Raw genomic sequence first — 52,224 nt, 5'->3', positions numbered from 1 at the left:
GCAGGCCGACGGGTACAAGGTGTGGGGCACCGCGCCCCGCCAGCTCGTCGACGACGCCATGGACATCCCGGGCCAGGCCGTGAGCGACTACCTCAAGGGCGCGCGGGTGCGGTTCACCGCCACGCTCGAGCCGAAGGCCGGCGAGGCCGGGTTCGGGTTCTTCAAGCGGCCCACCAAGACCGAGGTGTTGGAGCTGTCGGCGTGACGCCGCGAGGGCACTGACCTCGGTCAACTCACAGCCACGTCTAGACACATGTCTAGGCGTGGCTGTAGTGTTTCTCCTGTCAGCACAACCGCTCCACTTCCCAGGAGGACACCATGGCCCGCAACTGGCGGCGCACCCGCAAGCCCGTCCGGCTCGAGGACATCACCGACGCCATGCTGGCCGGGATCCAGCGCTCAGCCGCCAAGTCGCAGCTACCGCAGACGGTGTGGCCGTCCAAGTGGTTCGGCCCGGACGGCTATGTCGGCGTGGCCTGCCTGCTGACGTCCAGCGCGATGGGCCTCAACAGGCCCTCGGACGCCGCCGACGGGGCCGAGCCCCTGTTCACGGTGCTCCCGCCGCATTACCACCAGCGCTGACCCCGTCGGGGCGCCCGACACCGGGTGCCCCGGCCTTTCACATCTCCCACCTCGCGCAACGGAAGGACCCCCAGCCATGTCCGAGAACACCACCACTCCCCTGCCCGCGCCGCTGAACGTCCTCGACGAGGGTCTGAACATCGACGAGCTCGACGCCGCGACGAAGGGCCTCGGGGACGTGCTCACGAATGCCATCGGTGAGCACGTCCAGACTGTCCGCAGCCAGCGGCAGGCGCTCCGCGACAACCCTGAGACGGCCGTGTACACCGTCGGTGAGGTCGCCGGCCTGGTGCGCGACCTGGCCCACGGTGCGGACGTGCTGCGCCGCATCGCCGCCGAGTTCACGGCCGCGGCCAAGAGCGCCGAGGAGTTCATCGCCGACGAGGCCATGTCCACCGGCGGATCGAACCTCGCCGTGCCGGACGGCGAGACCGAGATCGTCGTCGGGCCGAAGGTCAAGTCCGAGACGTGGGCCAAGGTGCCGGAGCTGTCCCGCGTCGTGTCGGTCCTGCTGGCCCGCGACGTCGACGTCGACGGGATCCTCCAGGGTGCCGACGGCGACGTGCAGCAGGCAGTCCGGGACGCCTACGCGGACGGCGCGGCCGCCGGGTTCGTCGAGGTCGAGCGGTACGGCAAGGTCGCGTGGCGCATTACGGACGCCCAGAAGCTCTCGGCGACGCTGATGCAGCGCGCCGAGGACGCCCTCGCCACGGACGTGGAGAACGCGATGGGCACGCACAAGCGCGAGACGGGCGACTTCGAAGTCAAGCGCCAGACGTTCAAGGCGGGTCGACGTCGGTGACCACGAGCCAGCTGCCCGCGGGGTGGGACCGGTACGTGCGACCTTGCCAGTCGTGCGGCCGGCCCATCCTGTGGGCGTTCACCGAGCAGGGTAGCCGGCGGATGCTGGACCCGGCCCTGGACGATCAGGGCAACCAGGCCGTTGTGCGCGACGGCACCGGGACGCTGCGCGCTCGCCAGCTCAGCACGGACCGTCCGGTCCCGGACGGGTTCGAGAAGCTGATGATGCCGCACGTGGTGACGTGCCCGAAGGCCCCGGGCCGCACCCCTCCCCCGGAGTCGCTGCCGCCGAATGTTGTGCCGCTGGACAGAGCCCGCAGGCGGCCCAAATGACGACACGCCAGCCCTCGTCGTCGTCGTCCTCCACCGTCTGCTGTGACGATGCCGCTAGTTTGATCGCCAGTAACACCGTCCCGGTGGTGTCGAATTGGGCCTCGATGCCTGCCGGGACTTCCCAAATATCCGGCCCCAGACATGGGCCGGGCCGGGGAGCGCTTCGTGGCTGTCGCGCTACACCCGGCCCAGAGCGACTGGAAGGAGTCGCCGTATGAGCCAGGGTACAAGTACGTCTGGACAAAGCAACACCCCAGACGACGACACGCCGAATGGCGGGCGGATCCGCACCGCGCTCGGCCCGTTCGGGATGGTGCCAGCGGGCGTGATCGAGTCGGGTCTGTCCGACGCAGCCGTGCGGCTGTACGCCTACCTGTGGCGACGCACGCAGAACGAGAACCACGGGCGGCCGTCCATGGCCACGGTCGGCAACGACCTCGGGTGGTCGCGGGAGAAGGCGAAGACCACCATGCGGCAGCTCCGCGAGTCCGGGCTGCTGACCATCGTGGAGCGGTTCGCGCAGGACGGCGGGCAGGAGACCAACGACTACGTGCTCGAGTGGTCCAGCGACGTCGCGCCGGTTGTGCCGTACCCGGAGAAGACTCCCCGCGCCTCCCGGAGCGCCACTCCCCCGCTGTTCTCCGAGGAGGCTCCGCAGGAGGAGACGCAGGAGGAGGCCGCTTCGGGCGAGCAGACCCCCCGGGTAAATGCTGACCCGGGGGTTACACACGACCCGGGGGTAAATGCTGACCCCCAGCCCGTACCCGACCCCCAGGGGGGTCACGGGCGACCCCCAAAGAAGACAACTCCCCCCTCCCCCTCTACGCGCGGGGCCGATTCGACGACGACGCCTGCGGACGGCGGCACGGCTACGCCGGCCGCCCGAGTGGCCGAGGCCTGGACGGACGCATACGCAGCCGCGCACACAACCCCCGCTACCGCGCCGATGTGCGCGAAGGCCACCCGGACCGCGCTCGAGCTCCTGGACCAGGGCCTCGCCGTCGAGGTCATCACCGCTGCGGCTCGTGCCGCCGGCTCGGAAGGTGTGCCGTGGATCGACCGGTACGTCGCCCGAGTCACGCGGGTCCCCGGCCCTGCTCAGGCGGCTCCCGCTGCTCAGTGGTCGATTTCAAGGCGCACCTACGGCGCGCCCCAGCCGGACTCGACTCCGACGCCGACGGCGACGAGAAAATCCGAGGCGTGCCCAACTCACCCCGGGCACCCCGCCGACAACTGCGGCGGATGCCGAGCTGATGCACGAGCCGATGAGGCTCGGCCGACACGCCCATACGTCGATTTGCGAGCGGAACGGGCATGAGCGCCGGAGGAGGAGCAGACTCCGGAGGTATGGACCCGGAGGAGACCGATGTGACACCGGGGGAGGAGGAGGCCATCGCCTCCGCCCCGCCGGTCAGCGATTCCGACACCTACAGCACGGGGCAGGCCGCGAAGCTGCTCGGCCGCGACCCGTCTCAGGTGCGGCAGTGGGTACGCAGCGGCAAGCTGAACGCGGTGTCGACAGACCCGTACCGGCTCAGCCAGGAGTCAGTGCACCGGCTCCGTGACCAGCTCCGCCGGCGGGACACCGGGGGAGGAGCGCAGCCCTCGAACTCCGGCGCGTCAGCTGACGGGCACCCGGACGTGGAGGGCATCGTCCGGGCCGTCGTGAACGAGATCCTGCCGCGGGCGATCGAGGCGCACACCGCCGCGTCCGACAAGGTCGAGAGCCTGTACCAGGAGCAACTGGCGTTCGAGCGTGACCGTGCGCAGCGGGCCGAGGCAACCGCCGCGGAGGCCAAGGCGGAGGCCGACCGCCGGCTGGCCGAGCAGCAGCAGGAGCACCAGGCGGAGCTGGAACGGGCACGCGCCGAGCGCGAGGCCGAGGTGGAGCGGCTGCGGGCCGAGGCGGAGGCCGCCCGGGAGGAGCCCGCGCCACGCCGTGGCCTGTTCGGACGCAACCGGGGGAGAGCGGAGTAACCTCCTCCGGAGGAGCCTCCTCCGAGGCTCCCGAGCGGGAGGAGTATGGGAGTGGCCACCGCGATTCTCCGGAGCGTGTACCCCGGCCGCATGGTCGTCATCGACCACATCGTGACCGCGCACCCCGAGCTCGACGACGACGTGTGGCTGCTGGCCTGGACCGCCCCTGACGGACGGATCATCTGCCAGGCCTGCCCCGACGCCCCACACGAGTAGGCGACAGCCCCACCAGCCCGACCCCACGACGGGGACGGGCTTTTTAACACCCAGTGACGTCTAGACATATGTCTAGGCGTTCGGGTAGTGTTTCTCCTGTCAGCACAACTGCACGACTTCCCCAGGAGGGACCCCAGCCATGGGACACATCACCCGCGCCCAGACCGCCGACATCGCCCGTGAACAGGGCATCGACCCCGACACCAGTGAAGCGGTCGACGTCGCACAGTTCGACTCGTTCGACTGCATCAGCGACGACGGCACGGTCCTGTACGACGAGGACATCTTCCGCGCCGCGCTCACCGAGTACATCCAGTACGAGACTGACGCGGACCAGCTGGCCGCCACCGCGGCCGCCTCCGCCGGCGCCGCCGTGAAGCGCCCCGGCGACTTCTACCGGCCCAACCTCGTCGACGCCAACTGGCAGTCCAACGAAGCCCTCGACCTCGTGGCCCACGGTCTCGGCCAGCTCCCGCGGGCCGGGGGACAGGCGAACCTCCGGAGCATCCTCCTCGCCGAACGCGCCCTGCTGGCCGGAGTCGAGGACCTGCTCGCGCCGTGGAACACCCCGTGCGCCATCTGCGGAGCCAAGTCGGGCGAGCCCTGCACGGCCGACTGCCGCTCCGAGCAGGAACGCCTGAACGACTCGGACGACCGCATCGGCTGCCTGGACTGCGGCGCCCTCGCCGGCCAGCGCTGCCGCCGCACCTGCGCCCGGTACGCCGACCTCTGACACCCGCCCGGAGGCCTCCGGGAATCCACCCCGGAGGGCTCCGAGAGTCGTCTCCACCCCTCGCAAGCTCGGGGACGGACACGCCACCCGGAGCCCTCCGGCGCGCATTCCCTCCGACCTCCTCCCACCACGAGGAGCAACCATGACCCGCCTCGCCCAACTGCCCCCGCCCGTCCGCGCCGCCATCGGAGCCGCCCTGCTCGTCGACGGCTGGCACCCGTGCCCGGGGGAGTGCGGAACCACCGTCAGCCCCGGCCACGTCGGCTGCCGCGCCTGCTGGCTCCGCGTACCCCGCCACGAGCGGGCCCCGCTCACCGCCGCGTTCCGGAACCGGACCCGCGACTTCAACACGTTCCGACGCGCCGAGCAGACCGCCGCCGACCTCATCCGCCGCTACGCCACCCAGGAGCAGCCATGACCGACAACAACAGCATCTACACCGGCCGCGTCCAGGACGCGATACGCGACGAGCTGGCGGCCACCGGCGACGACATGGACCGATACGCCACGATCGACCGCCATCGCGAAGACCTGGCCGGATCGCTCGAGCTGGCGCTGAACCAGCTCACGTGCGCCAACCGCGCCGTCGACGAGCTGACCGGCCCGCACCTGTTCGACGTCGAGTTCGCCGACACGACGGTGGGGGAGGACGTGCGGGCCGCGGTCCTGGACGCCGCCCGGCAGCTCCGCGCCGCGGCCGCCCTCGTCGCGCAGGTCCCCAAATGACCGCCCTGGCCGTGGCCTGCGCCGTCATCGTCGCCGGCGTCGCCCTGGCCACATTCATCGACCGCCCCACACGAGGCAAGTACCGGCAGGAGGCCCACCCGTGAACGCCCAGGCGCACATGAGCAACATCATCACCGCCGTCACCAGGAGCGACGTCCCCACGATGCGGGTCTCAGGGCGGAGGCTCCTCCTCGAGCACGGCACCAACGGAGCCGAGCAGGCCATTCGGTTCGCAGCCCGCTTCGCCGCGTCGATCCTGACGGGCATGGGGCGAGACATCTGGGACCCGTACCTCGGCCTGCCCAAGGACCGGCACCCGCCCGTGACCTGCGCACGCCGCATCATCGCCGCCACTGCCAACGAGGACGACGCCACGGTCGACGCGCTCGTGGTCGCCGCTCACGCGCACCGCTACCTGTACGAGCTCGTCGTCAACGCCGGCGCGGTCGCCGGAGCCGTCGTCATGGTCAAGCAGCGCGAGGAATCTCAGGCGTAGCAAGCCCGGAGGCTCCGGGGGAGGAGGTGACTCCGCATGACCCGCGCCGAGCTCCTCGAAGCACTCCTGTGCGAGAGGTACGCACCCACCCGGCCCGAGCGCGTCGCCCGCGGCGAGCCCGCCCAGCCACCACACGTCGACGACAGCGAGATCACCACAGCCCGCCGCCGGCGCGAACTCGACGAGGCGCTGGACAGCCACGAGGACCACAGGAGGCCAGCGTGACCGCCGAGCAGCAGACACCGCGCCAGCGCGCCGAGGCGCTGGCGGCCGCCGGCCTCCTCCCACCAGACCCGGAGGAGCTACCCCCGGAGCGCTCCGACCGCACCTGCCACGCCTGCGGCACCCGCATGGACCCGCTGCTCGTGGAGCTGGGGGAGACGCTGCACCCCTGCTGCGAGCCGCCCCGCCGACGTGTCCGACGTCGGCGGTAGCCTGCCCACCACACCACGGAAGGACCCCACCGTGACCGACACAACCGCTCTCGCGGCCGCGCTCGCCACCTGGGCACACGGATACCTCCCCGACGAGGCCGCCGTGAAGCTCCTGACGGACAGCGGCATGCTCCGCAAGGTCGCCCATCTGGCACGCCCCGGCGACGAGTTCGACCAGGACCACACCCGGATGTGGATCGACTGGACTGAGGCCGCCGATTGGCTCGATAACGACGGCATCCTGTCCGGTGGGGAGCGCCGCGTCATTGCCGCGGCGCTGTCGATCGCGGAGGCGCGCCCCGTCAACCTCGGCGAGGTCCTGGCCGGCGTCGACCACAACAACGCCCGCCACATCCTCGCCGCTCTCGTCCACGTCGCCGGTCTACCGCGGACCGAGCTCGACCGGCCAGAACCGTTCCCGTCCGGAACCAACGAGCCAGTCACATTCGAGCAGATGCGCCGCGAATCGTTCCGTCTGCTCGGCGAAGCCCAGGACGTGCTGCGCTCGGACTGGCGCGAGACCGCCGACCTCACCCGCGAGCAGGTCGAGGCGCGGGAGAGAGCCTGCGCATACATCGACATTGCCAAAGGCGCCCTCGACGAGGCCGGTCGATGACCACCCACGACGTCACCTGCCCGGTCGAGCTCTGCGAGCACACGATCACCGCCGGCCCTCAATCCGTCGCCGTGCTGGCTGACCACCTGACCGGCGAACACTACGTCCGCGCCGACCAGCTCCTGGCCCTGCTCATCGACGCCGGCGCCGACAGCGAACCGCTGGACCGCCCCGCACTGGCCACCCAGCCAAACCGGACGAGCGCCAGCGGCCAGCCGTACCGGCACGCCACCGCTGGTGACGTCGTCGCCGGCGTCGGAACACCGATGTGCGGTGCTCACGTGACGGTGCAGGTCGTTCGTGGCGACGACGGCCAGCCGCGCCGAGCTGCATCCGTGCTGCAACCCGGCGCGGCACCGCCGGACTGTGCCGCGTGCCGGAAAGCCGTCAAGCGGCGGGAGCTGCGCCGGTAACGACCAGCCCTACTCGCGTCGTCGCTTGTGGCGCGGGGGATCGGCGCTCGGAACGACCAGCCGTGTCAGCTCGAGCACGTACACCTGACGGGACGGCATGACCGCACCGATCAGCATGACCAACAGCAGCCCGACTGCCAGGACGAAGAACCCGAGCCATCGCATTGCCAGGACGGTCCCGAGCCCGCTCACGGTGTCCAACCTTGGACATTGACGGTCAAGGGATGCATCATGTGTTGCGAACGCACTTACGCACCTCCGGGTGCTCGATGTGTGGGACGGGCCCCGTACGCTGCTCACCGCCAAGTTTGCTGGCGTACGAGGGCCCGCATTTCTGTCCGAGCGGAACAGAGCTGCACCGCTCGACGCACACCCTATGCGCCCTCGTGGGCGCCGGCTCGCAGAGTCTCCCGGCACGCCACAGGACTGTGACGCATGGGACGCCTGTGATTGGCGCCCGTGAACGGTAGACTTGGCCTCCTCCTGGTAAGTGGAGTTGTGCTGACACCCTTCTGCACGAGGCTGGGAGGCCTGCGGCCCCGCACCTTCGAGGTGCGGGGCCGCTCACATGCCGAGAGCATGATCACGCCACACGAGGCGAAACTGACGCACGAAACGGACATCGGGCCTTACCCTGTAGCTGGGCCCCGCGTGACGGCGCGGGTCCGCGACCTCAGGAGGACCCCACCCATGGCCACACCCGACCGGTTCGTGACACGGGTCGACGCCGCAGTTGAGCGAGCCACACCCTCCACGCTCGCGAGCGTGGACCAGCTGGCCGCGTTGTGGAGGGATTACTTCGACGCCCGCGACCTGGACCTGACCAGCGAACCCGTCTCCGACGCCAGCCTGCGCACCATGGCCATGATGTACGGGCTGCTCATGGCCGCGCACCAGACCGGCGAGCTGTCCGACGAGGCGTGGAACGTCATCAGCGACGTCATCAGCTCGTCGACCGCAGCCGTCACCGTCACAAAGGCCAGCGCCGTTCCAGCCTGACCCAGCCCTCGTCGGAGCCCCTTCTCACGCCACGTCGAGAAGGGGCTCCATCACGTTGGCCACCGAGTCGTACAGCGGCGTCCCCGTCGTGCCCGGTGTGTCGGGCGGCCGCGGAGGATCGTCCGGCTTCCCCTGGCCGGGGTGCTCGTCGTCCAGCAGACCGTCCTCGTGGGGCGGCGGAGTGTCCGGGTCGCCCTGGCCGGGATGCTCGTCCTCGTCGAACGGCGGGGGAGTGGTGTCCGGATCGCCGGACTCCTCCTCGCCGGGCTCCTCCCCGTCAGGGTCAGGGCGGTCCGGCTGCTCCTCCTCCTCGTCGTCATCGTCGACCGGCGGCTCCGTGTCCGGGTCCGGCTTGCCAGGGTGCTCGTCCTCGCCCGGGTCTTCCTCGCCCGGGTCTTCCTCGGGCGGCAGCTCGTCGTCCGGCGGCTTCTGACCAGTGTCCTCGCCCTCACCGTCGTCCTTCGGCGGGTCATCGTCCGACGGCGCGTCCTCCTCTGGCGTCTCCGCATCCGGAGCCCCCTCGTCGGGCGCGTCTGGCTCGGTCTCCGGGTCCTCCTCCGGAGGAGGCTCCTCGTCCACGGGCGGGTCCTCCGGAGGAGGTTCAGACACCGGCTGGTCCTCTTCCGGCGGCGGAGGAGGTGGCGGCGGCGGGTCCGTCGGCACCGTGGGCAACGACGGAACGATCGGGTCGGTGAGCACGTACTCCACCGGCTCGTCGGTCTCGGCCTCACCCGCGGAACCCTCGCCGTCCTCCGTGTCGGACACCGACTCGTCCTGGTCCGGGCTGCCCTCCGTGTCCGGAACGGCCGGCGGAGCAGCCACCGGGGGGTCAGTGGATACCTCCGGGGTGGCCGGCGGGGTCCGCGGATCCTCCGGAACCGGAACGGACACCTCGTCAGGCAGGCCCGGGTCGCTGGACCCCAGCTCCTCCGACCCAGCCAGCACCGTGGCAGCGTGCGCCTGAACCTCCGGCGCCGGCTTGACGCTGCCGCCGATGTCCAGCGACGGGTCGGCCTCTTTCGCCGCCAGGGCCAGCGAGTCCGGCAGCATACCCATCGCGTACGAGGTGCGCAGCACGACCGGCGCGACCTTCTCGGCCGTGATCTGCTCGTTGAACATTCCCTCGACCGGCGCGAACATCGCCGGCTCCGACCCGTACAACGCCACCCGGTCACCGGTCGCGAGATTCGGGTACGACGCCGGCTCCACGAGACTGGCCGCCCACCGACGCATCGCCCTCGCCGAGGAGAAGACCTTGAGCACGGTCCGGTCGACGCCGCCCGAGAACGCGTACGTGATCGAGTCCGGCCCGACCGTCGCCTCTGCGTCCGCCACATGACCGCGGGCATCGGTGCACTGCGCCCGCAGCGGCTCACCCTCTAACGGCGTGCACACGAGCTCCGCCTCGGTGGCAACCCGCGAGAAGATCGGGTCGTCCCACGCATCAGCGACCGCCCCGGTGGGCGCCAGGATCACCGCGGCCGCAACGGCACCGATCGACGTCGCGCCGGTGGCGGTCGCGACCCGGCCGACCCAGCGCCGCGACCGGGACGGGCGCGCATGGCGTCGGCTGCGAGCTCGCCGCGCAGCCCGGTTCGGCGGGGGAGTGGGGGCCTTCGCGGGAACCGCCGGCGGGACCGGCGGTGCCGGGGTAGGCGGAGGGGCCGGCGAGGAGACGAACGCCGACGGCAGATTCAGCCTGGTGGAGAGCACCGGCGGGACCGACGTCGACGGGCCGCCCAGCGACGCACCCATCTCGAGCGGAAGCCACTGCGCGAGCGGTTCCGCGGTCGGCAACTGACGTTCCACCCAGTGCTCAACCGCGTCCGGCGGGACATCCGGCATCACATGCTGGATGGCGTCGACCGCCTCGTCGTGTGAAAGCGCCGCGTCGATCATCACCACGCCAGCGGCCTGGTCAACCACCACGGCGACACCGAGCGTGCCGAGCGCTTCATATCGTTCTACGTCCACGGGACGTACCACCGTTCCCTCAAACCCGAGGGCGCACCTTACAAAGGCGAGTGCACCCGGCTCGACTCGATAACGACGCCCCCCGGAAAACCATTACCCGGATCGTCGCTGTGACCTGAGAAACCGGGCGTACTCCACTACTTGCCGCCGCTGGTCGTCGTCCAGCTCGTCGTATGCACCAATAAGTACCTCATGGTCAGAGTCCAGTTCCGTGTAGGTGGCACGCACCTGGTAGCCCATGGACTCGATGGCTGCAGCCTCGAGCTCACCCGGGTCGACGTCGAGAGCGCGCGCGATCGCGGTCAGCCTCGAGCGGGTGCCCTCGGTCAGGGCCTTCAGTTCGGTCGTGGCGAGGGCGTGCACAGTCGAGACCGGCACGCCCGCCTGTTTCGCCACCCATTCGTACGGCACCGGGCGGCCGTCAACGCCAAGCGCCTCCCGCCGTTTCCGTATCAGCGCGTGCAACGCGTTGTCGGGCATTTTCCAGGGGTCCTTTGATCGTGCGAAGCGGGCTGGCTTCGTGCGGAGGAGACGTTACTAACAGACTGGTCACACTTCCAGCGATCCTGGAAATTTCATCCAGCAACGATGGACATCGGAGATCCTTGCAACGTAGCGTTTAGCCGAACTTCCCCGGCCGCACCAGGACCCTCCGGAGCCCCCGCAGATGCCCGTGACCTCCTCTCATGTCCACAACCGCGGCGACGTACTGGCCGCCGCCGACCAGGCCCTCACCGAGGCCGCCGAACACATCCGGACCCTCTCGGCCCCGAGCATGCTCGAGGCCGGATCGACGTCGTACGGGCCGCGTTCCGACCGGCGAGCAACCCAGGTGCACGCACCCATACCGATCAACCTGGACGTGCTGGACTACCTCACCCTGGCCGAGTCCGAACTCTCCGACCTCGTGGGCGAGGTCCTGGGCTCCACCGGCGGCCACGGCGACGCCCTCGGCGACGGGGGAGTGGAACCGCCGGCAGGCGCGATCGACGCGGTCGACGTGATCCGCCAGCGCCTTCCCGACGCCCCGGATGACGTCGTGGCCGAGGTCGCCGCGGCCGTATGGCGGCTCACCCGCACCGGCAGCCGCCTCGTGGGCGATGAGAGCAGCGGCCCGACTCGTGGCCGCTGCACCTCGTGCGGCCGCCGGTCCGTCGTGCCCCACCCCAGCAACCCCGGCCGTTGGCTTTGCGCGTCCCGCGCCTGCCGCGACACTGACCAGAACACCACCGCCGACCCTTCCCCAGCCCGTGAGTGAGCCGACGCCTCACACCCACCGAGAAGCGCCTCCGCACCATCAGGGAAAGCCAGTGGCAGACCCTCGTGGAGAACATCGCCCAGGCGTACGGGTGGATGCGCTACCACGCCCCGGACAACACCCCACGCACCGCGGCGAGCGGCCGCCGGTACGTGCAGAACGTCAAGGCCGGCTGGCCCGACCTCGCGCTGCTGCACCCGCGCCGGGGCCTGTTCATGGTGGCCGAACTCAAGACCGAGACCGGTCAGGTGAGCGACGACCAGGCCGAGTGGCTGGCCGGATTCCGCGCCGCCGGCATCCGCGCCGAGATATGGCGGCCCCGCGACGAGGACACCGTTAAGGCGGTACTCGGCCCTCAGGCCCTCGGCTGGGAGAACTGGCCCACCCGCGACGACCCGATCGAGGCACCGTGACCACCGTCGAAGGTCAACATCTGACGCTGGTGGACGCCTACGCAGCCGCGCACTACTTCGGCGTCGCGCCAGCCACCGTCCGGCAGTGGGTCCGCCGGTACGGCGTGAAAGAGCGAGGCCGGGAGAAACGGCGAGCACTGTACGCGCTCGAAGACCTGCTCGATCTCACTCCAGGCGGTAACTGAGCTGGAATCGCCTAGGCGTACGTCTAGACACACGCCTAGGCAGTGGGTAGTGTCGCTTGTGTCAGCACAACACCACGCACCCGGGGGGTCGCATGTGACCCCCCACCCCCTGAACACCGGGAAGGGCCTCCCATGCAGCTCACCGCCACCTCCGCCACGACCGCACCCGAACCAGCCGAGCTGGTGATGCCCGACGGCTACACCTACGCCAGCTTCGAAGCCACCCCCGCCGCACGCGCCGCCGTCGAGGCGTGCCCGACCTGCCAGACCGGAGGGTTCGCACCCCGGCACTGGCCGTCGCCCCGCTGCGGCGGCGGCAACAGCCCCGGCAAGCCAATCCGTCCCCACTGCGCCTGCGACGCGTGCTTCTGATGCGCAGGGTCCCCGTACACGACGTCGAGGTATTCGCCGACGCCGAACTCCAACCCCGCAACCCGTGGGGCTGGCAGTGCTTCACACCCGGCTGCGAGGACGAACGCGCCGGATACACCACGTTCGAGGCCGCCGAAGAAGCCGCGGACGCTCACGCCAACGACACCGAAACGGAGGCCTGACATGGCAGGCGAGACCGTCCTCACCATCGTCGGCAACCTCACCGACGACCCCGAGCTGCGGTTCACCCCCAGCGGCGCGGCCGTCGCGAATTTCACCATCGCCTCGACACCGCGCACCTTCGACAAGCAGAGCAACACGTGGAAAGACGGCGACGCCCTGTTCATGCGCTGCTCGGTGTGGCGGCAGGTCGCCGAGAACGTCGCCGAGTCCCTGTCCAAGGGCATGCGCGTCATCGCCCAGGGCCGGCTGCGGCAGCGTTCGTTCGAGACCCGCGAGGGGGAGAAGCGGACCGTCGTCGAGATGGAGCTCGACGAGATCGGCCCCGCCCTGCGCTACGCCACGGCGAAGGTCGCCAAGACGCAGCGCAACGGCGGCAGCGGCGGGTACGGCGGAGGCGCGCAGCAGGCCCCGGCGGCGGACCCGTGGAGCAGCCAGCCCGCCCCGCGCCAGCAGGGCGCGGACCCGTGGGGGACCGGCCCGGGCAGCACCCCGCCCGAAGAACCGCCGTTCTGACCCCACCCCAAGACCACAGGCAGGCACCCGGCCCGCCTGTAGACGCCCAAGGAGGGCAACCACTATGCGCAAGATCATCACCCGCACCGCCACCGCGCTCGCCGGTATCGGACTCGCCCTCGGCGTGGCCGCCACGGCCGCACCCGCCGCCCAGGCCAACGAGGGAGGGGAGTGGGTCTGCGGTCCGGCGTACGTCGGCGAGCTGCCTGACGGCACTCCGATCTACTTCGGCTACGAGTGCACGTGGGAGCCGGACGAGTCCGAGCCGGTGACCCAGCCCGCGACCGTCACGTTCGCGACCGCCAGCTGACGGGCCGCCCATAGACGCGGTGGCGGCGGGTGCCGGCCTCTCCACCGGCGCGACATGGAGCCCGCCGCCACCGCCCCCCGGGGTCAGCCAAGAACCCCGGTGTGAACGAATCTCCGCAATCGTCTAGACATACGTCTAGACAGTCGGGTAGTGTTTCTCCTGTCAGCACAACTGCACCACTTCCCAGGAGGACACCATGACCGACAGCACTCCCGTCCCCGGCCGCGGCACCGTCGTCACCGACACGGCCAGCGGCCAGTGGGGGACCGTCGACAGCATCCAGGGCGACCGCGCCTACGTCCGCGGTCCCGGCAACGCCCCGCTGTTCCTCGCCCGCCTGGACAACCTCAAACCCGGCTCCCCGCACCCGGCCAAGAAGGTCTACGTCGTGGAAGGCCGCGATCACGGTGGTGCCGCGTGGCAGGAGATCGTCACGTTCGACACCCGCGAAGAGGCGCACGACCACCGCCGCCAGCTCACCTTCGGGTGCAGCCAGCACTACCGCGTCCGTCCCCGGATCATCTCGGCCTGACACAGGCCCCGGCGGGGGTCGGGTGACAGCTTCCCCCCCCACCCCGACCCTCGCCGGCCTCAACCCAGGGAGGACCCCATGAAGCGTCCCCGACTCCGCCGCCGCATCCAACGCCACCACCTCGCCGGCCTCGTCCTCGGCATCGCCCTGTTCGTATCCAACCCGCCAGACGAGCCGCCCACACCGGCCGACGCCCCCGCGTCGCACGTCTGCCAGGAGGCAACCTCATGACCACCAGCACCCAGGACCCGCACGTCGCCCCGTCCGCCGACGCCGCCGTGATCGCCGTGGCCCGCGCCAAGGTGTCCGAGGCCCGTGCCCTGGCGGCCGCGGCCGAGCGTCGAGCCCACCTCGAGCGGAACCGCCGCCGCCAGGTCGAGCGGTCCCTCGACGCGGTGCTCGACGCCGTGCACTCGACCAAGGTGGTCACCGCCGGGAAACATCCCGGCCGCGACACCTTCAACCTGATCAAGAAGCGCGTCGACGAGGCCATGGACGAGCCGACAGGCGAGAGCACGCCATGACCGCCGCCAGCACCCGCGACCGGGGCCCGGAAACCCGTCCCCGGTCCGACGTGACCGAGACCGTGGCCCAGCTCCGCGAGCTCGCCGTCACCCACGCTGAGGGGAACATGCTCCGTGTCCGCGAGAACTACGAGGGCACGGTGATCGCCAACCACTGGGTGCCTGACGGTCGGTGCCGGGCATGCAGCCGGCCGTCTCGGCCCTGTTGCTACGACGCCGAGGAAGTGGACGACTGCACGCGTGTCCATGCACCGGAGCCGGTCGCCTGGCCCTGCCCCGTGCGTGTCGCGGCAGATGCCGCACTGGCCCACCTCGACACGACGCGAGAGGATGCCTGACCATGCGATGGCTGTTCAAAGCCCTACGGGTCAAGGGCGACGTACAGGCTGCGTCCCGTGGCCCCAGCGCGTACGCCAAACGCCGCACCCGTCGAGCCGCTCACCGCGGCCTGGCCCGCTTCCTCCGGAAGCTCTGAAGGCCCATGTCACGTCACGTCACCCCGCCGAGGGCCGTCCTCAGCGGGGTGACGGCTGTTGTGTGCCGTGTGGCGTGACGTGACACAGTGGGCGAAATACCATCGGAGGTATATCCTGTGGATGTGTGGACGATCATCCAGCATCCCGACGTCGCCGAGTGGCGGAAAGGTCTGGACGAGGCCGACGCCGCCCTCATGGCCGACGCACTGGACCGCCTGGGCCAGGACGGTCCAGGCCTCGGCCGCCCGGTCGTCGACACGATCAAGAACAGCCGCCACCACAACATGAAAGAGCTTCGAGCACGCACCATCCGCGTGCTGTTCGTGTTCGACCCCAAGCGACGCGCCATCCTCCTGGTGGGCGGCGACAAGCGAGGGGAGTGGAACCGCTGGTACAAGACCGCCATCAAGGTCGCGGACACTCGCTATGACGAGTGGCTGGAAGCGATGGAGGAGGAGGGACGATGACCACCAACGCCGCCGACACCACACCCCGGACCGCCGATGGCCGTCCGTGGGTCGTGTACCACCCGGAGGAGGCCAAGCGGGACATCAGCCCGGAGGCCCTGGCCGAGGCCCGGGCACAGCTTGACGCCGAGGTCGCCGCCTACCACCTGGCCGAGATCCGCAAGGCCCAGGGCCGCACCCAGACCGAGCTGGCCAAGGAGATGGGAGTCAGCCAGAAGCGCATCAGCATCCTCGAGTCCGCCGACCTGGCCCACACCGAGGTGGACACCATCAGCCGCTACGTCGACGCCCTCGGCGGCCGCGTCCGCCTGGTGGCGGACTTCCCCGGCCACACCGTCACCATCCGCTGACCCCGCCTATACTCGGGACCGACGCTGGCCGCTTCGGAGCGGTCGGAAGGGGGCCGAGGACCCCGGGGGCATACCCGGACCTCGGTACGCCGGAAAGGCCCCCGCGCCACACACGGCGCGGGGGCCTTTCTGCGTTCCGGGGGACCTGTCAGGCGCGGCGCGAACCGAGAACCACCGCGCCGAGTTCGTCCATCAGCGACGCGCCGAGCGCGCCCGTCCGGCGCGCCCCGACTCCACCGGCGAGCGCGCCACCGGACACCTCGACGAACCGCGCCGGACGGACCGGCGCGCCCGCAGCGCGCCGGTCACTGGACGGCGTGCAGACTACTGCGCCGTTCCTCTGACCAGCGGTCGTCGCAGTAGGCGCGCAGCTTCCGCGCCTGCCCGTCCGAGCATCCGAGGTGCCGCGCCAGCTCCGGCGCGCTCGGCCTGTCGCCGCTCTCGGCGCGCCGCGCCTGGTACCACTCCCACGCCTCGGCGCGCTGATTCCCGCGCCGCACCGGAGCCTCGGCGCGGTCCGGTTGGAGCGCGCCATCGGCCTCCGCGGCCGCGCTCGGCGCGGCCTCCTCGACGGTCGGCGCGGGCACACTCGGCGCGCTCTCGTCGACGCGCTCCGCGCCTTCCGCGGCCGCCGGCGCGGTCTGGGGCTGCGCCTCCTGCGCCGGCTGCTGTTGCTTCCGGGTCGCCTTGACCGCGCTGCGTCGCGCCGCTCGCCGCGCCGCGCGTTCCTGCGCCTCGAGCTGTCGGTCCTCGTACGACTCGGCCACGGCGCGCAGCGCGGTCACCCGGTCCAGGAGCCGGAGGAGGAGGTGGAACGTAAGCATCGAGCTGACGGGCGGGACCGCCGCGACGAGCTGCGCGGCCAGCAGCTCCGGAGCGTGGCCGACGTTCCCGGCGATCGACCCGGCGAAGTACGCCCACAGGGCGAGCAGCGGCCACGACGGCAGCGGCAGATGCCGACCACCGATGGTGATGCCCCGCCGGCCGAGCGCCCGCTCGAGGAGCAGCGCCACCGCGAGGACGATGGTCACGGCGTCCAGCACGAGCGGGAACGCGATCGCGAACGACTGGTCGAAGCCGAGTTCGAGCCCGTACTCGTACAAGGCCCGGTAGCTGGTGACGAACGACAGCCCGAACAGTGCGGCCGTGATGACGGCCAGAGACCACGGGCCAGCCTTGAGAAACCTGGGGTGGATAGTCGCGCCCTGCGCGTCTGCCACGGTCAGTACCCCTTCCGGGTGAGCCATTCTGCGAGCGCTTCCTCGACCTGCGCCGTCAACGTGACCCCCGTGTCGACGCGGTAGCGACCGGCCCGCTTGTGGAGCTCGGCCGTGATGTTGATGTTGAGCGCCCTCGTCTGACGCGGCGGTTCGGCCGGACGTCCGTCGCCCTGGTCCGATCCTTCGCCCATCGGCGGGCCTCCTCGATTGTTCGTGTCGCATCAGTGTAGACATGTAGATGTGTAGATATCTACATGTCTACGATCTACCCTGTTCCTAGTGAAGGTGCCCGCGCCCCGGTCCGCTTGGAGGCACGCCGGGGCGCGGGCTGACAGAACACTCCGAGACCCCCGGAGGTCTGCCGTGGCACAGCCTACGGTCGTCAAGCTCGCGCCCGACCGTTCCGACCCCACCCGGTTCACACCCGACCAGCGCCGCGCCAAGGCGCGCGCCACGACGGCGCGCGCCGCCCGCGCCACCGGACGAGGTTCCGTCCGCGCCGGGCGCGCCACCGCGCACGGAACCGCCGTCGCGAGCCGCGCCACCGGGCGCGCCGCATGGCGATTCCGCGCCGAGCTGGTCCCGTACACCGCCGGGCACGGCCTGCTCGGCCTGACAGCCGTGCACCACATGGCGGCCGGCGCGGCCGCGCAGACCCAGGCGCTCGGCGTCTACGGACTGCCCGCCGCCGGCGCGGCCGTCGTCGCGTACCTCGCCGCGAAGCGCGGTGGGGAACGCTCCCGCGCGGTCCTCGGCGCGGCCGTCGGCGCGGCGCTACTCCTCGCCTGGGCCGCATGGGTCACCGCCACCGGCCCGTCCTGGCCCGCCTATCTCGTGCTGCTCGTCCTCGCCACCGCGGTCGGGGTCGTGTACTGGCCGTGGCTGCTCACCCGGCGCGACCCGCGCCACGTCGAGGTGAACCTGCCCGGCCACCTCGTCCCGGACGCCGCGCCCGCCGTCGAGGACCCGTTCAAGCCCCTCGGTCTCGCGGGCGCCGCCTGGGCTGGCACCCGCGAGCGCATCGCGTCCGGGTACGCGCAGACGCTCATCCTGCCGCCCGGGAAGAACGGCCGCACCGTGGCCGACACCAAGGGCCCGGACCTGGCGGGCATGCTCGACGTCGGCGTCGACGACGTCGAGGTGCTGGAGGACACCCGCAAGGCATCCCGCGTCCGCGTGCTCGTCCACACCAAGGACCTGCTCGCCAACCCCACCCCGTGGCCCTGGCTCGGCAGCAACCGCACCGACCTGTACGACGGCATGCCCCTCGGCCTCAACCGGGCCGGCGACCTCACCCCGCTCAACCTGATCGAGCGGCACGTCCTCATCGCCGGCGAGTCCGGCTCCGGCAAGTCCAACGTGCTCAGCATGATCACCGCCGCGGCCGCGCTCGACCCCTGCGTGTCCCTGTGGGGCCTCGACGGGAAGATCACCGAACTGCCCGGGTGGCGGCCCCGCATGACCGCCTACGTCGACAGCAACCCCGAGGCAGCGCTCGCCCTGCTCGACGACCTCCGCCGCACCATGGCGCGGCGGCAGCGCATCCTGCGCGAGCGCCGCCACCGCAACGTCCAGCGCGGCGACGACCTCGGCCTCATCGTCCTCGTCATCGACGAGCTCGCCCGGTTCACCCTCGAGACCACCGCCGAGACCGGGCAGAAGTTCATGACCGCGCTGCTCGACATCCTCCAGGTCGGCCGGTCCGTAGGCGTCATCGTCGTCGCCGACACGCAGCGCCCGTCCGCGAACCTCCTCACCGGAGACATGCGCGCCGGGTTCACCTACCGCCTCGCGATGCGGATGTCCGACGGCGACGGCTCCCGCATGGCCCTCGGCGACGGCGCGGGCGTCAACGCCGCCACCATCGACCCCGAGCGGCGCGGCCTCGGCTACCTCGCCGCCGGCACGGCCCGCCCGAGGTTGATGCGTGCTTTCTTCGTGCCCGACGACGACCTGGCCACCCTCACCGACACGGCCGCGAAGGTGCCCGCCCCGGACCTGCCCGGCATCACCCTGTCCGAGACCGTCGCCTCATACGACCCGGACGACACCCTCGACGACGACCGGCCCGACCTGGCCGCCGTCCCCGACACCGACCACCCCACCGTCGAACCCGTGCGGATGCAGCGCCGCTTCCCGGACGGGCACCCCATCCGCCAGCAGGACGTCACCGTGTGGGACGCCCTCACCCGCCACCCGGACGGAGCCACCATCGAACAGCTCCAGCTCGACCCCGCCATCGAGTTCACGTCCCGCCAGCCCCTCGCGGACCGGCTCAAGGCGTGGACCACGGCCGGCTACCTCGAGCGCATCGAGGGCCGCCCGCTGCGGTGGCGTCGCCTCGACCTCGCGCCCGACATCGAGGCCGGGTGACCGCGTGCTCGCCCACACCCACGCCCTGACCGGCGCGGCCGCATGGCTCGCGCTCGCGCCCGTCGTCCACGCCGACCGTCCCGCCGAACTCGCCGGCGGGACGGTCATGGCCGCCGGCGCAGCGCTGCTCCCCGACCTCGACCACCACTCCGGCACAGCCGCCAAGACCTGGGGACCGATCACCCGCCTCATCGGCCGGGTCACCGCCTGGGCGTGCGGAGGGCACCGCAAAGGCACCCACACCCTCCTCGCGGCCGCGGCCGCCGGCGGGGTGACGTACCTGGCCGTCAACCACGCCGGGTGGGCCGCCGTCGCCGTCGTGGCGCTGCTCGTCGGACTCGCCCTCGTCGCCTGTGAAGACCTCATCCCCGGCCGGTGGGAACGGTTCTGGCCCGCCAACCTCGCCGCGTCCGTCGGTCTCGCGTTCGCGGCCGTGGCCACCGACCTCGACCTGACGTGGCTACCCGCCGCCGTCGCCATCGGGTGGGCCGCGCACCTAGCGGGGGACTTCGTGACAGACGGAGGCGTGCCGCTGCTCGCTCCGCTCACCAGTCGCCGGTTCCGCCTCACCTACCTGAACACGGGCGGCAGGTGGGAGACCGTCGTCGCGTGGACCCTCACAGCCAGCATCGCCGCGCTCGCGGCCGCGACCATCGTGACCATGCCGGAACCCTGGACGACAGCGTGGCCAGACAACCAGCAACGTCTAGACAAACGTCTAGACGGCATGTAGTGTCTTCCCTGTCAGCACAACTTCCCCAGGAGGACAGCATGCCCCAGCTCGAAGACCTCACGCTGGACGACCTGATCCGCGAGTTCAAGCGCCAGCGCTGGATCGCCCTCGAGAAGCACGCCGACGGGCGCGACGCCACCGGCAGCCTCACGAAGGCCGTCGCCCTCCGCGACCGCATCCGCGAGCTCGGCGGCAAGGTCCCGTTCTGATCCAACCCACTGTGGCCCGCACACACCGTGCGGGCCACAGTCATCACCAGCACACCAAACCCGGCAGACGGAGACCCACGATGACCGAACGCGAACGGATCACCACCACCGCCAACACGTACGACTGGCACAGCCTCCAGGACGCCGACGGCCTCACGATGACGTTCAGAAAAGGCCCCCGCACCCTCACCGTCGTGTTCAACGAGCGCGAGCAGGTAGAGACCGCCCACATCGGCGACAGCCAGACGATCGGCGTCCACGGGCACAAGGCCGACCAGATCGTTCTCGAACTCACCACCGAGCGCGCCGGAGTGGTCGAAGTGCTGGACGTGGCGGCCCAGGACATCCAGGAAGGCGACGTCATCCACCACCGAACCGGCAACCGAACTGTCACCAGCACCCAGAACCGGCCCGGACACACGACGATCTTCACCGACGCCGGCACAATCGAGACCAGGCCCACAAACGTGCACACCGTCGAACGACACGCCCACTGACCAGCACATTCGCGCAACGGCTCGAACATATGTAACAGTTCATTCCCGACGGGCGATCTATGCCCACACAGCCCCCGAGCGCCAACCCGCTCGGGGGCTTTCTCATGCCCGCACCACTGCGTGGCACCCCAGGACCCCGGCCGTCCCGCCCTCGAGGGGTCCTGGGCGGGACGGCCGGCACACCCACCGCCCCGGAGGACGAACCGTGCTGCTCACCGTCGTGATCCTCGGCATCGCCGTCATCGTCTGGCTACTGCACCTCATGCAGCGCGACATGTCCGAGCTCGTCTACGCGCTCCTCGACGTCCACCCCGACGACGGAGACGACGGCTGGCCCGACGACCCGGACGACGACGCCCCGGACGGTCACCACATCCGCCCGCTCGACCCCGCGAACGTGGACCTCCACACCGCCACCGAGCGGACCCTGCGCTACGCCGAACACGCACGCCCCGGAGTCCGCACATAGCCCGCCGGGCACTGACCCACGTCAACACCGAGACCCCTTGACACCCCGGGCCCTTGACAACCGGGACCGGAGGCGAGGGAAACCACCCATGGCGAAACGCATCACGAAGGCCCGCCGCGAACGCATGGCGCAGGTGCTCGACCTACGCGAGGCCGGCGGCTCGTACCGGGCCATCGCGAAGCAGCTCAACATCAGCCACGAGCAGGTCGCGCAGGACCTCTCGGACGCCCTGACGGAGATCACCCGCGAACCGGCCGAACGGGTCCGCGACATGGAGCTCGACCGGCTCGACGCGATGCTCCTCGGCCTGTGGTCGCGGGCACGCCGGGGCGACCTGGGCGCGGTCGACCGCGTCATCAAGCTCATGGACCGCCGCGCCAAGTACCTCGGCCTGGACACCCCGGACTCGAGCTCGTCCACGAACGCCGTGGCCACGCTCCTCGACCAGCTCATCGGAGATTCCACCAGTGACGCAGACCCCGGAGCATGACCTCGCCGTCGTCGACTTCAACGTGACCGAGCTGGCCCGGTACTACCGCAACCCCCGCCGCGGCGACGTCGACGCGATCGCGGCGTCCCTCGCAGCCAACGGGCAGTACCGGCCCATCATCGTGAACACGGGCCGCCAGACCGGGCGGCCGCTCGAGGTGCTGGCCGGTAACCACACCCTCGACGCGGCCAAGCAGCTCGACTGGTCGACGGTGAAGGCCGTCACGGTGGACGTGGACGACGTGTCGGCCGCCCGGATCGTGGCGGCCGACAACCGGACGTCCGACCTCGGCACGTACGACAGCGAGGCGCTGCTCGCGCTGCTCACCGAGGACCTGCCTGACCTGGACGGCACGGGGTACGACGACGACGCGCTCGCCGAGCTGATGCGCAACGCGGACGCGGACCCGCTCAACCTCGACGACGACGAGGACGACGACCGTGCCCCGTCCACCGGGGAACGCCTCGCCCTCGCGGACGTCACATTCGACGACCCGGCCACCGAGGTCCACCGCGGGCAGGTGTGGCGCGTCGGCCGCCACACCCTCGTCATCGCCCGGCTCCGCGACGAACACCACCTGTGGGCCGACCGCCTCACCGACGGCACCGTGTTCGCGCCGTACCCGGAGCCGTACCTGACCACCACCACCGAGGCCCGCGAGACGCCGTTCCTGCTCGTGCAGCCGAACCTGTTCCTCGCCGGGCACCTGCTCGACAAGCACCGGGCAGCGTTCCCCGACGAGACCGTGGAACTCGACGCCGGGGCCACCGCATGACCCGGCAGCTACCGGACGGGGTGAAGCCCACCAGCGGCGGGAAGTACGACCCCGACGCGACGTGGACGTACTTCCTCGCCGGCGACATCGACCACATCGCGCAGAGCCAGCAGCCGCACGTCCTCGTCGCCGTCAACGAGATCGAGAACGACAAGGACGCCACGATCCTCGACCGGCTGTGCGACGAGCGCGCCGTCCTGCTCGACTCCGGCATCTTCAACCTGGCCATGTCGCACGCCCGGGCCCACGAGGTGTCCCACGACGACGGCCTGTCGATGCCGCCGGAGGAGATCGACGGGTTCGACGACCTGTGGGACCGCTACGCCCAGATCGTCGACCGGTACGCCGACCGGCTGTGGGGCGTCATCGAGCTGGACCAGGGCGGCGTGGAGCACAAGCCGCGCACCCGCGCCCGCATCGAGACCGAGCTCGGCATCACGCCGATGCCCGTGTACCACCCGATGCTCGACGGCTGGGACTACTACGACACCCTCGCCGGCGAGTACGACCGGCTGTGCTTCGGGAACCTCGTCAAGGCACCGGCACCCACACGGATGCGCCTCGTCTGGACGATGGCCGAGCGCGCCAAGGCGTACCCGTACCTCTGGACCCACCTGCTCGGCGTCTCACCCAGCCCGACCACCCTCGCGATGCCGTACCGCGGCTCGTGCGACTCGTCGTCGTGGCTGACCGGGCTGCGGTGGCTCAAGTCGTGGCACTCGTGGGCGCTGCTCGACCACTTCGCCGACTTCCCACCCGACATGTGGTACTCGCGGGACGAGTACGAGCGCGGCGTCCAGATCATCAGCAACACGGCCATGGCCGTACAGCACACCATCGACGCCGCCCGGGAGGACACCCACCCATGGCCGTGACCATCGGAGCCCGCGTCACCGTGCCCGGGCTGCACAACTGGCCCGACGCGCACGGCGACCGGTCGTACTTGCGGTGCGCGCACCGACACCTGTTCCACATCGACGTGGAGGCCCGGGTCGGACACGACGAACGCGACGTCGAGTTCCACGACCTCGCCCACCTCGTCGACACCGAGGCGCGCCGCCTCGGCCACGACACCGACACCGGCCTCGTCGACTACGGGGCGAGGTCCTGCGAAACGCTCGCCCGCCAGCTCGCCGTCGCGCTGGCCCCCATCGTCAACGTCGCGACGGTGCGCTGGTCCGAGGACGGCGAGTTCTGGGCCACCATCACGACCGGAGAGGACCAGGACCAGTGACCCTCCACACGGTGACGGTGCGGCACAACTTCGAGACCGCGCACCGCCTCCCGCCGCTGGCCGGGAAGTGCCAGAACCTCCACGGCCACTCCTGGTGGGCCGACATCACAGTCGCCGGCCCCATCGACGAGGTGGGAACGGTCGTGGAGTTCGGCCGCCTCAAGGCCGAGCTGCGCGACTGGATCGACACCCACCTGGACCACGGCGCGATGCTCGGCCACGACGACCCGCTGGTGCCGCTGCTCCGCGACATGGGCTCCAAGGTGTACGTCATCGGCTGGGACGCCTACACCCGCGACCTGTCGTGGCCGACCGTCGAGAGCGCCGCCCTGCTGCTGGCGCGGGTCACGACGCTGATCCTGGACAGCCTGGACGCCTCCGCCGACGTCACACACGTTCGGGTGCGGGAGACCCACGTCAACGAGGCCGGGTGGTCAGCGTGACCGACACACCGACGTTGCCGACCGTGGAGGTCTTCGGCCCCACCATCCAAGGCGAAGGACCCTCCACCGGCCGCCCCGCGACGTTCATCCGCCTCGGCCACTGCAACCTCTCGTGCTCCTGGTGCGACACCCCGTACTCGTGGGACGCCACCCGCCACGACCTCGAGGCAGAGATCACCGACCGGCCCGCCGGCGACCTGCTCGACGTTGTGGCCGCATCCGGCGAGCCCGTCAGCCTCACCGTCCTGACCGGTGGCGAGCCGCTGATGCACCAGCGCCGCCCCGGCATGGCGGCCCTGCTGGACGGGCTGGACGAGCTGGACCAGGACGTCGAGGTCGAGACCAACGGCACCATCCCGCCCACCGACGAGCTGACCCAGCGGCCGCGGGTCCGGTTCAACGTGTCCCCGAAGCTCGCGCACGCAGGCATGGACGAGAAACGCACCCTCCGCCCCGGCGCGCTCAAGCAGTTCGCCGCGCTCGCCCGGGACGGCCGCGCCGTGTTCAAGTTCGTGGCCACCGACCGGGACGACCTCGAGGACGTACGAGACATCGTGCGCCGCTACAGCGTCCCGGCCCGGGCCGTGTGGATCATGCCCGAAGGCACCCAGCCCGGACAGCTCCTCGCGTCGGCCCGCGACCTGCTGACCGACCCGTACCTGCTGCGGATGGGGTGGAACCTGACGCCCCGCCTGCACGCCCTGCTGTGGCCGAACGAGCGGAGCCGCTGATGACCACCACCGCCAACTCGCCGGCCGTGGACGCGGCGGCGCTCATGCTCGGCCAGCTCGGCCTGTACGACCCCGACAGCGACGCCAGCCGAGACACGCCCCGCCGGCTCGTGCAGGCGCTCACCGAGATGACCGCCGGGCAGCACGTCGACCCGGACCGGCACCTCAAGACCACGTTCCCGCCCGAGTCCGACGACCCGGGCCTGATCGTCGTCACCGCGGTGCCGTTCATCTCCGTGTGCGAGCACCACCTGCTCCCGTTCACCGGCACAGCCACCGTCGGGTACCTCCCCAGCGCCGGGGCGCGGATCGTGGGCCTGTCCAAGCTGTCCCGCGTCGTGCAGGAGTACGCGGCCCGCCCGCAGGTGCAGGAACGCCTCGGCCAGCAGGTCGTCGACGCGCTCACCCGGCACCTCGACACCAGGGCCGCCGGCTGCGTCATCCGGTCGGCGCATTCGTGCATGACCCACCGCGGGGCCAGGGCCACCGGCGCGGAGATGGTGACCAGCCACCTCGCCGGTCAGCTCCGCACCGACCCGGCGATGCGGAGCGAGTTCATGGCCCTCACCCGGTAGGAGGCCCGCGTGCTGTCGTCGAAACAGCGGGCGAGCATCCGTGAGGCGACGGCACCGGTCAACATCTGGCACGGTTCCATCCGGTCCGGGAAGACCATCGCGTCGATCCTGCGGTGGCTGCGGTACGTGCACGCTGCCCCGCCCGGGCCGCTCGCCATGATCGGCAAGACGAGGGACACGATCGGGCGGAACGTCCTCGACGTGATCGAGCAGATCGACCCTCGTGCCATCACCTGGCAGCCGGGGGCGCCCACCGCCACGGTGATGGGCCGCCTGGTGCACGTGCTCGGCGCGAACGACGCGAAGGCCGAGCCGAAGATCCGCGGCATCACGCTGGCCGGGGCGTACGTCGACGAGGTCACGCTCGTGCCCGAGTCGTTCTGGGTGACGCTCCTCGGCCGGCTGTCCGTCGACGGGGCGCAACTGTTCGGCACGACCAACCCGGACAGCCCGAACCACTGGCTGAAGACGAAGTTCCTGGACCGCGCCAGCACCCTCGGGTGGCGGGTGTGGCACTTCGTCATGGCCGACAACCCGGGCCTATCCAAGGCGTACATCGACGCCAAGGCGGTCGAGTACACGGGCCTGTGGCACAAGCGGTTCATCCTCGGCGAGTGGGTGTCGGCCGAGGGCGCGGTGTACGACATGTGGGAGCCGGACCGGCACGTCATCCGGTGGGACGAGCTGCCCGTCATGCGTCGCCTGTTCGGTGTCGGGCTGGACCACGGCACGTCCACCACGTCCGCCGGGCTGCTCCTGGGGCTCGGCGGGGACGACTCGCTGTACCTCGTCGACGAGTGGCGCTACGACCGTGCCCTCGTGCAACAGTCCCTGACCGACGCGCAGCAATCCGCGCAGTTCCGGGACTGGATGGAGTCGCGGCACCTGCCCGGGCACGCGCAGGAGCCCCGCATCGAGTGGGTGTTCCTCGACCCGGCGGCCGCGTCGTTCCGGGCGCAGCTCTACCACGACGGTCTCCGCCGGGTGGCGGCCGCGGCCAACGATGTCGGCCACGGCATCCGCACCGTCGCGTCCCTGCTCGCCACGGACAACCTCAAGATCGCTGACCGGTGCGCCGGCTGGATCGCTGAGGCCCCCGGCTACTCGTGGGACACGAAGGCGTCCGAGCGGGGTGAGGACAAGCCCATCAAGACCGCCGACCATTCGCTCGACGGTGGCCGGTACGCGATCGCATCCACCGAGCATCTATGGCGGCGGCACGTCCGCATGGCCGCCTGACACCTGGAACGGAGCAGACCCATGCCGTACGAGGAGATCGGTGACCTGGCCACCTACGTCGTCACCACGGGCGGGGACACCTCGCACGAGGTGCTGGCCGACTCGTGGAAGAACGAGGACGTCGACGGCGACTTCGGCGGCGGCACGGCCTCCGTGACCCGGTTCTACCGGGCCGGGAAGGTCGTCGCCGAGTTCCGGTGGCACGACTCCATCGTCCGTAAGGGCGAGTAACCCCAGCTCAGCCAGGGGTGACAGCTTGACGCCCCTGCCCACCAGCGCATCCACCGAGGAGACCCCATGGACGACAACACCACCAGCGACAACCGGACCGACGGCCCGGACGTGCACCCCGCCACGGCCGCCGTGCTGCGCCACTTCGACTACAGCCACCTGCCGCCGCACCTGGCCGAGGTCTCGAAGCCGTTCCACGACCTCGCGCACCGCCTGGTCGCCCTCACCGGGCCGGAGGTCACCACGAGCCTCGGCAAGCTGATCGAGGCCAAGGACTGGGCCGTCCGCGCAGCCGTGGTCGCGTCCCGCCAGTGACCACCGCCGGCCCTGACGAGGACGGCACCCAGCCGCTCGGTCCCGTGGTCGACGCCCTCGGCATGCGCTGCACCCTCGCGGCGGACGACCTGGTTGGTGGCGCTGTCGTCGTCATGAAGGTCACCGACGTCGACGGGCAGACACGGCTGAGCACCTGGTGGTCGGACGGCATGACCTGGTTCGAGCGCATCGGGATGCTCCGTGTCGCGGAGGCGATCGAGCACCCCACCGACCGGGACCGCGACGGCGACTGACCGCTACCCAGGGGCGTCAGGTTGTCACCCCTACCCGCCAGCACAGACACCCGGAGGCGACGGTCTGATGCCCCTGCCCATCGGTGACCAGCAGTGGCCGCCCCGCGCCATCGAACCCGAGCAGCGCCTCTTCCGCGAGTGGGGAGCCTGGTACTCCGGCAACCCGGATGAGCTCGCGGAGGTGTACGGCGGCAACAGCTCCGGCGGTGTGGACCTGAAACAGCTCGACCGGCCCAGCCAGCACCGCGGCGGCGTCGTCGGGAAGGTCGCCCGCTGGTTCTGGGGCGCGCCGCTGTCGTCCGGGCAGCAGCGGAACCCGAAACTGCACGTGCCGCTCGCCGGGGACATCGCCGAGACCTCCGCGGACCTGCTGTTCTCCGAGCCGCCGCAGTTCCACACGGACGACAAGGAGACGCAGACCCGCGTGCTCGAGCTCGCGGACGAGCTGATCGGCATGCACCCGCTGCTGCTGGAAGCCGGCGAGACCTGCGCCGCATACGGCGGCGTGTACCTGCGCGGCTCCGTGGACGAGACGGTCGCGGACCACCCGCTCGTCGACGTGATCCCGGCCGACGTGGCCGTCCCGGAGTTCACCCGGGGCCGGCTCGCTGCGGTCACGTTCTGGCGGGTCGTCGCGGAGGACGAGAAGACGAGCGAGGTGTGGCGGCACCTCGAGCGCCACGAGCGCGGCCGCGTGTACCACGGCCTGTACAAGGGCACCAGCGACCGGCTCGGCACGATGGTGCCGCTCGAGGACCACCCGGACACCGAGGCGTTCGCGGTCCTCGTCGACGAGCAGGGCGGCATCACCACCGACGTCGACGGGCTGTCGGTGGTGTACGTGCCGAACATGCGCCCGAACAGGGTCCTCCGCGGCTCGCCGCTGGGCAGGTCGGACTACTCCACCCTGGAACCGATGCTGGACGCCCTCGACGAGACGTGGACGTCGTGGATGCGGGACCTGCGCCTCGCGAAGGCGCGGATCATCGTCCCGGAGGCCTACCTCGACGACCTCGGCACCGGCAAAGGCGCGGCGTTCAACGCCGAACGTGAGGTGTACGAGGCCCTGGCCATGCCGCCCACCTCGGAAGGCGGGCTCACCCTCAACCAATTCAAGATCAGGGTGGAGGAGCACCAGTCCACGGTGGACGCGCTCACCTCGCAGATCGTGCAGTCGGCCGGCTACTCGATGCAGACGTTCGGCGACAGCACCGAGACCGCGAACGCGATGACCGCGACGGAGGTCCGGACGCGGGAGAACAAGTCGTTCACGACTCGCGGCCGGAAGGTCAACTACTGGCGGCCGCAGCTCCGGCGACTGTGGAGCATCATCCTTCAGCTGGATGCGGCCCGATTCCGCCGAGCCGTCACCCCGGAGGGGTTGCAGATCGAGTGGCCGGACGGCACCACCGACCACCCCGAGGTGCAGGCCAAGACCCTCCAACTCATCACGGCTGCCGAGGCCGCGTCGACGAGGACCCGCGTGGCGATGCTCCACCCGGACTGGGACGACACGCAGATCGATGCGGAGGCCGCGAAGATCGCAGCCGAGTCGGGCCGGTCGGTGCCCGACCCGATCACCCTCGGCGGTGCCGCCACCGAGGAGGAGTAGGCCGTGGCCGTGTCCCCCGACCAGGCCGCGGGCCTGGCTCGGGCTACGGCCGCGCTGTACCTGGACGCGGAGCGGGTCCTCATCGAACGCATCGCCCGGCTGGTGGCGCGTGACCTCCGAGACGAGGAGATCGGTGACCAGCTCGCCGCGGTGCGGGAGCTGCGCCGCCACGTGGAGCAGGTCGCCGAGCAGCTAGCGCAGGAGTCCGCCCGGACAGTGGCGGCCGCGGTCGAGCAGGCCGCCAACATCGGTGACCGGGCGGCCGTCGACGAGCTCGGCGACGCGGCCGGCGACCCGGCGGGCAGGGTGCCCGGTTCGGCGGGCGTGGCCGCGCTCGCGGCCGAGACGGTGACGAGCGTGCAGGAGGCGCATACGCGGCTCCTGCCGTGGGCGCTGGGCGTGTACCGCGACGTCATCGCGGCCGCGTCCGGCGGGGTGCTCCTCGGTGCGGATTCCCGTCGTGAGGCCGCTCAGCGGGCCATCGACCAGCTCGTGGCGCGTGGCGTCACAGGGTTCGTGGACCGGGCGGGACGCGGGTGGGACCTCGCTTCCTACGTCGAGATGGCCGTGCGCACCGCGACCGGGCGGGCGGCCGTCGACGCTCACGTGGACCGCCTGACAGGTTCCGGGCTGGACCTGGTGATCGTGTCGGACAGTCCACGCGAGTGCCCGCTGTGCCGCCCGTACGAGGGGAAGGTGCTGTCCACGTCCGGCGGCGCTGGCCGGGTGACAGCGGTCAACCCGGCCACGGGCGAGCCGGTCACCGTCGACGTCGACGGCTCGCTGGACGAGGCGCGCCGCGCCGGGCTGTTCCACCCGAACTGCCGCCACTCGGTGTCCGCGTACATGCCGGGCCTGACGACGCCGCGGGGCAGCTCGGAGCCGGACGGGTACGAGCAGCAGCAGCGGCAACGCGCCATCGAGCGGCGCATCCGGGAGTGGAAACGCCGCGAGGCCGGCGCGCTCACCGAGCACGCGCGCGCACGCGCGGGCGCGAAGGTCCGCCAGTGGCAGGGCGCGCTCCGTGACCACCTCGCGTCACACGAGGCGCTGAAACGGCAGCGGCACCGCGAGCAGATCGGCCGCGCCCGGTAGGAGCGCACACACACGTCCGAGCAGCCACCAGCCCCCCGGTGGCTGCTCGGTCTTTCTCCGTGGGCGGCAGGCCCGCCCACGTATCGGCACACCGTCAGCTGGCCCGCCTGGCGCGGGCACTCACCGCCCCAGGAGGGCAACGACATGGGAAACAGCACCAGCTTCAACCGCATGACCCGGGCTCTCGGCCTGCGCCTGTTCGGCTCCGGCCCCGTGATCGGTTTCGACACCGATGGGCCGGATGGCGGCGGGTCCGGAGGTAGCTCCGGAGGCGACGACGGCGGAGGATCCGGCTCCGGTTCTGGTGGCGACTCCGGCGGGTCCGGGGACGGCGGCCAGGGCGGCGACAGCGGAGCCTCCGGCGGGACAGGCGGTGACGGCGGAGCTGATGGTGGCCAGGGCGGCACCGGTGGTGACACCGGCGGCCAGGGCACCGGCGACGGCAGCGGGTCCGGCGGGCCGGACAAGGTCGAAGACCTACCCGAGTGGGCGCAGAAGCTCATCCGGGACACCCGCAAGGAAGCCGGCGACCACCGCACCAGCAAGACCCAGGTCGAGAAGAAGTACAACGACGCCCTGGACGGGATCGCGAAGGCGCTCGGTCTGAAGGAAGACGACACCCCGCCGGACCCGGCGAAGCTGGCTGAGGAGCTGGACTCCACCAAGTCAGCGCACCGGTCGGCGCTGGTGGAACTGGCCGTGTTCAAGGCGGCCGGCAAGTACAGCGCGGACCCCGAGGCCCTGACGGACTCGCGGTCGTTCGTGGAAAAGCTCGAAAAGCTCGACCCGTCCGCGGAGGACTTCAACGACAAGCTCCGTGAGCTCGTCAAGAAGACCGTCGAGGACGAGCCGAAGTTCAAGGTCCAGGGCCAGGAGCCCCCGGCCAAGACAGGTGGCGATTTCACCGGCGGGTCCGGCGACAGCTCACCGCCCAACCAACTGTCCGTCGAGGAGCAGCGCAAGGCGCGGTCGAAGGCGCGCAAGCTCTCCCACGACCCATCCTGAGGTGAACACACATGCCCAACTCGTTCCTCACCCCCCAGGTCATCGCCACGAGGGCGCTGGCCAACCTGTACGAGACCACCGTCATGGCGCCGCTGGTGCACCGCGACTACGAGCAGGAGTTCGTGGCCAAGGTCGGTGACACCATCACCATTCGCCAGCCGGCGGTCTTCACGGCCGACGAGTACAACGGCACGAGCATCAACGTGCAGGACGCCACAGAGAACGGCATCCCGGTGGTGCTCAACCACTTCGCCGACGTGTCGTTCTCGGTCACCAGCAAGCAGATGACGCTGGACATCGAGGACTTCAGCGAGCAGCTGCTCGACCCGGCGATGGAGGCCATCAGCCAGAAGATCGACCGGGACATCCTGGCGTTCCGCAACGACGTCACCGCCGAGGTCGGCGTGGTGGCCGGGGACAACCTGTACGACTGGAGCAACCCCCGCACCACCATCGACGCGGGCCGGGTGCTCAACCTGAACAACGTGCCGACGACGGAGCGGCGCGCCATCGTCGGGCCGACCATCTCGGCGTCGTGGATGGGTGACGACCTGCTCAACCGGTCCGACGCCCGCGGCGACACCGAGGGTCTGCGGGAGGCCAACCTTGGCCGCCGGCTGTTCGGCTTCGACCCGTACATGACGCAGAACATCGAGCCGCCCGCGTCGTCGCCGGCCATCGGTGAGCCCACCACGGAGGTGGGTGTCGGGTTCCACCGCACCGCGGTCGCGCTGGCGACCCGGCCGCTGGCGCTGCCCCGCGGGGCGCAGAACGCGGCCATCGCCTCGTACAAGGGCTTCGGTCTGCGCGTGATCATGGACTACGACATGGACACCAAGAGCGACATCGTGTCCGTCGACTGCCTGTACGGGGTGAAGACCCTCGACTCCGCCCGCGCCGTGCTCATCAAGGGCCCGGACCAGACCTGACCCGTCCCCGGTGAGTGGTGGGGCTCGCCCGCACGCCGGGCGAGCCCCATCGTCCAGGGTGCCCATCCCGAGAACACGGAGCAACCATGTACACGTACCGGAACCGCAACACCGACGACGTGGTGTCGTACCAGAAGCCCAGCGCACGGCTGGACAGGCTGCCGAACTGGGATCGCATCGAGGCCGACCCGGAGCCCGAGGAGCGGGCGGCCGACCAGCCGGACAGCGAGTCCACGACCGGCGAGCCGGACGGGCTGTTCGACCCGGCCGAGCACAACGTGGACGACGTCAACGAGTACCTGGCCAACACCGAGAACCCCGACGAGGTGACCCGGGTGCTCGAGGCCGAGGCCGAGGGCAAGAACCGGTCCAGCATCGTCACCGGGCCGCACTCCACCCAGAGCTGACCCGAGCCACTGTGGCCGGTCACCGACGGGGGGTGACCGGCCACAGTCTGGGTCATGACGCTGCGACGTCGGGGCAGAACTCCCCGATGGCCAGCTCCACGAAGCCGCGGGCGGACTGCTCGTCCTCGAACGCGCCCAGGTCGGTCAGCTGGCCGAGCATCATCGTGTCGGCCTGCTCCGGCGGCAGCGACTCGTACCGGTCGCACACCTGCCCAGCCAGGTCCTCCACGGCCTGGTCGTCGCCAGACAGCGACCCACCCGGCAGCTCACGCGCCCGGTCCGCGAACGTCAGTTCCGGTGTCTCCTCGGCAGCCGCCGGCGTCTCATCCGGTGACTGTTCGGCATCAGGCTCATCGTCGCTCGAGCATCCGGCCAGCAGGACCACCACGGCGGCAGCGGCCGCCCCCCTCACGATGCGCATAGCGCGCCATGGTGTCACCCGCCCCTGACGGGTGGCTATCCGCGCACCAGGAGGCATCTCATGGTTGACCACCGCGCCGAGGCCGCGACGCTCGCCGAGCTAGCCAAGGCGGACGCGACCGAACGTGACGCCGCCGGCTATCCCTACTGGGCTCCGGCCGACCTGGCCGCCGTCGCGCAGGTCCACGCGGCCCTCGCGGTCGCTGGCGCGTCCCGGCCGACAGCCACGACCACCGAGGTCGACGAGCTCGCCACCACGCATGGCGTCACCGCGCCCACCCCGGAGGACCTGGCCGCGTTCGTGCGTGACCTCGGCGTCGAGGTCATCTGACCCCTGAGGAGGGCTCGTGCTGACCTACGCCACCGAAACCGACCTGACAGCGTCGCCGTGGGGGATCGACCCGGTACCGGCGAACGTCGCCGCGCTGCTGCGGTCTGCGTCGCTGCTGGTGCGGCGCAAGACCAGGACCGCGGTGTACGCCACCGACGCCGACGGGTACCCGTCGGACACCGGCCTGCGGCAGGCGTTCACCGACGCCACGTGCGCCCAGGCGGCGTCGTGGGCGGCCGCCGGGATCGACCCGACAGGCGGGACGGCCGGGGCCAAGCAGACGGCGGTGACGTCGAAGGGCATCGGGTCGGCCAGCCTGTCCTACGCGGGCGGGGCCGCGGCCGCTGATGCTCGGGCGCGGGCGCTGGACACCCTGTGCCCTGACGCTGCCACGGTCCTGGTCACCGCGGGCGTGCTCCACGGCGAGCCGCTGCACAACTGGTGACGAACGCGTCACCCCACAGTCCTGTGGGCGGGGCGTCAACGCGCGCCGGCAAAGGCACGAACCACCACGGTGACGTGCGAAGGCCGCGTCGGGGAGTTTCACGCCGGTTCCTTTCCTCCCTGCCATGACGCGACCTGCGTCCCGCCCACATCCCTACCCCGCGTCGAGGAGACACGACATGGCGACCAAGCCTGCCCAGAAACCGGCGGCCAAACCCGCCGCCGCGAAGCCGGCCGCGCCCGCGCTGCCGGACACCAGGCCCGAGCTCGTGGCGCTGGCCATCCGCCGCGGCGTGCCCTCGTATGAGGCGTGGGCCATGACCGTCGACCAGCTCAAGACCAAGTTGGAGGCCCGCTGATATGGCCCGCACCCCGATCACGCCCCAGCGCGTCACCAGCGCAGGGCTCGCGCCCGCGGCCGAGCCGGCGAACGTGGACGGCAACTCGATGCCGCTGTCGCCGGGGCACGTGCTGCTCGTCGACAACGGGTCCGCGGCCGCGGTCACGGTGACGATCCCGACCCCGGCGAAGTTCGACGGGCTCGACGTCGCCGAGCGCACCATCAACGTGCCTGCCGGTGAGGCCTGGCACATCAACCTCGGCGGGCAGCCGGTGTACCGGCAGCCGGGAGGCGTCGCGCACATCGACTACTCCCCCGCGCCCGATGCGACTGTGACTGTCGCGGTCCTCCAGGTCTGATGACCGTCGCCGAGCTGGCCGAGTTCTGGGTCCACCGGGTCACCGTCGAGCCGTACGAGGGCGAGGGCGCATACGGCCCGATCTACGGCGCGCCGGTGGCAGACGTGGCGTGCTACGTCGAGAACCGGCGGCAGCTCGTCCGCGATCGGACCGGCGCGGAGGTCGTGTCCGACACCACGATCTACGCCCCGGTCGAGCGGGCCGGACTGTTCCCGCCCGGGTCGCGGGTCGCTCTGCCCGACCACACGCCGGTCGCGGCAACCCTCGTCATCTCCACCAGCCCGCTCACGTCCGGTGGGCTCGGCCTGCCGGATCACGTCGTCATCGCATGCAAGTAGGGGGTGGCCACCGTGGCCCAGCGTGTACGGGTCAAGTGGAACGGCGGGGCCGTCTCCGCGAGCATGCGGGCGGCCGAGCTCCGTGGGTTGAGGCTCGCGGGCGAGCACGTGCTCACGGAGTCCCGCAAAGAGGTCCCGATCGAGGAAGGCACCCTCGAACGGTCCGGCACGGTGTCCGTCGACCCCGGGTCGCGGCGTGCCGCGGTCTCGTACAACACGCCCTACGCGGTCGTGCAGCACGAGCGGATGGACTTCCACCACGACGAGGGGCGGTCCGCGAAGTACCTCGAGCGGCCCATGACGACCAACCGGGGCACGGTGCGCGACATCATCGCCCAGCAGATCCGGCAGGGCCTGTCATGAGCTGGACCCGCAGCGTCGACATCGGCCTGTCGACGCATCTCGCCGGCGCCGGGATTGGGCTCACGTACCGCCCTGACGGGGCGTACACGGTGACCGAGACCGGGATCGTGCATAAGCGCATGCCGCCCAGCCCGGACCGGGTGGTGGTGCTGACCTCGTACGTCGTGTCCGGCGAAGGAAGCCAGTCCGACCTGATCCTCGGCATCCAGGCCAGGTGCCGAGGCGTCCCGGACGATCCCCACGACGTCGACGACATCGCCGACGACCTGTACGCCGTGCTGCACGGCGCGGCGAACCTCTGGGCGGGTGACGCGCTCCTGGCGTCCGTGTGGCGGCAGTCGCACACCTCGATGGGCTCGGACACCGCCCACCGCTGGGAGACCAGCAGCAACTTCTACGCCGTCACGGCGCACCACTCCGCTCACGCCCTCGACTGAGGGCAGCTCCAACCCAGCCACATTGGAGGACTGGTCATGTCCCAGGAAACCCTGAACCCCACCGTCGCCTCGACCTGGCGGCTCGACGTCAACACCGGCACCGAGGCCGCCCCGGTTTGGGTGCAGGTCCGCGCCGTGTCCTCGTTCCAGCCGGCCGTCAATGACACCGTGCAGGACGCTTCGGACTACGACTCCGAGGGGTGGGGGTCGGACGCCATCACCCTGAAGAAGTGGCAGAACATCGCCACGCTCCAGCGGAAGGTCGACTCGACGTTCGCGCCGGACCCGGGGCAGGAGCATCTGCGGCTCGCTGCCCGCGACCGGGAGCTGGTGCACTGCCGGTTCTACGAGCGGTACTCCGCCGAGGGCGAGGCGTACGAGGGGAAGTCGCTGGTCCAGTGGGCTCCGGCCGGCGGTGACACCACGGCCCTCAACACCGTCCAGGTGACCATGCTCGGTCAGGGTGCCCGCACCGAGATCGCGCACCCGGGCGTCTGATGACCGAGTTCCCCGACGTCTCGGAGTTTCTTGCCCCGGACCTGGTGCTGCCGTACCGGGGCAAGAAATACCGGGTGCCCGCTCCCCCGGCCAAGGCCGGCATGCGCATCCAGGCGTACTGGTCGCTCGGGGTGGCCGTACACGCCGGCGCGACACCTCGCGAGGACCAGGCCAAGGCGCTCCTCGGCGACGACGAGGAGGCCGGTTTCTACCAGGACACCCTCGGGCCCGCGTACGAAGAGATGGTCGAGGACGGGGTGCCTCTGCCGGTGCTCCGTCACGCCGCGATCACCGCCCTGTTCGACGTGGTCCACGGCCGCCAGGCCGCCCAGGACTACTGGACCAGCCCGGCGGGAAAAGCGACGACCGCCCGGGCGACATCGAGCAGTACGGGCGGGGCGAGTACGACCAAGAAACGGGCCTCTGGGAGTGGTACGAAGTCCCGCCAGAAGAAGTCGACCGGCTGACGCGGAAACCGTCAGGCGTGTCGTGGCGGTGGCTCCTCGAGCACTGGATGCTCGTCGAGGCTGACCTGCACGAACGGTACGGCATCGACGTCGACTCGCCGCTCATGGAACAGCGCACGTGGCGGTGGCTGCGCTCCCGGATTCTCGCCCTGCTCGGCACTCCGGAATCCCGGGTGTCTCGCGCTCTCAACCCACCGAAACACGTGCCCCACCGGAGGTGAGTCGTGGCGCTCAACATCGGCGAACTGGTCGGCTACGTCGACCTGGACGACTCCGGTTTCGAGCAGGGCATGGCCGGCGCCGAGGGCAAGTTCGACGCCTTCGGTAGCCGGCTGGGGGCCGCGGCCACCGCTGTCGGTGTCGCGGTCGGTGGCGCTCTCGGCGCTGGTCTGCTGGGCGCGCTGGACCTTCAGGACGCCAACGCGCTCGTGTCCGCGCAGCTGCGCCTCACGCAGGAGGAGTCTGCCCGCATCGGCAACGTGGCCGGTGACCTGTACGCGGACGCCTACGGCGACAGCATGGAGCAAGTCAACGAGGCGCTGCGGGCCGTGACGGCCCAGATGGGTGGTCTCGGGAACGTCACCGACGAGGAGCTGACGAAGGCCGGGCAGAAGGCTCTGGACCTGTCCAAGATCCTCGGTACGGACGTCACCCGCGTCACCCAGATCGCCGGGCAGGCCGTCCGCAACGGCATGGCGAAGGACTTCGACGAGGCGTTCGACCTCATCGCGGCCGCCAGCTCCAAGACCATGCCCGGGCTCGAGGACGACCTGCTCGACGCCATCGACGAGTACGGTCCGTTCTTCGACGCTGTCGGCATCACCGGCCCGCGGGCGTTCGGGCTGCTCGCGCAGGCGTCGCAGCAGGGCATGTACGGCATCGACAAGACCGGTGACGCGGTCAAAGAGTTCACGATCCGGGCCACGGACATGTCCACCGCGTCCGTGGAGGCCTACGACCTCATCGGCCTCAACGCCGAGAAGATGGCCGACCGCATCCTCGCCGGCGGCGACCAGGCGCAGGGCGCGTTCGACAAGATCATCAGAGGGCTCCTGTCCATCGAGTCCCCCAGCGAGCGGGCCAACGCCGCGATCGCCCTGTTCGGCACCCCTGTCGAGGACCTGGCCGTCAACGACATCCCGGACTTCCTCCGGAGCCTCGTCGACACCAAGTCCGGGCTGACCGACGTGGCCGGCGCAGCCACGGACATGGGGAACACCCTCAACGACACGGCCCGCGTGGAGATCACGGCGTTCGGGCGGACCGTCAAGACCGAGGTCGTGGAGTTCCTGGAGACCCGGGCGCTGCCGGTCATCACCAACCTGGCCGGTGCGGCGCGGGACCAGCTCGGTCCGGCGTGGGAGGCCGTCTCCGGGTGGCTGTCCCAGCACCGGGACGCTGCGGACGAATACCTCGAGCCCATCGGTGAGGCCGTCGCGCACCTGTGGGAGGAGCTGGGCGTCCTGTGGGACTCCCTCACCAACGGTGAGGGCACCCTGACGATGGTCGGTGAACTGCTGATGACCGCCGGCGGCGGGATGCTGTTCCTCGGCCAGCAGATCGGTCCGGCCGTCGAGCTGGTGGCCGACCTGGTGGGCTGGTTCGCGGAGCTTCCCGGCCCGGTGCAGACGGCGGTCCTGGCGTTCGCCGGGTTGACGGTGCTGCGTCCGCAGCTGGCGGGTCTCGGTGACACCGTGAGGACGGGCGTGACGGGCGCGCTGCACGGTGCCCGCGACGCGGCGGACGGGGCGCGGCTGCGGTTCATGTACCTCGGGGACGCTGCTCGTGGCGCGGCCACGGGCGGTATCGCGTCGCTGACGGGCGCGATCGGGCGTGGCGCTGGGCAGGGGCTGCGGGCCGCGGCAGGCGGTCTGCTGACCGTCATGGGCGGCCCGCTGGGGCTGGCCATCGCTGGCGTGTCGATCGCTCTGGGGTTCCTGGCGCAGCGGCACATGGAGGCCAAGCAGGCTGCGGCCGAGCAGGAGGCCCAGGCCGACGCGCTCGGCGGCACCCTCGACGAGCGGACGGGCGCGATCACTCGCCAGACGGAGGAGCTGGTGGCGCAGCAGGCCGCCGAGGAAGGCGTGCTGGACGCGGCCACCGAGCTGGGGATCGCGCACGAGGACGTCACGCAGGCCGCTCTCGGCAACGCTGACGCCCTCGCCCGGGTCAACGAGGCACTGGACCGGTCGCGGGAAGCCGCGGTCGACGAGGTGTGGCGTGAGCACGCTGCCGGGCTGGAACTGATGGGCGCGGCCGAGGAAGACGTGACGGCTGCGATCCACGGGGACGCGGATGCGCGGGAGCGGCTGCAGAACCTCGGGTCCATCAGCTTCCACAAGGACATGGCGGAGGCCACGCAGCGGACGTCGGCCGAGCAGGAGATCCTGTCCGGGTTCGTCGACGAGACCGCGGCCGCGCTCGCCCGCGAGGCCGAGGCCCTGGTGCAGGCGGACGGTGCGATGTCGGACACCGACCCGGACCCGCTGGCCGAGTCCATGGGTGTGCTGGCTGACGAGACCGCCGATGCCGACACGAAGGCGCGGGCGCTGGACGAGGCTCTGCGGATCCTCGCCGGCGGGTCGCTGTCGTTGGAGGAGGCGCAGGGGCGCGCCAACGAAGCGATCCGGAGGGTGCAGGAAGCCCTCGCGGCCGCGACCGAGGAGGCTGGCGGGAACACGAGCGCGCTGTTCACCAACACCGGCGCGATCGACACGACCACGGACGCCGGGTGGCGGCTGTTCCAGTCGGTCAACTCGGCCCGGGAGTCGATGGCGGCCGAGGCGCAGGCGGCTCGTGACCTGGCCATCGCGAACGGGAAGGACGCCAAGGGCGGTCTGGACGCTGCTCGGGCCGCGTCGGAGCGGGTGCGGTCGGAGTTCGTCCGCACGGCCGAGCAAGCTGGCCTGTCCAGGCGCGCCGCACGGCGTCTGGCGAACCAGTACGGGCTCATCCCGGACGACGTCGTCACCACGTTGAAGGCGACCGACCGGGCCTCGGGTGTCGCCGACGACGCGGAGGAGCGCCTGCGTGACTACGACGGCCGGAATTGGATCGCGGAGCTGTCGGCGCTGGCGTACACGTCCGCGGCCGAGGACGACCTGTCGTACCTGGCTCGTGACCGCACGGTGGACCTGTTCATCGAGAGCCACCGATACCCGGGCGTGCCGTACCTGAACCAGGCTGACGGCGGGGTCGTGACGCCTGCCGCGTCGGGGCTCATGCGGGAGCCGATGATCGCGGCCGGCGGCAGCAACATCCTGTGGGCCGAGCCGGAGACGCACGGTGAGGCGTACATCCCGCTCGCGGCGTCGAAGCGGGCCCGGTCGCTGGACATCCTCCGAGAGGTGGCCGACCGGTTCGGGTATGGCCTCGCCCAGCAGGACAGCGGGGCCAGCGCCGCGATGGCAGGCGGCGGGACGACGCGCCTGCACGGGGACGACCTGGCAGCGCTCGCGTCTCTCATGCCGTCCATGGACGGCGCGACGCTGCGTCTCCAGCTCGGCTCGGAGGTCGTGCTCGCGACGGTCGTCGACGCCGGGAAACGCAGGCAGGAATCACTCGGGGTGGTGGGCTGATGTCGGTACTGATCGGCCCGCTCGGTGACCTGCGGCAGGTGCGGTGCACGGTCGCGCCTGCCCAGGTCACCCACGACGCCCAGGCCGCCCGCGTCAAGGCGCTGGACGGCACCCGGTACGTGCAGTTCCCGCCGTCGGACCGGCGGGCGTGGCAGTGGGACCTGGTGTGGGCGTCAGCGGAGGAGCTGCGGTGGCTGGTGGAGCTCGAGCAGGGCGTGCACGGCGACGCGCTGTACTTCTACGAGCCCATCGCGGCGCAGCTCAACATGCTCGGCCCTGGGGCAGCGACCCCCGGTATCGAGCCGGGCACCGGCGGGTGGACGAAGCACCCCGTCCCGGCGTCCAGCCTGAGCGTCCCGGAGCGGGGCGTCATCCAGACCAGCGGCAACGGCGGGCACTCCCCCACGGTGCCGGTCGCGCCGGGGCGCACCTACGCGGCGTCGATCGAGAACGTCGGCACAGTGGACCAGGACGCCGCGGTCATCACCTACGACACGACCGGCGCGGTCATCGAAACGATGAGCCTGCTGCCGTCCCCGACACCGCCGGGTCAACGCGCCACAGCGACCGTCACGACCCCCGCAGTGGACGTCCTGGCGGCCCGGATCGCGTTGCAGCCCAGCGGCACCGACGAGGCGCGGTGGACGCGACCCCAGCTCACCGAGACGAGCGGGGCGGTGCCGTGGCAGCCCGGTGTGGGCATCCCCCGCGTGGTGCTGTCCGGGGTCGCGGAAGCGTACCGGTCCACGAGTTTCGCCACCCGGCGGGACCACTCCGTCACGATCATCGAGGTGGGCTGACAGATGCGTCCGACGCCGCCCGGGTGGCCTGACGACCGGACCGTCACTCGGCCGCACGCCGAGGTGGTCATCGACAGCGAGACCCACAAGGCCCAGATGGCGGGGGTGCGGGCGCAACTGTCCACTGACCTGCCCCCGCAGATGCGGGCAGCTCCGGGCGTCACGGTCGGGTCGGCGTCCGTGTCGGTAGTGGCCGGCGAACCGGCCACCAGGCGGGCCCCGACGCCATGGCTGGACTCGTGGGCGCGGGAGCTGTTCGGGAAGTCGTGCACGGTGCGGATGGGATACGGGTCCGCCCTCGTCGACGTCATGACGGGGCAGATCGCCGACACCGGCGGGGAGACGAACACCCGCACGATCGACGCCGAGGTGCAAGGGCTCGGCGCGTGGCTGCGTGACCCCGTGTCGGTGTGGCCGATGGGGCGCGTCAACCACTACACGGAGACGGACTCGGCCAGTGAGCTGCACGTCGGGCTGACACCGTTGGCGGTGCTGGACCTGCTGGCCCGGGGCGCGGGTCTGCACTCGCTGCCCGCGCCGGCGGACTCGACCGTCCTGTACGTGCCGATGCAGTCCACGCTGTGGCCGGAGGACGGGTCGATCATCTCGGCGGGGGAACCCGCGCCGGGGTGGGAGCCAGCACCGTGGGGATGGGGGGTCTGGCCTGACTCCCCCCTCTCGGTGACGTTCCGGCCGCGGATCCCGCGGTACCAGCAGACGTCGTGGGACACGCAGCTCACGGTGTGGACGTCCGCCGACGGCGGCCTGGACATCAGGGCGTCGCTCGGGCCGCCCAACACGTTGAACCCTCCGTCGCTGAGGATCCAGGTGGACCCGACGCAGGTCCTCGTCACGATTGAACCGTGGTCCGGGGCGCCGGAGACTCTGGCGTCGTACTCGGGGGCCATCGAGCCGGGACCGGTGACGGTGCGGCTGCGGCAGGGGAACGCCGACCTGTACCTGCCTGACGGGACACGGGTCAACGACGCCACCTATAACGGCTACCGCCAGATTCGCACGCTGCGCATGCAGGGCCGCGGGGCTGGGGTCACCCTGGCCCGGTCCGACCAGGGGCCGCTGCCAGAACCGCCGACGCTGGCCGGGTTCACCCCGACGTTCCTCGCGGACCAGAGCCTGGCGCAGATCGACGTGTCGCCGTGGATCGACCAGCGGCCCCGCTGGGACGTCATGAACGAGATCGTCGCGTCCGAGGGCGGCGCGTTGCTCGTCACCGGGGACGGGCGGCTGCTGTTCCTCAACCGTGACTCGCTGATCGGCAGCGCCACCGTCGCCGAGGTGCCGGTGCGCAACCTCGCGGCGCTGCGGTGGCGCACGTCGGCGGACTTCATCCGCACCGGGGTGCGCGTCGGGTATCAGCCGGTGGAGATTCAGCTCGACAGCCGCCCCGCGTACACCGTGTGGCAACCAGAGGACGAAGTGCTTCTGGAACGCGGCAAGACCGTGCGGCTGTTCGGCGATCTCTCCGTGGACGCCGCCATCGGGATCGACACCGGCATCGATTTCGTCACCAGCGGGTGGCAGTTCGTCGGGTCCACGGTCTACGCCTGGCGTTCGGACACCTCCGGTTACTGGTCAGGCACCACGACCGGGCAGGACCTGTCCGACCAGGTGGAGATTCACGTCGCGCAGCTCTCCCCGCGCCGGATCATGGTGGAGCTGCGGTGGGACCCGCCTGACGCCACGTTCGTCGGCACGGTGGTGTTCTTCAACTACTCCTCCCCCACCATCCGGGCGTACCAGGCGGTGCGGTGGCTGGATGAGGCCTCCGTGTCGGTCGGCACGGGCGTGTCGGTGGCGCTGGGCACACGCGAGCTGTCGATCCCGGCCACGCCGTGGCGGCAGACCGAGCACTGTGCCACCGAGTGGGCCCGGTCGCTGGCCAGGATGGCAGGGCTGGCGCAGCCGGTCGTGGAGTGGGTGGAGCTGGCCGCGCCGGACCCGAGGCTCGAGGTCGGCGACATCGTGAACGCCGTCGACCCGGACGTGACCGGCGTGAACACACGCGCCCTGATCGTGGACCAGCGGCTCACGTGGGACGGCAGCCGGCTCACGCAGCGGCTGGCGCTGCGGCTGCTGTCGCCGACGTTCGCCAACGTCAACGCCGCGCACACCGGCCGGACGTTCGCGGACATGAACGACCTGATGGCTGGCCGGACGTTCGCGGACATGGCCAACGACCCGATGGGGAGGCTCTAGTGGGTTACAGCCCGAACGCGGCCGGCATCCTGGTGCCGGACTCGGCCGAGCCGTGGACGCCGCAGGAGGCCGTGTGGCAGACGGTGGCCGACTCGATCGGTGACCCCGGCGCGGCCGGTCTCGTCACGACCTGGGAGCCGTCGTGGACGAACGTCACGGTCGGGGACGGCAACGTGGTGTCCGCGTACCGGCTTGCGCTCGGTGTGTGCACCTGGACGGTGTCATTCGAGCTCGGCAGCAGTAGCAGCGTCGACGGGACGGTCCAGCTGACGCTGCCCGCGCCCGCGTTCGGTGACAACTGGATGGTCGTGGGCTCCGGCGTGTGGAACGACAACGACGTCACCAGCAACCGGACCCCGTTCGTGTGCCGCCTGTCGACGCCGACCGCGGCCAACCTCTACTACGCCGGCGGCAGCATCAACCAGGTCGCGCCGTTCGCTGCGGAGCCTGGCGACCGGCTGTTCTGCGGCGGGTCCTACCTCGTGGCCCCGCCGGCCTGACCCGAATACGGCGAACCCCTACCCAGCCCCGGCCGGATCACGGCCGGGGCTTTTCGACCTGCCACCACACGGGAGCAAAGCATGACCAGTTACCACGACCGCGACGACTGGACGAGCGAGGACCAGTCCGGTGAGGACATGGACCCGGACGACGTGACCGCTGTCGCTATCCACCACCCCGGCGACAACCGGAAGCTGACGCGCCGGTCGAAGTGGCGCATCAAGCGGCTGTTACGCAGCTGGTGGCGATACCACGTCCGCACTCGCGGGTGGCGCGACATCGGCTACCAGGTCGCCGTCGACGGTGCCGGGCGCGTATGGGAGCTGCGCGGGTTGGAGCACGTCGGCGCGCACTGCGCGTCCGCGGCGAACCCCAGCGCGAACCGGCGGACCGTGGGCGTGCTGTTCATCCTCGGCAACGGCGAGCAGCCCACCCAGCGGATGCTGGACGCGTTCGGTGACCTGTACCGCGACCGCATCCTGCCGCGCTACCCCAAGGCCAGGAGCGTCGTGGGGCACCGGCAGGTCCGCGGCGCGCAGACCGCGTGCCCCGGCGACGAGGTCATCGACCACATCGAGGCGGGCACCATCGACGGTGACGGGTCCGGAGCTCCGAACCCGCCGCGGCCGGAGTGGGACGGCAAGAGGTTCCCCGGCGAGAGCGCATTCGAGATCGGCCAGTCGCACCCGGCGGTCAAGCTGCTGGACAAGCGGCTCGTCGCTCACGGATACGACCGGCACCACGACGGCGACGGGTACCAGCCCGGGCCGACGTACACGAAGTGGACCCGGGCAAACGTGCGGGACTTCCAGCAGGCGCAGGGCTGGACCGGTTCGGGCGCGGACGGCTACCCCGGCCCGGAGACCTGGGCGCGGCTCATGGAACCCGCGTCGTCCAAGCCGGACCGGGACCCCGGCCCGTCCGACGAGGGTCCGGTGGTGGACCTGTCCAAGCTGCGCAAGGCCGCCAGGACGGACCCGCCGCGGCTGTCGAGCAAGGCCGCCTACCCGAGCGGCACCAAGGTGATCGAGCGGGCGCTCGTCGCCGAGGGGCTGCTGTCGCGCCGGTACCGCGACGGCGTCGGCCACTTCGGTTCCAAGACCGTCAAGGCGTACGGCAAGTGGCAGCGCAAGTGCGGGTACCGGGGCGCGGACGCTGACGGCGTTCCCGGGGCGGAGTCGCTGCGCCGGCTCGGCGACAGGCGCGGTTTCCGGGTCACCGGTTGAGTACGGAGGTCGCCGTCGCACTGGTCGGTCTCGTCGGCGTCCTCATCACCGCGTCCAGTTCCGTGCTGGTGGCTGCGCTCAACCGCACTCGCGGCGTGGCCAACGACGCAGCCACGGCGGCCAAGGCTGCCGTGGCTGCGCGGGACTACGCCCAGCCAACCGGCAACGGCTACGCCGAGGACACCGTCGCGACGCTGGGCCGGATCGAGCAGGCGCAGACGGAGATGGGCAAGGACATCGGCGGCCTCCGGTCGGAGCTGCGCACCGACCGGCGCACGAACGCTGACGCGTTCGCGGAGCTGCGGCAGGCCGACAGGGACCTTCACCAGCGCATCACCCAGATCCACCCACCAACCAGGGAGTAACAATCATGGACGGTTCCACTCTGACCCTCGCCGGCGTGCTGTCCGCGCTGGCACCGCTGGTGATCTCGCTGATCAACCGGCCGTCGTGGTCGAAGTCGGTGAAGCAGCTCGTCGCCATCGCGGCGTCGGTCGTGCTCGGCGTGGTCGCGCTGGCGCTCACGGGCGGGTTTACCGGCGGGGACGACGTGGCCACGGTGCTGCTCGCCGTGGTCGGCGCGGCGCAGTCGGCGTACGCGCTGGTCTGGAAGCCCAGCGGGGTCGCGCCGAAGCTCGAGCGGGCGACGTCGCGAGACCGGTACGACCTGGCGGCCTGACCAGGGCGGCGGTAGCGTCGGCGCGATGACCGAGTGGATCGTTGCCGGCGCTGCCGTCGTGTCCGCACTGGCTGCCGTGGCCGCCGTCGCGTACGCCCACCACCAGCGGAATGCGGCCAAGGAGTCAGCGGCCGCGGCCGAGCAGTCGGCGAAGGAGGCCGGACGGTCCGCAGACGCTGCCGAGCGCATGGCCTCCATCGAGGCTGCCCGTCACCACCACGAGCGTCGTCCCGAGGTGGAGGTCCAGTTCGATCAGTGGATCACCGAGCACGTCACAGCGGAGCTGGTGATCAAGAACCTGAGCGGGACCACGGTCCCCTCCGTCTTGGTGGAGTTGATCGACGGTGACCCGGTGGCTGGTTTCGGTGACGAGCAGCCACGTGAACGCTCATACGAGGTCGTGGACCTTGAGCCCGGCGTTCCACACCAAGTGCCGTTCACCTCGGTGCACATAGGCGTGTGGGAGAAGGCGATCGTTCCGTTCCGGGTGACGGTGAGCAGCGATGGCCAGCCGTGGGAGCCGTGGCTCGTCGACGCCAAGTTGCCGTTGCCCCGCGCAAAGATCGTCACCTCGGTTCCCAAGAGAGTCCGGTAACGCGTCCGAAAACGATCGTTTTCGTTACACCTGGCGTGGACGGGCTGACGGCACCCGGAATGGTGTCCATAACTCGTGTCCAAAACCGGAGTGTTTCAAAACCGCTCTGACACCGTTTTTGATACATTCCCCGGCATGGACCCCTCGCCCACCGGGCACCTGATCGGGTATGCCCGCGTCTCCACCAGAGACCAGAACCTCGACCGCCAGACCGATGCCCTCGAGGCTGCCGGCTGCTCCCGCATCTTCACCGACAAGGCCTCCGGGAAGCTGGCGTCACGCCCGGAGCTGGACAAGGCACTCGACTACCTACGGCCCGGCGACACGCTCGTCGTGCCCAGTCTCGACCGGCTGGCCCGGTCGCTGAAACACCTTGTCCTCCAAGTCGACGACCTCCGCCAGCGCGAGGTCGGCTTCAAGAGCTTGCACGAGTCCATCGACACCACCACCCCCAGCGGTCGGCTCACGTTCCATGTGTTCGCCGCGCTGGCCGAGTTCGTCCGCGAGCTCATCGTGGAGGGCACGCACGAGGGCCTGGCCGCCGCCCGCGAGCGCGGCCGCACCGGCGGGCGGCCCAGCGTCATCACCGAGGACAAGCTGCTGGCCGCCCAGCGGCTCCTGTCCGAGGGCAAGAGCATGACCGCTGTCGCCAAGGCGGTGGGCGTGTCCCGGCCGACCCTGTATCGGCACCTCGAGTCGCTTGACCTGCCCGAGGTCGACGCACCGGGGGCTCTGACGCCAGCTGAGTAGCCGCCGCACGAACGTGCCCGACGTCCCGTCGGTGCACCCTTCCCCCTGCCGACCCCCGGGGGTCGAACCCTCTCGCGAGGGGACTCGACCCCCGGGGGTTTTCCTCGTCCGCGTGCCGTCTAGACGTTCGCCTAGACACTCGGGTAGTGTGTGCCCTGTCAGCACAACCACACCACCTACCGGGAAGGACCCCGACCCTATGGCGACCAAGAGGCAGACCATGCCCACTCCCGTACCGAACCGGCCGACGGCCCGGACCCGCGGAATCCGCGTCACCGACGAGCTGTGGGACAAGGCGAAGGCTCACGCGCACGAGCGCGGTGAGTACCTGGCCGACGTCATCAACGAGTCGTTGGAGCGCTACGTGGCTAAGGCAGAGAAAGAGGCCAAGGCCAAGGCGCAGCGCGACCAGGCCAACGACTGACCACCCCTCGCCCCCGCTTTCCGGCTCTCCCAGCCTCGTACGGAAGGACACCCGAAACCATGAGCGCCGAAACCGCCCAGGACGCGACCACTGAGGCCGATCCGGACACCATGAAGGCCGAGATCGGTGCGGCCCTGGCCGACGAGGGCACGGCCGCACTCGACTCCGACCGGCTTCGCGCCCTCCGCGCCCTGCGCGAGGAGCTGCCCGCGCACCTCATCAGCAAGAAGCCGGTCGACGCCCAGAAGTCGGGCGAGAAGCGCCGCTGCACCGAGTGCCAGGGGTTCCACGCCCCCGCCTCGCACCTGGACTACGCCGGGCACGCCGCCATCACCGAGCGGCTACTCGAGGTCGATCCTTTCTGGACGTGGGAGCCGGTCACCGACGCCACCCTGCTCGCGGCGCTCCCCCACGAGCCTGGCGGCATGTGGATTCACCTCACTGTCGCCGGCGTTACCCGCCTCGGGTACGGAGACGCCCAGGGCAAGACCGGACACAACGCCGTGAAGGAAACCATCGGTGACGCGCTCCGCAACGCGGCGATGAGGTTCGGCGTGGGACTCGCCCTGTGGCACAAGGGCGACCTGCACGCGGACGCCGAGGCGGCCGAACGTGAGGCCCGCCGTGCCGAGCGTGAGGCGGAGGAGCAGAAGCGCAGGGACGAGGAGGAGGCGGCCAAGCTCGAGCGTGCCCAGACGTTCGCGGACACCGCAGGAGCCCTCGACCTGACCGACCCGAACACGCGGGCCGCCCTGGACGAGATACGCCAGGACGCCCGCAACGAGGGTCTGCTCCCCATCACCATTCGGGCGGGCGACAACGTGGGCGGGCTCGAGCCGTACTTGAACTACCTCACCAGTCAGGCCAGCCAGCACCTCTCGACGTACGAGGACGCCGAAGCGGAGCACCGGTCGCAGGCTCCTCCGGAGCGCGACCCCGCCTGACACTGAACCGAAGGGCGGAGCCTCCTCCCGGGGAGACTCCGCCCACTATTTGACCCGGCTACGCCTAGACATACGTCTAGACGATCGGGTAGTGTTTTCCCTGTCAGCACAACCCGTACCACTTCCCCAGGGAGGCACCACCCATGTCCAACTACCACTCCACCCTTCCGGCGTCCCAGGTCCTCGCCAACGCCATCGGCAAGGCTCTCAACGGCACGGACCTGCCCGTCGACGGCATCGACGACACGGACGGCTGGTACCTCGTCGACGAGATGACCCCGCTCCCCGAGTCGGACTACATGACCGACGACCCGGGCGTCGTCCTGCACCTGCCCGGCGCCCGCAACCTCATCGTCACCGTCCAGCTCGACCACCGCTGATCGCAGCGGGCACATGACCGGAGACGCCGAGACCCAGCCCCCCGGGTCTCGGCGTCTCCTCCTTCCAACCCCTTCACCGGAGAGGACCCCTCGTGCAGTTCGACACCATCCCCACCGACAAGCTCATCGGCGACGGGCGCAACGTCCGCCGCGACCTCGGAGACCTCACCGAGCTGGCCGCCAGCATCAAGTCCCAGGGCATGCTGGAACCGCTCGTCGTCGCTCCGGTGCTCGACGGGTGGCGCATCATCGCCGGCCACCGACGCGCCGCGGCCGCCACCCAGGCGGGCCTGGCCGAGGTGCCCGCGATCATCCGCGACGACCTCGAGTCCACACCCGAGATCGTCGGGGCCATGCTCGTGGAGAACCTGCAACGGCAGAACCTGTCCGCCGTCGAGGAGGGCGAGGCGTACGAGCAACTCGCCTTGCACGACGTCGACACCGCCGAGATGGCCAAGCTGACCGGCCGCAACCGCAAGACCATCACGTCCCGGCGGTCGCTGATGAAGCTGGCCGAGCCGGAGCAGGACCGTGTGCACGCGGGTGAGCTGACCCTCGACCAGGCGGCCGCGCTGGTGGAGTTCGCCGACGACCCCGATACGTACAAGACGCTCGCCCGCGACGCGGGCGGGTTCAACTTCGACTGGACCCTCAAGAACGCCCGCAACCGCCGCGACGCCGCCGCAGAGGTCGCCAAGCTGCGCGCCGAGCTCGAGTCCGCCGGCGCGACCATCCACGACGAGGCCGACCAGGACGACGACGATGAAGGCCCGATCGACCACGACACCATGACGTCGGCCTACAGCCTCGTCACCGAGGACGGCGACGACGCCGACCCGCGCAGCCTGCCAATTGAGGACGTCGTGTGGGTGCAGAACAAGAGCGGCCGCCACCTCGAGGCGTGGGTGCGCAACCCCGCCGAGCACGGTCTGCGGCACCGCTGGGGCCACCTGGAGACACCGGAGGAGCGCGCCGAACGTCAGGCCGAGCACGAGGCGAAACTGAAACACCGTGAAGCCCTCGAAGCTGCTCACGAGGTGCGGATGGACGTGGTGGCCCGCATCGGTGCGGCTAAGAAGCCGCCGAAGGGGTACGAGCGGCTGTTGCTGCTGGCGATGAACGCCAGCTCGGTCTACTACGGCCGGACCATCGAGGTCGACGTGAACCTCGACGCCACCGGGCCCGCCGCGCTGGGCCAGGCCCTCGTGCTGGCGTGCCGCCGCGCAGAGTTCGCCCTCGGCGCGGCGTGGCATAGCCCCCGGGTGTGGCTGGACGATCTGGTGACGGCGTACGTGGACCTGCTCAAGGCGGCCGGGTGGGAGCCGTCACAGGTGGAGCGTGACGGCATGGACCAGGCCGAGGTCGACCTCGCCGAGTCTCAGACCTGACCCCGGCTGCGGAACCAGCCGAGGAACAGCATGATCAGCGCGAGCGCCACCATCGGCACCAGTACACGGAGGCCCGTGGTCAGGTCGCTCGCGCTGATCGCTGCGGCGTGCGCGGTCATTGCCCGCACTCGGTGCAGTAGACGATCTCTCGCGGGCTGTCGTCGTGAATCGTCACGTTGTGCACGGTGGTCGTGCCGCAGTGCGCGCAGTGCTGCGGCCGGGTCGTCACGATCCAGCTCATCGTGTGTCCTTCGCCGCCGGGGAACGGTTTGGGGTCGGTGCCCTGCCGGGGGTTCCGGTTGGGGCGGAGCATCCGGCAGGGCACCAGCGGGGCCGTGCCCCAAAGCCGCTGAGCGATGGGCCGGCACCGTGGTGCTCAGTGAAGCCCGGTCGCGAGCCTCGCGACCACGGCATCCGTGCGGCGGTTATGCTGCGACGAAGCTGCACTAGCCGACCTGACCAGGAGCGATAGGCATGGGACACTGACGACATGGCGGAACGGCGGGTCGAGCTGGCGGACGCTCGACGGATGGCCGGCTACACGCAGGAGGGCCTGGCCGAGGCGTTGCACGTCGAGCGCACCACCGTGCAACGGTGGGAGTCTGGACACTCGCGTCCGCAGCCGTACCTCTGGCCGAAGCTGGCGGAGCTGCTCGACCGCACGCCGGCTGAACTCCGAGGGCTACTCGGCCGGGTCGACCGTGCTCAACACGCGCCGGCGCACGACCATGCCGACGTCCAGTCGCACGCCCATACGGGCACGCTCTCGCAGATCGCAGAGCAGCCCACGGGTCCGGTGGACCCCCGCGTCATCGACACGTTCATAGACCTGCGCGAAGCGCTCGTCGCCGCGGACAGCCTGCTCGGCCCAGGGAATCTCGTGCACTCGGCAGCCGAGCAGATCGCGAACCTGTCGCGTCTCGTTTCCCGAGCTGACCCTGCGACTCGCGGCCGCCTGTTCGAGGTCGGTGCGCTCTACGCCGAGTTCTGCGGCTGGCTGGCCGACGACCTCGGGAAGGTTGAGGACGGCAAGGCGTGGTCGCGGCGCGCGCTCGAGTGGGCGCACTCCGGCGGCAGCGCCGACGTCACCGGTTACGTCCTCATGCGTATGAGCCAGCAAGCTCAGCTGGTCGGTGACCGGGCCCAGGCGAGCACGCTGGCCTACTCCGCGATGCGGTACGACACGTCGGTCAAGAGCGTCCTCGTGCGGGCGTCGCTGCATCAGCAGGCAGCTCACGCCTGCGCGCTGGACGGGGACGAGGGTGCGGCGCTGTCGAACATCGACGCTGCGTACGACCTCAGCGGCAGAGAACTCGACGAGCGAGACCCCTACTCGTTGTCGGTCCACTGCACCCCCGTGTATGTGACAGTGCAGCGGGCTGCGGTGTTGGGCACTCTCGGGGATCATCTGCGTGCCCTCGAAGAGTATGACCGGGTCCTCGCGGACTGGCCGCCGGACTTTCACCGCGAGAAAGGTCTGCACCTCGCCCGCCGCACCCTGGCGGCGGCACGTGCGGGAGTCCCCGACGCGGCGGTCGAGAGCGGAACCGCGGCCCTCGACATCGCGTTGGGCACCCGCTCCCGGCGGACCATGCGCGAGCTCGCCAAGAGCGCCGCCCACATGAGGACGTGGGGGCCGGTTGCTGGCGTGGAAGAGTTTCTGGAAGCTGTCGCGACCAAAGGAGAGGCCGAGTGGGTGCACTGACTGTCGACGAGCTGGTGGGACGCGACGAGTGGGAGGCCGTCAATCAGGAACACGGCCGCCCGTTCGTGGTGTACAAGTTCGCGGCCACGCTCGACGGGCGGATCGCCGCCGAGGACGGCACCAGCCAGTGGATCACGAGCGCTGAGAGCCGCGCAGAGGTCCACCTGCTGCGAGCGGGGTGTCACGCGACGGTCGTCGGTTCGGGAACCCAGCAGACGGACAACCCGAACCTCGCCGTGCGGGGGAACGACGACCCGAGGTTGGACCTGTCGATCGTGTCGAACCCTGAGCGCCAGCCGTGGCGGGTCGTCATCGACAGCG

The 52,224-nt window shown here is 70.7% G+C and carries 82 protein-coding genes (1 of these 82 only partly in view); 74 read left to right on the top strand and 8 right to left on the bottom strand.

The window, feature by feature from the left end; genetic code table 11:
• The 14 genes from CLV30_RS24245 to CLV30_RS24180 form a co-directional block, all read left to right on the top strand.
• Positions 1-205, top strand: the final stretch of a protein-coding gene (locus CLV30_RS24245) for a hypothetical protein (protein WP_106539828.1). It extends 545 nt beyond the left edge of the window; 205 of the gene's 750 nt are visible here — the last part of the coding sequence; its start codon lies off the left edge, out of view; the stop codon is at positions 203-205.
• A 113-nt stretch (positions 206-318) separates the two neighbouring features.
• A complete protein-coding gene (locus CLV30_RS24240) occupies positions 319-582 on the top strand; it encodes a hypothetical protein (RefSeq protein WP_106539827.1) in 264 nt (87 codons plus the stop codon).
• Positions 583-658: 76 nt separating this feature from the next.
• Positions 659-1,384 carry a hypothetical protein gene (locus CLV30_RS24235; protein WP_106539826.1) on the top strand — a complete coding sequence of 242 codons (726 nt, stop codon included), beginning with the start codon at positions 659-661 and terminating at the stop codon, positions 1,382-1,384.
• Positions 1,381-1,716 (top strand): hypothetical protein, encoded by a 336-nt coding sequence (locus tag CLV30_RS24230; RefSeq protein ID WP_106539825.1) that lies wholly within the window; start codon positions 1,381-1,383, stop codon positions 1,714-1,716. Before CLV30_RS24235 ends, CLV30_RS24230 begins: the two co-directional genes overlap by 4 nt.
• Positions 1,717-3,030: 1,314 nt before the next feature.
• Positions 3,031-3,693 (top strand): helix-turn-helix domain-containing protein, encoded by a 663-nt coding sequence (locus tag CLV30_RS24220; RefSeq protein ID WP_106539823.1) that lies wholly within the window; start codon positions 3,031-3,033, stop codon positions 3,691-3,693.
• 51 nt (positions 3,694-3,744) lie between these two features.
• Positions 3,745-3,909, top strand: coding sequence for a hypothetical protein (locus tag CLV30_RS26785; protein WP_165358770.1), 165 nt, complete (start codon positions 3,745-3,747; stop codon positions 3,907-3,909).
• A gap of 139 nt (positions 3,910-4,048) precedes the next feature.
• The gene (locus tag CLV30_RS24215; RefSeq protein WP_106539822.1) at positions 4,049-4,642 is read left to right on the top strand and encodes a hypothetical protein; all 594 of its coding nucleotides are present in this window, start codon (positions 4,049-4,051) and stop codon (positions 4,640-4,642) included.
• A 142-nt stretch (positions 4,643-4,784) separates the two neighbouring features.
• Positions 4,785-5,060, top strand: coding sequence for a hypothetical protein (locus tag CLV30_RS24210; protein ID WP_106539821.1), 276 nt, complete (start codon positions 4,785-4,787; stop codon positions 5,058-5,060).
• A complete protein-coding gene (locus CLV30_RS24205; RefSeq protein WP_106539820.1) occupies positions 5,057-5,368 on the top strand; it encodes a hypothetical protein in 312 nt (103 codons plus the stop codon). Before CLV30_RS24210 ends, CLV30_RS24205 begins: the two co-directional genes overlap by 4 nt.
• Positions 5,369-5,468: 100 nt before the next feature.
• Positions 5,469-5,864: a hypothetical protein gene (locus tag CLV30_RS24200; protein ID WP_106539819.1), complete on the top strand. Its 396-nt coding sequence runs from the start codon at positions 5,469-5,471 to the stop codon at positions 5,862-5,864.
• A gap of 36 nt (positions 5,865-5,900) precedes the next feature.
• Complete coding sequence (locus CLV30_RS24195) at positions 5,901-6,089, top strand: hypothetical protein (protein ID WP_106539818.1); 189 nt, start codon at positions 5,901-5,903, stop codon at positions 6,087-6,089.
• Entirely contained in the window at positions 6,086-6,298 is a 213-nt protein-coding gene (locus CLV30_RS24190) for a hypothetical protein (protein WP_106539817.1), read from the top strand. The genes CLV30_RS24195 and CLV30_RS24190 overlap by 4 nt, the downstream gene beginning before the upstream one ends.
• Before the next feature lie 31 nt (positions 6,299-6,329).
• Complete coding sequence (locus CLV30_RS24185; RefSeq protein WP_129711131.1) at positions 6,330-6,914, top strand: hypothetical protein; 585 nt, start codon at positions 6,330-6,332, stop codon at positions 6,912-6,914.
• Complete coding sequence (locus CLV30_RS24180) at positions 6,911-7,327, top strand: hypothetical protein (protein ID WP_106539815.1); 417 nt, start codon at positions 6,911-6,913, stop codon at positions 7,325-7,327. Before CLV30_RS24185 ends, CLV30_RS24180 begins: the two co-directional genes overlap by 4 nt.
• Positions 7,328-7,336: 9 nt before the next feature.
• Here CLV30_RS24180 and CLV30_RS26140 read toward each other — a convergent pair whose 3' ends face one another.
• Positions 7,337-7,519: a hypothetical protein gene (locus tag CLV30_RS26140; protein ID WP_129711130.1), complete on the bottom strand. Its 183-nt coding sequence runs from the start codon at positions 7,517-7,519 to the stop codon at positions 7,337-7,339.
• A gap of 498 nt (positions 7,520-8,017) precedes the next feature.
• Here CLV30_RS26140 and CLV30_RS24175 point away from each other — a divergent pair, with 498 nt between their 5' ends.
• Entirely contained in the window at positions 8,018-8,326 is a 309-nt protein-coding gene (locus tag CLV30_RS24175; protein WP_106539814.1) for a hypothetical protein, read from the top strand.
• A 24-nt stretch (positions 8,327-8,350) separates the two neighbouring features.
• Here the strand turns inward: CLV30_RS24175 and CLV30_RS26780 are convergent, their stop codons facing one another.
• On the bottom strand, positions 8,351-10,300 hold the full coding sequence (locus CLV30_RS26780; RefSeq protein ID WP_165358769.1) for a hypothetical protein: 1,950 nt from the start codon (positions 10,298-10,300) through the stop codon (positions 8,351-8,353).
• A gap of 93 nt (positions 10,301-10,393) precedes the next feature.
• Positions 10,394-10,780 carry a helix-turn-helix domain-containing protein gene (locus CLV30_RS24165; RefSeq protein WP_106539812.1) on the bottom strand — a complete coding sequence of 129 codons (387 nt, stop codon included), beginning with the start codon at positions 10,778-10,780 and terminating at the stop codon, positions 10,394-10,396.
• Between the two features lie 187 nt (positions 10,781-10,967).
• Between CLV30_RS24165 and CLV30_RS24160 the strand changes: the two genes are divergently transcribed.
• From CLV30_RS24160 to CLV30_RS24105, 13 genes are all read left to right on the top strand, one after another.
• On the top strand, positions 10,968-11,558 hold the full coding sequence (locus tag CLV30_RS24160) for a hypothetical protein (protein ID WP_106539811.1): 591 nt from the start codon (positions 10,968-10,970) through the stop codon (positions 11,556-11,558).
• Positions 11,555-11,971, top strand: coding sequence for a VRR-NUC domain-containing protein (locus CLV30_RS24155; RefSeq protein ID WP_106539810.1), 417 nt, complete (start codon positions 11,555-11,557; stop codon positions 11,969-11,971). Before CLV30_RS24160 ends, CLV30_RS24155 begins: the two co-directional genes overlap by 4 nt.
• A complete protein-coding gene (locus CLV30_RS24150; protein WP_106539809.1) occupies positions 11,968-12,156 on the top strand; it encodes a MerR family transcriptional regulator in 189 nt (62 codons plus the stop codon). Before CLV30_RS24155 ends, CLV30_RS24150 begins: the two co-directional genes overlap by 4 nt.
• 132 nt (positions 12,157-12,288) lie before the next feature.
• The gene (locus CLV30_RS24145; protein ID WP_106539808.1) at positions 12,289-12,528 is read left to right on the top strand and encodes a hypothetical protein; all 240 of its coding nucleotides are present in this window, start codon (positions 12,289-12,291) and stop codon (positions 12,526-12,528) included.
• Positions 12,528-12,710 carry a hypothetical protein gene (locus CLV30_RS24140; RefSeq protein ID WP_106539807.1) on the top strand — a complete coding sequence of 61 codons (183 nt, stop codon included), beginning with the start codon at positions 12,528-12,530 and terminating at the stop codon, positions 12,708-12,710. Before CLV30_RS24145 ends, CLV30_RS24140 begins: the two co-directional genes overlap by 1 nt.
• Position 12,711: 1 nt before the next feature.
• Positions 12,712-13,224 (top strand): single-stranded DNA-binding protein, encoded by a 513-nt coding sequence (locus CLV30_RS24135; RefSeq protein ID WP_106539806.1) that lies wholly within the window; start codon positions 12,712-12,714, stop codon positions 13,222-13,224.
• A gap of 64 nt (positions 13,225-13,288) precedes the next feature.
• The gene (locus tag CLV30_RS24130) at positions 13,289-13,534 is read left to right on the top strand and encodes a hypothetical protein (RefSeq protein WP_106539805.1); all 246 of its coding nucleotides are present in this window, start codon (positions 13,289-13,291) and stop codon (positions 13,532-13,534) included.
• 196 nt (positions 13,535-13,730) lie between these two features.
• Complete coding sequence (locus tag CLV30_RS24125; RefSeq protein WP_106539804.1) at positions 13,731-14,066, top strand: hypothetical protein; 336 nt, start codon at positions 13,731-13,733, stop codon at positions 14,064-14,066.
• Positions 14,067-14,144: 78 nt separating this feature from the next.
• A complete protein-coding gene (locus tag CLV30_RS26775) occupies positions 14,145-14,297 on the top strand; it encodes a hypothetical protein (protein ID WP_165358774.1) in 153 nt (50 codons plus the stop codon).
• On the top strand, positions 14,294-14,590 hold the full coding sequence (locus CLV30_RS24120) for a hypothetical protein (RefSeq protein ID WP_106539803.1): 297 nt from the start codon (positions 14,294-14,296) through the stop codon (positions 14,588-14,590). Before CLV30_RS26775 ends, CLV30_RS24120 begins: the two co-directional genes overlap by 4 nt.
• The gene (locus CLV30_RS24115; protein WP_106539802.1) at positions 14,587-14,928 is read left to right on the top strand and encodes a hypothetical protein; all 342 of its coding nucleotides are present in this window, start codon (positions 14,587-14,589) and stop codon (positions 14,926-14,928) included. The genes CLV30_RS24120 and CLV30_RS24115 overlap by 4 nt, the downstream gene beginning before the upstream one ends.
• A gap of 260 nt (positions 14,929-15,188) precedes the next feature.
• Positions 15,189-15,533: a type II toxin-antitoxin system RelE/ParE family toxin gene (locus CLV30_RS24110; protein ID WP_106539801.1), complete on the top strand. Its 345-nt coding sequence runs from the start codon at positions 15,189-15,191 to the stop codon at positions 15,531-15,533.
• Positions 15,530-15,883, top strand: coding sequence for a helix-turn-helix domain-containing protein (locus CLV30_RS24105; protein ID WP_106539800.1), 354 nt, complete (start codon positions 15,530-15,532; stop codon positions 15,881-15,883). The genes CLV30_RS24110 and CLV30_RS24105 overlap by 4 nt, the downstream gene beginning before the upstream one ends.
• Before the next feature lie 305 nt (positions 15,884-16,188).
• Here the strand turns inward: CLV30_RS24105 and CLV30_RS24100 are convergent, their stop codons facing one another.
• Complete coding sequence (locus CLV30_RS24100; protein ID WP_165358773.1) at positions 16,189-17,103, bottom strand: DUF2637 domain-containing protein; 915 nt, start codon at positions 17,101-17,103, stop codon at positions 16,189-16,191.
• 2 nt (positions 17,104-17,105) lie between these two features.
• A complete protein-coding gene (locus CLV30_RS26770) occupies positions 17,106-17,294 on the bottom strand; it encodes a hypothetical protein (RefSeq protein WP_165358772.1) in 189 nt (62 codons plus the stop codon).
• Between the two features lie 172 nt (positions 17,295-17,466).
• On the opposite strand from CLV30_RS26770, the gene CLV30_RS24095 reads away from it, so the two are divergent.
• From CLV30_RS24095 to CLV30_RS24000, 21 genes are all read left to right on the top strand, one after another.
• Complete coding sequence (locus CLV30_RS24095; protein WP_106539798.1) at positions 17,467-19,476, top strand: FtsK/SpoIIIE domain-containing protein; 2,010 nt, start codon at positions 17,467-17,469, stop codon at positions 19,474-19,476.
• Between the two features lie 4 nt (positions 19,477-19,480).
• Positions 19,481-20,209 (top strand): metal-dependent hydrolase, encoded by a 729-nt coding sequence (locus tag CLV30_RS26765; protein ID WP_106539797.1) that lies wholly within the window; start codon positions 19,481-19,483, stop codon positions 20,207-20,209.
• Positions 20,210-20,247: 38 nt separating this feature from the next.
• The gene (locus tag CLV30_RS26760; protein ID WP_165358771.1) at positions 20,248-20,418 is read left to right on the top strand and encodes a hypothetical protein; all 171 of its coding nucleotides are present in this window, start codon (positions 20,248-20,250) and stop codon (positions 20,416-20,418) included.
• 80 nt (positions 20,419-20,498) lie between these two features.
• Positions 20,499-20,915 carry a hypothetical protein gene (locus CLV30_RS24085; protein ID WP_106539796.1) on the top strand — a complete coding sequence of 139 codons (417 nt, stop codon included), beginning with the start codon at positions 20,499-20,501 and terminating at the stop codon, positions 20,913-20,915.
• 205 nt (positions 20,916-21,120) lie between these two features.
• On the top strand, positions 21,121-21,384 hold the full coding sequence (locus tag CLV30_RS24080; protein ID WP_106539795.1) for a hypothetical protein: 264 nt from the start codon (positions 21,121-21,123) through the stop codon (positions 21,382-21,384).
• Between the two features lie 88 nt (positions 21,385-21,472).
• Positions 21,473-21,874, top strand: coding sequence for a hypothetical protein (locus CLV30_RS24075; RefSeq protein WP_106539794.1), 402 nt, complete (start codon positions 21,473-21,475; stop codon positions 21,872-21,874).
• On the top strand, positions 21,852-22,649 hold the full coding sequence (locus CLV30_RS24070) for a ParB N-terminal domain-containing protein (RefSeq protein WP_205741130.1): 798 nt from the start codon (positions 21,852-21,854) through the stop codon (positions 22,647-22,649). The genes CLV30_RS24075 and CLV30_RS24070 overlap by 23 nt, the downstream gene beginning before the upstream one ends.
• On the top strand, positions 22,646-23,524 hold the full coding sequence (locus tag CLV30_RS24065; protein WP_106539793.1) for a hypothetical protein: 879 nt from the start codon (positions 22,646-22,648) through the stop codon (positions 23,522-23,524). Before CLV30_RS24070 ends, CLV30_RS24065 begins: the two co-directional genes overlap by 4 nt.
• Positions 23,515-23,883 (top strand): hypothetical protein, encoded by a 369-nt coding sequence (locus CLV30_RS24060; protein WP_106539792.1) that lies wholly within the window; start codon positions 23,515-23,517, stop codon positions 23,881-23,883. Before CLV30_RS24065 ends, CLV30_RS24060 begins: the two co-directional genes overlap by 10 nt.
• Positions 23,880-24,326, top strand: a complete 447-nt coding sequence (locus CLV30_RS24055) for a 6-pyruvoyl trahydropterin synthase family protein (RefSeq protein ID WP_106539791.1) — start codon at positions 23,880-23,882, stop codon at positions 24,324-24,326. Before CLV30_RS24060 ends, CLV30_RS24055 begins: the two co-directional genes overlap by 4 nt.
• Positions 24,323-25,057, top strand: coding sequence for a 7-carboxy-7-deazaguanine synthase QueE (locus tag CLV30_RS24050; protein WP_205741129.1), 735 nt, complete (start codon positions 24,323-24,325; stop codon positions 25,055-25,057). The genes CLV30_RS24055 and CLV30_RS24050 overlap by 4 nt, the downstream gene beginning before the upstream one ends.
• Positions 25,057-25,632 carry a GTP cyclohydrolase I gene (gene folE, locus CLV30_RS24045; RefSeq protein ID WP_106539834.1) on the top strand — a complete coding sequence of 192 codons (576 nt, stop codon included), beginning with the start codon at positions 25,057-25,059 and terminating at the stop codon, positions 25,630-25,632. Before CLV30_RS24050 ends, folE begins: the two co-directional genes overlap by 1 nt.
• Before the next feature lie 9 nt (positions 25,633-25,641).
• Positions 25,642-26,871, top strand: coding sequence for a PBSX family phage terminase large subunit (locus CLV30_RS24040; RefSeq protein ID WP_106539790.1), 1,230 nt, complete (start codon positions 25,642-25,644; stop codon positions 26,869-26,871).
• A gap of 21 nt (positions 26,872-26,892) precedes the next feature.
• Positions 26,893-27,102: a hypothetical protein gene (locus tag CLV30_RS24035; protein WP_106539789.1), complete on the top strand. Its 210-nt coding sequence runs from the start codon at positions 26,893-26,895 to the stop codon at positions 27,100-27,102.
• 66 nt (positions 27,103-27,168) lie between these two features.
• Positions 27,169-27,417, top strand: coding sequence for a hypothetical protein (locus CLV30_RS24030; protein ID WP_205741128.1), 249 nt, complete (start codon positions 27,169-27,171; stop codon positions 27,415-27,417).
• Positions 27,414-27,671, top strand: coding sequence for a hypothetical protein (locus CLV30_RS24025; RefSeq protein ID WP_106539788.1), 258 nt, complete (start codon positions 27,414-27,416; stop codon positions 27,669-27,671). Before CLV30_RS24030 ends, CLV30_RS24025 begins: the two co-directional genes overlap by 4 nt.
• A 67-nt stretch (positions 27,672-27,738) precedes the next feature.
• Positions 27,739-29,283 (top strand): phage portal protein, encoded by a 1,545-nt coding sequence (locus CLV30_RS24020; protein WP_106539787.1) that lies wholly within the window; start codon positions 27,739-27,741, stop codon positions 29,281-29,283.
• A 3-nt stretch (positions 29,284-29,286) separates the two neighbouring features.
• Positions 29,287-30,378: a phage minor capsid protein gene (locus CLV30_RS24015; protein WP_106539786.1), complete on the top strand. Its 1,092-nt coding sequence runs from the start codon at positions 29,287-29,289 to the stop codon at positions 30,376-30,378.
• A 144-nt stretch (positions 30,379-30,522) separates the two neighbouring features.
• A complete protein-coding gene (locus CLV30_RS27095; RefSeq protein WP_106539785.1) occupies positions 30,523-31,383 on the top strand; it encodes a hypothetical protein in 861 nt (286 codons plus the stop codon).
• 11 nt (positions 31,384-31,394) lie between these two features.
• A complete protein-coding gene (locus tag CLV30_RS24005; protein WP_106539784.1) occupies positions 31,395-32,312 on the top strand; it encodes a major capsid protein in 918 nt (305 codons plus the stop codon).
• An 86-nt stretch (positions 32,313-32,398) separates the two neighbouring features.
• The gene (locus CLV30_RS24000; RefSeq protein ID WP_106539783.1) at positions 32,399-32,719 is read left to right on the top strand and encodes a hypothetical protein; all 321 of its coding nucleotides are present in this window, start codon (positions 32,399-32,401) and stop codon (positions 32,717-32,719) included.
• Between the two features lie 52 nt (positions 32,720-32,771).
• Here the strand turns inward: CLV30_RS24000 and CLV30_RS23995 are convergent, their stop codons facing one another.
• Positions 32,772-33,140, bottom strand: a complete 369-nt coding sequence (locus CLV30_RS23995) for a DUF732 domain-containing protein (RefSeq protein WP_129711133.1) — start codon at positions 33,138-33,140, stop codon at positions 32,772-32,774.
• A gap of 60 nt (positions 33,141-33,200) precedes the next feature.
• Here CLV30_RS23995 and CLV30_RS23990 point away from each other — a divergent pair, with 60 nt between their 5' ends.
• The 23 genes from CLV30_RS23990 to CLV30_RS23880 all read left to right on the top strand — a co-directional run bounded on the left by CLV30_RS23990 (position 33,201) and on the right by CLV30_RS23880 (position 50,198).
• Entirely contained in the window at positions 33,201-33,470 is a 270-nt protein-coding gene (locus CLV30_RS23990) for a hypothetical protein (RefSeq protein ID WP_106539781.1), read from the top strand.
• A 16-nt stretch (positions 33,471-33,486) separates the two neighbouring features.
• On the top strand, positions 33,487-33,915 hold the full coding sequence (locus tag CLV30_RS23985) for a hypothetical protein (protein WP_106539780.1): 429 nt from the start codon (positions 33,487-33,489) through the stop codon (positions 33,913-33,915).
• A 178-nt stretch (positions 33,916-34,093) separates the two neighbouring features.
• Positions 34,094-34,273, top strand: a complete 180-nt coding sequence (locus tag CLV30_RS23980) for a hypothetical protein (RefSeq protein WP_106539779.1) — start codon at positions 34,094-34,096, stop codon at positions 34,271-34,273.
• A 1-nt stretch (position 34,274) separates the two neighbouring features.
• A complete protein-coding gene (locus CLV30_RS23975; RefSeq protein ID WP_106539778.1) occupies positions 34,275-34,613 on the top strand; it encodes a hypothetical protein in 339 nt (112 codons plus the stop codon).
• The gene (locus tag CLV30_RS23970; RefSeq protein ID WP_106539777.1) at positions 34,613-34,951 is read left to right on the top strand and encodes a hypothetical protein; all 339 of its coding nucleotides are present in this window, start codon (positions 34,613-34,615) and stop codon (positions 34,949-34,951) included. Before CLV30_RS23975 ends, CLV30_RS23970 begins: the two co-directional genes overlap by 1 nt.
• Before the next feature lie 12 nt (positions 34,952-34,963).
• Positions 34,964-35,314 (top strand): minor capsid protein, encoded by a 351-nt coding sequence (locus CLV30_RS23965; protein ID WP_205741127.1) that lies wholly within the window; start codon positions 34,964-34,966, stop codon positions 35,312-35,314.
• On the top strand, positions 35,311-35,751 hold the full coding sequence (locus CLV30_RS23960) for a phage tail terminator protein (RefSeq protein WP_106539775.1): 441 nt from the start codon (positions 35,311-35,313) through the stop codon (positions 35,749-35,751). The genes CLV30_RS23965 and CLV30_RS23960 overlap by 4 nt, the downstream gene beginning before the upstream one ends.
• A 36-nt stretch (positions 35,752-35,787) precedes the next feature.
• Positions 35,788-36,249 (top strand): phage tail tube protein, encoded by a 462-nt coding sequence (locus CLV30_RS23955; protein ID WP_106539774.1) that lies wholly within the window; start codon positions 35,788-35,790, stop codon positions 36,247-36,249.
• On the top strand, positions 36,249-36,716 hold the full coding sequence (locus tag CLV30_RS23950; RefSeq protein WP_106539773.1) for a DUF7426 family protein: 468 nt from the start codon (positions 36,249-36,251) through the stop codon (positions 36,714-36,716). The genes CLV30_RS23955 and CLV30_RS23950 overlap by 1 nt, the downstream gene beginning before the upstream one ends.
• Positions 36,717-36,733: 17 nt before the next feature.
• Positions 36,734-36,937, top strand: a complete 204-nt coding sequence (locus tag CLV30_RS23945; protein WP_106539772.1) for a hypothetical protein — start codon at positions 36,734-36,736, stop codon at positions 36,935-36,937.
• Positions 36,938-36,940: 3 nt separating this feature from the next.
• On the top strand, positions 36,941-40,294 hold the full coding sequence (locus tag CLV30_RS23940; RefSeq protein ID WP_106539771.1) for a phage tail tape measure protein: 3,354 nt from the start codon (positions 36,941-36,943) through the stop codon (positions 40,292-40,294).
• The gene (locus CLV30_RS23935) at positions 40,294-41,094 is read left to right on the top strand and encodes a hypothetical protein (protein WP_106539770.1); all 801 of its coding nucleotides are present in this window, start codon (positions 40,294-40,296) and stop codon (positions 41,092-41,094) included. The genes CLV30_RS23940 and CLV30_RS23935 overlap by 1 nt, the downstream gene beginning before the upstream one ends.
• 3 nt (positions 41,095-41,097) lie before the next feature.
• Positions 41,098-43,311 (top strand): hypothetical protein, encoded by a 2,214-nt coding sequence (locus CLV30_RS23930; RefSeq protein WP_106539769.1) that lies wholly within the window; start codon positions 41,098-41,100, stop codon positions 43,309-43,311.
• Entirely contained in the window at positions 43,311-43,811 is a 501-nt protein-coding gene (locus tag CLV30_RS23925) for a hypothetical protein (protein WP_106539768.1), read from the top strand. Before CLV30_RS23930 ends, CLV30_RS23925 begins: the two co-directional genes overlap by 1 nt.
• 81 nt (positions 43,812-43,892) lie before the next feature.
• Positions 43,893-45,038 (top strand): peptidoglycan-binding protein, encoded by a 1,146-nt coding sequence (locus CLV30_RS23920; protein WP_106539767.1) that lies wholly within the window; start codon positions 43,893-43,895, stop codon positions 45,036-45,038.
• Positions 45,035-45,403 carry a hypothetical protein gene (locus CLV30_RS23915; protein ID WP_106539766.1) on the top strand — a complete coding sequence of 123 codons (369 nt, stop codon included), beginning with the start codon at positions 45,035-45,037 and terminating at the stop codon, positions 45,401-45,403. The genes CLV30_RS23920 and CLV30_RS23915 overlap by 4 nt, the downstream gene beginning before the upstream one ends.
• A gap of 5 nt (positions 45,404-45,408) precedes the next feature.
• Positions 45,409-45,717 carry a hypothetical protein gene (locus tag CLV30_RS23910; RefSeq protein ID WP_106539765.1) on the top strand — a complete coding sequence of 103 codons (309 nt, stop codon included), beginning with the start codon at positions 45,409-45,411 and terminating at the stop codon, positions 45,715-45,717.
• Between the two features lie 25 nt (positions 45,718-45,742).
• Entirely contained in the window at positions 45,743-46,312 is a 570-nt protein-coding gene (locus CLV30_RS23905; RefSeq protein WP_106539764.1) for a hypothetical protein, read from the top strand.
• Between the two features lie 135 nt (positions 46,313-46,447).
• Positions 46,448-47,062 carry a recombinase family protein gene (locus tag CLV30_RS23900; RefSeq protein ID WP_106539763.1) on the top strand — a complete coding sequence of 205 codons (615 nt, stop codon included), beginning with the start codon at positions 46,448-46,450 and terminating at the stop codon, positions 47,060-47,062.
• 199 nt (positions 47,063-47,261) lie between these two features.
• Complete coding sequence (locus CLV30_RS23895) at positions 47,262-47,486, top strand: hypothetical protein (RefSeq protein ID WP_106539762.1); 225 nt, start codon at positions 47,262-47,264, stop codon at positions 47,484-47,486.
• A gap of 59 nt (positions 47,487-47,545) precedes the next feature.
• Positions 47,546-48,430 carry a hypothetical protein gene (locus CLV30_RS23890; protein ID WP_106539761.1) on the top strand — a complete coding sequence of 295 codons (885 nt, stop codon included), beginning with the start codon at positions 47,546-47,548 and terminating at the stop codon, positions 48,428-48,430.
• Positions 48,431-48,573: 143 nt separating this feature from the next.
• Positions 48,574-48,810, top strand: a complete 237-nt coding sequence (locus CLV30_RS23885) for a hypothetical protein (protein ID WP_106539760.1) — start codon at positions 48,574-48,576, stop codon at positions 48,808-48,810.
• Between the two features lie 92 nt (positions 48,811-48,902).
• The gene (locus CLV30_RS23880) at positions 48,903-50,198 is read left to right on the top strand and encodes a ParB/RepB/Spo0J family partition protein (protein ID WP_106539759.1); all 1,296 of its coding nucleotides are present in this window, start codon (positions 48,903-48,905) and stop codon (positions 50,196-50,198) included.
• Here CLV30_RS23880 and CLV30_RS27655 read toward each other — a convergent pair.
• On the bottom strand, positions 50,189-50,317 hold the full coding sequence (locus CLV30_RS27655; RefSeq protein ID WP_276320029.1) for a hypothetical protein: 129 nt from the start codon (positions 50,315-50,317) through the stop codon (positions 50,189-50,191). The two genes, CLV30_RS23880 and CLV30_RS27655, sit on opposite strands and share 10 nt — an antisense overlap.
• Complete coding sequence (locus CLV30_RS27650) at positions 50,314-50,439, bottom strand: hypothetical protein (RefSeq protein ID WP_276320028.1); 126 nt, start codon at positions 50,437-50,439, stop codon at positions 50,314-50,316. The genes CLV30_RS27655 and CLV30_RS27650 overlap by 4 nt, the downstream gene beginning before the upstream one ends.
• 249 nt (positions 50,440-50,688) lie before the next feature.
• On the opposite strand from CLV30_RS27650, the gene CLV30_RS23870 reads away from it, so the two are divergent.
• Both CLV30_RS23870 and CLV30_RS23865 read left to right on the top strand, forming a co-directional pair.
• Positions 50,689-51,903 (top strand): helix-turn-helix transcriptional regulator, encoded by a 1,215-nt coding sequence (locus CLV30_RS23870; RefSeq protein ID WP_106539757.1) that lies wholly within the window; start codon positions 50,689-50,691, stop codon positions 51,901-51,903.
• Positions 51,891-52,224, top strand: a 334-nt coding sequence (locus tag CLV30_RS23865) for a RibD family protein (RefSeq protein ID WP_211300112.1), incomplete at its 3' end; no start/stop codon positions are given. The genes CLV30_RS23870 and CLV30_RS23865, both read left to right, overlap by 13 nt.

This window comes from Haloactinopolyspora alba, from assembly GCF_003014555.1.
GTDB lineage: Bacteria > Actinomycetota > Actinomycetes > Jiangellales > Jiangellaceae > Haloactinopolyspora > Haloactinopolyspora alba.
Note: the sequence above shows the minus strand (reverse complement) of the source record. Positions and strands in the feature narration are given on the sequence as shown.

Excerpts from the sequence above, each read along its gene's own strand:
- CLV30_RS24240 (WP_106539827.1), top strand. The coding sequence starts at position 319 with ATGGCCCGCAACTGGCGGCGCACCCGCAAGCCCGTCCGGCTCGAGGAC.
- CLV30_RS24235 (WP_106539826.1), top strand. The coding sequence starts at position 659 with ATGTCCGAGAACACCACCACTCCCCTGCCCGCGCCGCTGAACGTCCTC.
- CLV30_RS24220 (WP_106539823.1), top strand. The coding sequence starts at position 3,031 with ATGAGCGCCGGAGGAGGAGCAGACTCCGGAGGTATGGACCCGGAGGAG.
- CLV30_RS24215 (WP_106539822.1), top strand. The coding sequence starts at position 4,049 with ATGGGACACATCACCCGCGCCCAGACCGCCGACATCGCCCGTGAACAG.
- CLV30_RS24210 (WP_106539821.1), top strand. The coding sequence starts at position 4,785 with ATGACCCGCCTCGCCCAACTGCCCCCGCCCGTCCGCGCCGCCATCGGA.
- CLV30_RS24205 (WP_106539820.1), top strand. The coding sequence starts at position 5,057 with ATGACCGACAACAACAGCATCTACACCGGCCGCGTCCAGGACGCGATA.
- CLV30_RS24195 (WP_106539818.1), top strand. The coding sequence starts at position 5,901 with ATGACCCGCGCCGAGCTCCTCGAAGCACTCCTGTGCGAGAGGTACGCA.
- CLV30_RS24180 (WP_106539815.1), top strand. The coding sequence starts at position 6,911 with ATGACCACCCACGACGTCACCTGCCCGGTCGAGCTCTGCGAGCACACG.
- CLV30_RS24175 (WP_106539814.1), top strand. The coding sequence starts at position 8,018 with ATGGCCACACCCGACCGGTTCGTGACACGGGTCGACGCCGCAGTTGAG.
- CLV30_RS24165 (WP_106539812.1), bottom strand. The coding sequence starts at position 10,780 with ATGCCCGACAACGCGTTGCACGCGCTGATACGGAAACGGCGGGAGGCG.
- CLV30_RS24160 (WP_106539811.1), top strand. The coding sequence starts at position 10,968 with ATGCCCGTGACCTCCTCTCATGTCCACAACCGCGGCGACGTACTGGCC.
- CLV30_RS24145 (WP_106539808.1), top strand. The coding sequence starts at position 12,289 with ATGCAGCTCACCGCCACCTCCGCCACGACCGCACCCGAACCAGCCGAG.
- CLV30_RS24140 (WP_106539807.1), top strand. The coding sequence starts at position 12,528 with ATGCGCAGGGTCCCCGTACACGACGTCGAGGTATTCGCCGACGCCGAA.
- CLV30_RS24135 (WP_106539806.1), top strand. The coding sequence starts at position 12,712 with ATGGCAGGCGAGACCGTCCTCACCATCGTCGGCAACCTCACCGACGAC.
- CLV30_RS24130 (WP_106539805.1), top strand. The coding sequence starts at position 13,289 with ATGCGCAAGATCATCACCCGCACCGCCACCGCGCTCGCCGGTATCGGA.
- CLV30_RS24125 (WP_106539804.1), top strand. The coding sequence starts at position 13,731 with ATGACCGACAGCACTCCCGTCCCCGGCCGCGGCACCGTCGTCACCGAC.
- CLV30_RS26775 (WP_165358774.1), top strand. The coding sequence starts at position 14,145 with ATGAAGCGTCCCCGACTCCGCCGCCGCATCCAACGCCACCACCTCGCC.
- CLV30_RS24120 (WP_106539803.1), top strand. The coding sequence starts at position 14,294 with ATGACCACCAGCACCCAGGACCCGCACGTCGCCCCGTCCGCCGACGCC.
- CLV30_RS24115 (WP_106539802.1), top strand. The coding sequence starts at position 14,587 with ATGACCGCCGCCAGCACCCGCGACCGGGGCCCGGAAACCCGTCCCCGG.
- CLV30_RS24105 (WP_106539800.1), top strand. The coding sequence starts at position 15,530 with ATGACCACCAACGCCGCCGACACCACACCCCGGACCGCCGATGGCCGT.
- CLV30_RS26770 (WP_165358772.1), bottom strand. The coding sequence starts at position 17,294 with ATGGGCGAAGGATCGGACCAGGGCGACGGACGTCCGGCCGAACCGCCG.
- CLV30_RS26760 (WP_165358771.1), top strand. The coding sequence starts at position 20,248 with ATGCCCCAGCTCGAAGACCTCACGCTGGACGACCTGATCCGCGAGTTC.
- CLV30_RS24085 (WP_106539796.1), top strand. The coding sequence starts at position 20,499 with ATGACCGAACGCGAACGGATCACCACCACCGCCAACACGTACGACTGG.
- CLV30_RS24075 (WP_106539794.1), top strand. The coding sequence starts at position 21,473 with ATGGCGAAACGCATCACGAAGGCCCGCCGCGAACGCATGGCGCAGGTG.
- CLV30_RS24065 (WP_106539793.1), top strand. The coding sequence starts at position 22,646 with ATGACCCGGCAGCTACCGGACGGGGTGAAGCCCACCAGCGGCGGGAAG.
- CLV30_RS24060 (WP_106539792.1), top strand. The coding sequence starts at position 23,515 with ATGGCCGTGACCATCGGAGCCCGCGTCACCGTGCCCGGGCTGCACAAC.
- folE (WP_106539834.1), top strand. The coding sequence starts at position 25,057 with ATGACCACCACCGCCAACTCGCCGGCCGTGGACGCGGCGGCGCTCATG.
- CLV30_RS24035 (WP_106539789.1), top strand. The coding sequence starts at position 26,893 with ATGCCGTACGAGGAGATCGGTGACCTGGCCACCTACGTCGTCACCACG.
- CLV30_RS24030 (WP_205741128.1), top strand. The coding sequence starts at position 27,169 with ATGGACGACAACACCACCAGCGACAACCGGACCGACGGCCCGGACGTG.
- CLV30_RS24020 (WP_106539787.1), top strand. The coding sequence starts at position 27,739 with ATGCCCCTGCCCATCGGTGACCAGCAGTGGCCGCCCCGCGCCATCGAA.
- CLV30_RS27095 (WP_106539785.1), top strand. The coding sequence starts at position 30,523 with ATGGGAAACAGCACCAGCTTCAACCGCATGACCCGGGCTCTCGGCCTG.
- CLV30_RS24005 (WP_106539784.1), top strand. The coding sequence starts at position 31,395 with ATGCCCAACTCGTTCCTCACCCCCCAGGTCATCGCCACGAGGGCGCTG.
- CLV30_RS24000 (WP_106539783.1), top strand. The coding sequence starts at position 32,399 with ATGTACACGTACCGGAACCGCAACACCGACGACGTGGTGTCGTACCAG.
- CLV30_RS23995 (WP_129711133.1), bottom strand. The coding sequence starts at position 33,140 with ATGCGCATCGTGAGGGGGGCGGCCGCTGCCGCCGTGGTGGTCCTGCTG.
- CLV30_RS23990 (WP_106539781.1), top strand. The coding sequence starts at position 33,201 with ATGGTTGACCACCGCGCCGAGGCCGCGACGCTCGCCGAGCTAGCCAAG.
- CLV30_RS23980 (WP_106539779.1), top strand. The coding sequence starts at position 34,094 with ATGGCGACCAAGCCTGCCCAGAAACCGGCGGCCAAACCCGCCGCCGCG.
- CLV30_RS23975 (WP_106539778.1), top strand. The coding sequence starts at position 34,275 with ATGGCCCGCACCCCGATCACGCCCCAGCGCGTCACCAGCGCAGGGCTC.
- CLV30_RS23970 (WP_106539777.1), top strand. The coding sequence starts at position 34,613 with ATGACCGTCGCCGAGCTGGCCGAGTTCTGGGTCCACCGGGTCACCGTC.
- CLV30_RS23960 (WP_106539775.1), top strand. The coding sequence starts at position 35,311 with ATGAGCTGGACCCGCAGCGTCGACATCGGCCTGTCGACGCATCTCGCC.
- CLV30_RS23955 (WP_106539774.1), top strand. The coding sequence starts at position 35,788 with ATGTCCCAGGAAACCCTGAACCCCACCGTCGCCTCGACCTGGCGGCTC.
- CLV30_RS23950 (WP_106539773.1), top strand. The coding sequence starts at position 36,249 with ATGACCGAGTTCCCCGACGTCTCGGAGTTTCTTGCCCCGGACCTGGTG.
- CLV30_RS23935 (WP_106539770.1), top strand. The coding sequence starts at position 40,294 with ATGTCGGTACTGATCGGCCCGCTCGGTGACCTGCGGCAGGTGCGGTGC.
- CLV30_RS23930 (WP_106539769.1), top strand. The coding sequence starts at position 41,098 with ATGCGTCCGACGCCGCCCGGGTGGCCTGACGACCGGACCGTCACTCGG.
- CLV30_RS23920 (WP_106539767.1), top strand. The coding sequence starts at position 43,893 with ATGACCAGTTACCACGACCGCGACGACTGGACGAGCGAGGACCAGTCC.
- CLV30_RS23910 (WP_106539765.1), top strand. The coding sequence starts at position 45,409 with ATGGACGGTTCCACTCTGACCCTCGCCGGCGTGCTGTCCGCGCTGGCA.
- CLV30_RS23905 (WP_106539764.1), top strand. The coding sequence starts at position 45,743 with ATGACCGAGTGGATCGTTGCCGGCGCTGCCGTCGTGTCCGCACTGGCT.
- CLV30_RS23900 (WP_106539763.1), top strand. The coding sequence starts at position 46,448 with ATGGACCCCTCGCCCACCGGGCACCTGATCGGGTATGCCCGCGTCTCC.
- CLV30_RS23895 (WP_106539762.1), top strand. The coding sequence starts at position 47,262 with ATGGCGACCAAGAGGCAGACCATGCCCACTCCCGTACCGAACCGGCCG.
- CLV30_RS23890 (WP_106539761.1), top strand. The coding sequence starts at position 47,546 with ATGAGCGCCGAAACCGCCCAGGACGCGACCACTGAGGCCGATCCGGAC.
- CLV30_RS23885 (WP_106539760.1), top strand. The coding sequence starts at position 48,574 with ATGTCCAACTACCACTCCACCCTTCCGGCGTCCCAGGTCCTCGCCAAC.
- CLV30_RS27655 (WP_276320029.1), bottom strand. The coding sequence starts at position 50,317 with ATGACCGCGCACGCCGCAGCGATCAGCGCGAGCGACCTGACCACGGGC.
- CLV30_RS27650 (WP_276320028.1), bottom strand. The coding sequence starts at position 50,439 with ATGAGCTGGATCGTGACGACCCGGCCGCAGCACTGCGCGCACTGCGGC.
- CLV30_RS23870 (WP_106539757.1), top strand. The coding sequence starts at position 50,689 with ATGGCGGAACGGCGGGTCGAGCTGGCGGACGCTCGACGGATGGCCGGC.